Genomic DNA, 55,191 nt, shown 5'->3' with positions numbered 1-55,191 from the left:
CGCTGTCATGGCCGCCGGCGTGACGACCCCCGAGAGGAACGACAGACGAGGGATGCACTCTCGGGCACATGGCGATCTCCTCCGGACGGTGTCGCACCACCCGGAACTTGAGAGTCCGATCCGGTATCCGCATCTTGGGCGGCGGCCTTCATGAGCGCTCCTTGCCCGGACCATGAGCAAACGATGACGGCGGGCGATTGGGCGCTTGGGGGCTGTTGTGCTGGGGGCATGAACAGCAAGCACAAGTCCCGTTCCCGTTCTCCTCACCGCATGGCCCACTGCGCCCTGAGCGCGGTCGCCGCAGTCGCTGCGCTCGGCCTCACCTTGGTCGGATGCGGCGAGAAGGGCTCCGGCACGAGGGACGAGGGGAAGAGCAAGACGACGACGAGCACCGGTACGAAGGTGCTTTGGCTGGGCGACTCCATCGCGGGCGCCGAGGCTCCCGCCCTGGGCGCGGCCCTGAAGGCCAGTGGTGTGGAGTTCAAGGACTCCTCTTCGGATGGTGGGGGCACGATCGTCAATAGCGGCGAGAAGATTACGCAGATGATCTCCGGCGACACGTGGAAGCAACTGGGCAAGGACATCGAGTCGTTCCGTCCTACCGTGGTCGCCTACCAAGTCACGACGTACGACTGGGGAAGCCAGGATCAGCAGCGGGCTGCCTACGAGAAGGTCGTCGACACGGCCAAGGACGCCGGAGCCAAGGTGGTGCTCGTTTCATCCCCGCCCATCAAGATCGACGGGTTCTACAAGCAGCACGAGGCGCAGATGCGTACCGCTCCCAAGGTGGCCGCGGAAGTCGCCGGGAAGAGCGGTGGCACGGCGGCGTTCTTCGACGCTTCACAGGTGTGGGGCACCGACGCCTCGGCGGAGAAGGCGCAGCGTGCCCCGGACGGGATCCACAACTGCCAGCAGGGGGCGGCCACCTTCGCCAAGTGGTTCACCGGGAAGCTCGGCAAGCAGGAGAGCTTCAGGCCGGCGTCGGTGGACTCCTGGGCCCAGAAGTCCTGGACCGGCGACGAGCGATACAGCAAGCTCCGCTGTGCCGCCTGACGGAACGGCCGACTTCATGCCTTCGCATCTTCCGATGCCCGCGCCTGCGCGCGGCCGCACGGTGCCGGGCGGGCACCGTGCGGCGCGCCCCAGCGGGGTGGGCCGTGCGCACATAGCGGCCCTCGATGGGCTGCGCGGGTTCGCGGTCGCGGCCGTGCTGCTCTTTCACGCCGGGCATCTACGCGGCGGGTTTCTCGGCGTCGACCTGTTCTTCGTGCTTTCCGGGTTCCTGATCACCGGGCTGCTGCTCGGCGAGGCGACGGGGCGCGGCCGGATCGCCCTGGCCGCGTTCTGGGGCCGCCGTGCCCGTCGCCTGCTGCCCGCTCTCGTCTGCGTGGTGGTCGTGACCGTATTGGCCACGTGGGCGTGGGGGAGCACGGAGCATCTGCGTTTCGCGCTCGACGACATGCCCTGGGTCGGGGCCCAGGCGGTCAACTGGCACTACATCACGGAGCAGACCGGCTACTGGAACGCCTCCGACACCCGCGTCTTCGCCCACCTGTGGAGCATTGGCGTGGAGTGGCAGTTCTACTTGGCCTGGCCGCTGGTGGTAGCGGTGGCCGCCCGGGGGCGGTGCGGTGAGCGGATCGTGGCCTCGCTCGCCGGGGCGGGTGCCCTGGTCTCCCTCGCTCTGACCGTCTGGCTCGGTGCCGCGGTGGACACCACCCGCGCCTACGAGGGCACCGACACCCGTGGCGCCGCCCTGCTGCTCGGGGCGCTTGTGGCCACCGCGCCGGTGCGGAACCTCGTGCGCCGGGTGCCGCGCCGCTCGGCCGACCTGGTGTGCCTGGTCCTGGGGTGCGGGCTGGCGGTGGCGTGGGCGGTGACCGAGGGCGAGCAGGCGCTCCTGCTCTTCCAGGGCGGGCTCTTCGTCCACTCTCTGACCGCGGCCGTGCTCATCGTCCTGATGGCCCAGGTGCCGGGCACCTGGGCGGCACGGATTGCGGGCAGCCGCCTGCCGCGTGGCCTGGGAAAGCTGTCGTACAGCCTGTATCTGTGGCACTGGCCGGTGTACCTGCTGCTGTTGCCGCGGCTGTCGGCGCTCGGGGACTGGGGCGGGACCGCCGTCGCGATCGGGATCTCGCTGGTGGCCGCTGCGGTGACGAAGCGGTTCGTCGAGGATCCGGTGCGGTTCCGGGTTGGCTGGGCGCGTGGCAGCCCCGGTTTGATCGCGGTGGTCGCGGTGGCCCTGGCGGGAGCCGTTCTCTGGGCGGCGGTGCCCGAACCGGCCCCGGGGGCGGGCACGGTCGACGTCGACCAGTTGAGGTGACCCCACAGGACAAGCAGCGCACACCACGCCTCCTGAGTGCCCGTACAGTGGACGATCAACCCGATGGCTCATGTAACGCGGAATGACATGCTCGCTGCGGAAAGGACCCGTAGATGCCCCGCGTCCTGCTGATCGAGGACGATCCGGCCGTACGCCGCGGTGTCGTGCTGGGCCTGTCCCGCAACGGGCACGAGACCGAGGCGGTCGGCACCGGCGAGGACGGCATCGAGGCCCTGGTCGCCATCAAGCCCGACCTCGTGCTCCTCGATCTGATGCTCCCCGGCATGAGCGGCCTGGAAGTATGCCGCCGCGTCCGCGAGACCAGCCGGGTTCCCATCGTGATCCTGTCTGCGCGCGGCGACGACATCGACGTTGTGATCGGCCTCGAGGCGGGCGCCGACGACTACGTCGTCAAACCCGCCAGCGCCGCGGTCATCGAGGCCCGGATGCGCGCGGTGCTGCGCCGCGTCGCCCCCGCCCAGGCCGACACCGACACAGGTGCCGGGCCGACCCGGGTGGGCGATCTTAAGATCGACCGCGACGCGCTGATCGTCCGCAAGCACGGCGAAGAACTCCCACTCGCTCCCTCCGAGTTGAAGCTGCTGCTCTTTCTCAGTGCAGCCCCGGGGCGGACCTTCAGCCGCCAGCAGCTGCTCGAGGACATCTGGGAGCACAGCTACTACGGGGACGCCCGCCTGGTTGACGCCTGCGTGATGCGGCTGCGCGCCAAGATCGAAGAGGATCCGCGCCGTCCGGTGTACGTCCAGACGGTGCGCGGCTTCGGTTACCGCTTCGGCCCGCTGCCGGCATGAAGCTCGCCTTGCCCCGCGGCCTGCGCCCGCGCCTGGTCGTCGCCTTTGTCCTCGTCGCCGCGCTCAGCGCGCTGATCACCGCCACGCTCACCTTCCGGCAGGCCCGCAGCGCGATCCTGGACCGCGCCCAGAACAGCGCCGTCCACGATCTGCGCCTCCAGATCGACTCGCTTGCCCCCAACCTTCCGGACGACTCCACCGGCACTGATCTGCGCATCTTCGCGCGCCAGCTGGACCGTGCCTCGGGCTCGCGCGGCTGGCACACGGCCGTCTCCCGCGATGGCGGGCCACTCATCGGCACCGCCGCGGGCGACGTCAGCAGCGCCCTGCGCGACGCGACAAAGAGCGGCGAGTCCACCTTCTACGAGCGCGTGGAGCATGCCGACGGGCCCCGACTGCTCATCGGCATGCCGGTCAGCTACACCGACCGGGGCAAGGGGGCGGGGAATCCGTCGGGGCTGGTCGTATTCGCCGTTCTGTCGCTGGACGGCGAACGGGCCGACATCTCCGCTCTGATCACCGCGGCCTGGGCGGGCGCCGTCCCGGCGCTTGCCTTCGCCGTCGTGCCCGCCTTGTTCGCGGCCCGCCGAGTGCTGCGTCCCGTACGGCAGCTGCGTACGGCCGCCGAGAAGATCACCTCGGGCGCCCTGGACACGCGCCTGGACGTCGTCGGCAAGGACGAACTCGCCGCGCTGACCGGCACGTTCAACACCATGGCGGCTGTGCTGGAGCGGGACGACGCCGAGCTGCGGCGCATGGAGGCCAACGCCCGTCGGTTCGCCGCAGACGTCACGCACGAACTGCGGACCCCGCTCGCCGCGATGGCCGCCGTCACCGACGCCCTCGACGAGGACGCCCGCTCCGGCACGCTGCCTTCGGACACCGCCGACGCCGTCCTCCTCATCAGCGACGAGACCCGCAAGCTGGCTGGCATGGTCGAGGACCTGATGGAGATCTCCCGCTTCGACGCGGGTGCGGCGGTGTTGCACCTTGACGACGTGAGTCTGCGCACCGTCGTCCACAAGACGCTTCACCTGCGCGGCTGGCGTGAGCCGGACGAGGTGATCACCGAGCTTCCCGGGGATGATCTGCGCATCCGGGTCGACGCGCGGCGCATCGACGTCGTCCTCGCCAACCTGATCGGCAACGCGTTGCGCCACGGCGCCGCTCCCGTCACTGTCCGGGCGACTGCCACGCAGGAGTCCCTTGTGATCGATGTCGCCGACGACGGCCCCGGCATACCCGACGAGGTCCTGCCGCATGTCTTCGACCGCTTCTACAAGGCGGACGCCGCGCGGGCCCGCTCCGAGGGCAGCGGCCTCGGACTCGCCATCGCGATGGAGAACGTACGACTGCACCACGGCACCCTCACCGCCGCCAACCTCCCGGACGGCGGCGCGGTGTTCACCATCACACTCCCGCGCACGCTCCGGCAGAAGGACCAGCCATGAAGCGCCAACTCATCTGCCTCGTAACCGTGTTGGGTGTGCTGTCGGCAGGCTGCGGCATTGGCTCCACCGGCCCGGTCCGAGCCGGCGTCCCGGCGTCCGGCCTTCGCGAACCGGGATCCGCGACCCACTATGCCCAGCTCTACTTCGTCAGCCCGTACGGCATCCAGGCCGTCACCCGCGAGGTCGACGCCCCCACCCCGCAGCAGGCACTCGACCTGCTTCTCAAAGGCCCCGACGCCGCCGAACGCGCCCGCGGCCTGATCACCGAGGTGCCCCCGATCCACGGGCGGTTGGTCGCGCAGGCCGCCGACGGCGCGGTGGACCTCCACCTCCCAGTGCCCGTGGCGGACATGACCGGCGGTGGCGGCCTCGGGCTCAGCCAGATCATCTGCACCGCGGCCAACGCCCGGGCGGCCGACGGCAAACAACCCCCCGACGTGGACGTACGGGTCTACGAGGAGGGTTACGGGACGCCCTGGACCGTCCGCTGCAACGCGGCGGGCAACGTCGTTCCCGTGCCCGAACCTGCCCCGAGTCAGGGAGCCACAAGGTAGCAGGTGGAACGCGTCCTGAGACTTTCACTTCGAAGCCGGTGGGCCGGCCGCCGTCGCTTCCGCGACGTCGACGACTGATTTGCTGGGGCTTCGGCTCGGGAATGGTGCTTGATCTGCCGACGCCGCAGGTAACGGCGGTTACGACGGGAGGAGTACGCCCTGTCGCCGGCCAGATGGCCAGACCGGGTCCAGCGCGGCCTTCACCGTGCGGAATCCGACTTCGTACTCACGCATCAAGGCCCGGTACGACATCCCTGCCCCGATATCACGGCGGATCGCCGCATACAAGTCGACCTTGGACTTCGGTGGCGCCATCGCAGCCTCATCCCACAGAGCACGTCCATGCTCCCACCGCAAGCCCTCAAGCGTTGCCAGAACCGAGTTTCGAGACCGGGGGTCGCTCAGCGCGAGTAGTCCGCGATCGTCATCAGCAGATGGGCCGACTCCGGACGCAAGTGGTCGGAGTGGGCCCCCGCCGGGCTGAAACGGCGACCGCGCACGTACACCTCGGAGGCATCGACGTTGACGAAGCGATGGTCGAGTGCGGAGAGCGGATACCGCTCGTCCAGTGGCAGCAGGCGCGTGGTGTACATGGGCGCGGGTGCCGGGCCGATCCCGGAGTGCCCAATGCCATGCTGCCGCTCTGCCCGCAGGTGCCAGAACCCGTTCGCCCGGTCATGGCGGGAGTACGTGGCGACGATGGGGCCGCTCAGTGGCGCGCCGTCGTGCCGGTCACTCGGCAGGATGCTGGCGAAGAGCGAGAGGAACGCGTCGCGCCGAGCGGCCATCTGGAACAGCAGCATGCTGTCCACTGTGAACGGGCGGTTAGGTGAACAGCCGACCGCGCTCCAGCCAAGTGTGTCCTCGCGCTGGGCGTCCGTCGCCCACTGCACCGCCTCGCACAGGAACCGGCAGCCGAAGGAGTGTCCGACGAGGTGGAGGTATTGCCCGTCGCGGTTGGCCAGTACCGGTGCCGCCCCAGGGTCGGCGCGCTCCGCGTCTGAATAGCCGAGCAGCTGGCCCAGGATGTACGCGGCATGTCCGTCGCCGTCATGCGCTCCCATTGCATGCGCCCGGTCCCGGATCCTGCGGTAGCCGGTCGGGGTGACTGGGCTGGACGACGGCCAGCGCACCACGACACACCACGGGCTGAAGCCCTCGGCCGCCAGGGTCGGATACCTGTCCGGGGCCGCCGACAGGTTGCCGTGCGCCAGGGTCAGCAGCTGTTCGGCAGTGCGGTGGGCGGAGATGGGGGACGTCTGCCAGCCGTGCACGTAGACGAAGATGTCCGTCGCCCAGGCGGGCGGGGCGAGGTACTCCGTGAAGTGGTTGCGCAGCCGGTGGTCAGGCACCGGCTCACCAGTGCTGCCGTCGAGCAGCCAGCCGCTCTCGTCCAAGTCAACAGCCTCAACGACCACGCTGGCACGGCTCATGCGTCACCTCCCCTTGTCAGTTCCAGGCGGGAGTCCATGCCGCCGTGCAGCCCGTAGGCGAAGCCCAGCGGGTTTCGGTACCGGGCCGCGAAGTGCCGGGCCAACTCGTGCGTGACCTTGCCGGCTGTCGATTCGCCGCGCAGGTATCGCCTGACGAACTCAAGCGCGTACTCGGCGGCGAACGCCTGCGGCATCGCGATATGCGGCCCGAGCACGCCCTGTGCACCGTGCTCGATGAGCATGCGCCCTAGAAAGGCACGGTCCGCGCTCGCCCCGGAGACTCCGGCATGGCAGGCGTTGAGCAGGACGAGCGGTCGGAAACAGCTGTTCCGGTGGCGTGCCCGCAGCTCGCGTACGACGTGGCCGTGGTCATGCCTGAGAACCCAAGCTGAAACCCGTCATGAGATCCCTCAACAGGCGGCGGAGGTAGTGGACTTGAGAGATCGCGATCCCCAAGGCAACCCTCACCGGCTGAGCGGCCGATTCTTTTGAATTCGCAGCCAAGATCGACCCGGGCCGGGACGAGTACGCGATGGGTTTCTACGAGGTCGGGAAGTGGAAGGGGCAACCTCTCCCGCGCATTGGTCTCGGCTCCCCGGTGCGGGTCGACCAGTTCCCAGGCTGTCAGGCATTCCTGACAGAGCTTGAGGCAAGTGGTGGCCCTGAGTCGAAGCGGTTCACGGTCAGGACTCAGGGGTCAAGATCGTGAGACGGAATACTATGGTCCGCGGATGAGACAAGCCGAGGGAGCCCTGCTCGGCACGCCGGAATGGGACGTTCCGAATGGGAACCTACATCCGGGGTGTGCGCGCTGCCACGAAGGACGAACCGCTCAGCCACGTAGGAGATGAGTGGTTTCATGTCGCTCTCTACCAGTTGTCCGAGAAGGTCGGCGCTCTGGTAACCCAGGAGGAGCGAGAGGCCCTCGCCGACGCACTGCGGCAGCGGCTGCGGACGGTCGAGCCATTCAGTATCACTGCAGGCAGCAGCCTCAGTTATCCCACCGGCATCGTTTTTGATCTTCATCCGGATGGGCCGCTGAATGCTCTGCGGGACGCCGTCACCACGGCCATCGAGAAGGTGCGCGGGGCAGACGCGACGGAGTATTCGACCGGCGTTTTGCACCTGACTGGGGCGTACGCGACAGACGACGCTGATTCGGACCAGATCCAACGGCGGCTGCGCCGCGTACGCCCCAGCCACGCCTCGGTGCACATCGACTCAGTGGAGCTCGTGGACGTCGCTGCCGACCCGGACCAGAAGACCATCACCTGGAAGTCGATCGCCGAGATCCCGCTGGGCACCGGCAGGTAGTGGGAGCGGCCGGGAGCCCCGGCCGCTCCCGACGTCACTGCGCAGCCTGCTGATGTGCATGAGCGGGCTGCGCCGTCCCAGGGGCTTTGTGGCGAACTACCGTTCTCCGACGGGGATTTCGTGGAGGCGCTCGAAGGTGTACCTGTTGCGGTCAGGATCCTGCTTCTCCCACCCCAGCCACACCGAGGAGATGGTGGCCTCGACGCGGCTGCCGGGCCGCAGGCCCCTCCCGAGTTCGGAGGCGAGCCGGTCCGAGCGCGCGGCCAGTTCCGGGGTGTCGGTGTCCTGGAGGCCGTAGCCGCCGGACATGTGGCACCAGTAGTGCTCCTCGGCCGGGGGTAAGGGACAGTCCGGCCGCGAGCAGTCCTGCCCGGACCCGGTTGTAGAGGTCCTGCGGGCCCTGCTCGGGCCAGATCTCCACGACGGCGGCCGAGCCGCTGGCCCGTGCCGGCCCGATCTCGATGACGACCTGGTCCAGGTTCGCCGGCTCCGCACGGACCGCTTCGGTCGCGGCCTGCAGGTTCTGGCCGCAGATCTACTGGAACATCGGCTTCGCCGCCGCCGACTACGCGAAGCTGCTGCCCTGGTGGGCGGAGGTCGCCGAGGGCAGCAGGACACGGCTGTATGTGGGGGAGGCGCTGTACAAGGCCGGGGATCCCGCGCAGCCCGAGGCCTGGCAGGACCCGGCCGAGCTGTCCCGGCACCTCACCTTCGCCCGGGAGCACCCACAGGCGCGCGGGCATGTCTTCTTCGCGGCCAGGGAGGTCGGCGCCGACCCGATCGGCGCGATGGAACGCGTGGTCGCCGACCACTATCAGCGGTCGGCGAAGCCGCCGCGTTGATCTGACCTACCGGCCCATTGACCTACTGGGTCTTGGTCTCGCTGACGTGATGCTGGACTGTGGTGTCAGGACCGGGGGACATCACGGTCTCGTGGCCGTCCTCGAAGCGGACGCGGAACGGCGGGTTGCCGTCCGGCCCCAGTACTTCGACGACTTCCCCGACCCGGTCGTGCTGTCCGACGATCCTGCCGTGCACCAGCAGGTGGTCGCCTTTGCTTGCACGCATCTGGAGGGCCTCCTCGTCTCGCACGTGAGCAGCGGTCCGTGGGTCTCAGTCTAGGGCGGTTGGAGCCGGTTGCCACTGGTGTGTGCCGTGTGTACCGGTCAGGCGCGTGCGCGTTGGGCGACCGCGATGCAGATCAGTACGGCTGCGGCGGCCAGGGGCGCGGCGGGTGTGAGCTGCTCGCCGAGGAGCAGCACCGACCACACCAGCGTGAGCAGGGGCTGAGCCAGCTGCAACTGGCTGGCCTTCGGAATGCCGATCGCCGCCATGCCCCGGTACCACACCACCAGACCCAGGAACTGTGAGCCGACCGCGACCCAGAGCAGCCCGCTCACGCTGTGCACCGTCAGCTGTACAGGCTCGTACGCGAGCGCCACCGTGGCCGCCGGAACCGTGAGCGGCAGGCACAGGACCAGAGCCCAGCCGATGACATGCCACCCGGGCATCACGCGGGCCAGTCGGCCGCCCTCCGTGTAACCGGCCGCGCAGACCAGCAGCGCTCCGAAGAGGTAGGCGTCCGCACTGGTCAGGGCGCCGCCGCTCTGAGTCACGGTGAACGCGATCACCACGGCGGCGCCCACGAGCGCCGCCGCCCAGAAGGCACGGGAGGGGCGGGAGCCGACGCGCAGGGCCGAGAACAACGCGGTGGTCACGGGGAGCAGACCGACCACGACGGCGGCGTGGGCGGTGGTCGAGGTCTCCAGGGCGAGGGTGGTGAGCATGGGGAAGCCGAGTACGACTCCGGCGGCCACGACGGACAGCCCCGGCCAGTGGCGGCGGTCGGGCATCGGTACACGCAGGGCGAGCAGACAGGCACCGGCGATGATCGCGGCGAGGACACTGCGTACGGCTACCAGCGACCAGGGGCCGAAGCCCTCCAGGCCCCAAGCGGTGGCGGGGAAGGTGAGGGAGAAGGCGGTCACTCCGAGGGCGGCCTGGAGGACACCGCGGGGTGACAGCTGTGGGCCTTCGGTGGCCGGTCGCGCCCGCGTGGTGGGGACCGCTACTGAAGTGGGTGTAGTAGCGCTACTCTGTACTCTCATGTATGAGCGTAGCAGTGTGGCAGATCTGGCGGATCGGCTGCGGAATGAGTTGGATCGCTACTCTCTCGGTGGAAAGCTGCCGTCCAGTCGTGCACTCGTCGAGCGGTTCCGCGTGAGCCCCGTGACCGTGTCGCGGGCGCTGGCGCAGCTGGCCGCCGAGGGGCTGGTTGTGACCCGCCCCGGGGCCGGTGCGTTCCGGGCTCGGCCGCGGGCCGACGGGCCTGTCGCGGGGGACACCTCCTGGCAGGAGCTCGCGCTCACCGCGGACGCCGCCGCCGAACTCGTGCCGCGTACCGTCGACGCCTCCGGAGTGCTGGTCACGCTGGCCGCCCCACCGCCCGGAGTCATCGAGTTCAACGGCGGCTATCTGCACCCTTCGCTGCAGCCGGAGCGGGCGATGGCCGCGGCGCTGGCCCGGGCGGGCCGCCGCCCCGGCGCCTGGGGACGCCCGCCGGTGGACGGGCTGCCGGAACTGCGCGAGTGGTTCGCGCGGGGCATCGGCAGCGCGATCACCGCCGCCGAGGTGCTGATCACGGCGGGCGGCCAGTCCGCGCTGACCACCGCCCTGCGCGCCCTCGCCCCGCCCGGCGCGCCGGTGCTCGTCGAATCGCCCACGTATCCCGGCATGCTGGCGATCGCCCGGGCGGCCGGGCTCCGCCCCGTACCGGTACCGGTCGATGCCGACGGAGTACGACCTCACCTGCTCGCCGACGCGTTCCGGGCGACCGGCGCCCGCGTCTTCGTCTGCCAGCCGCTGTTCCAGAACCCGACCGGTGCCGTGCTCGCCCCGCAGCGGCGCGGTGAGGTGCTGCGGATCGCGCGCGAGGCCGGTGCGTTCGTCGTGGAGGACGATTTCGTACGCCGTCTCGTGCACGAGGACGCGGGGCCGTTGCCGCGCCCGCTGGCCTCGGACGACCCCGACGGAGTCGTCGTGCATGTGTGCTCCCTGACCAAGGCGACCTCGCCGAGCTTCCGGGTGAGTGCGCTCGCCGCCCGCGGGCCCGTACTGGAACGGCTGCGGGCCATCCAGGTCGTCGACACCTTCTTCGTGCCGCGCCCGCTCCAGGAGGCGGCCCTGGAACTCGTCGGCTCGCCCGCCTGGCCCCGTCATCTGCGGGCCGTCGCCACGGAGTTGAAGAACCGCCGCGACACGATGACCTCCGCCCTGCGGCTGCGGCTCCCCGAGTTCGCCCTCCCGCACATCCCCGCCGGCGGCTATCACCTGTGGCTCCGCCTCCCCGACGGCACGGACGAACAGGCCCTGGCCGCCAGCGCCCTGCGCGCGGGCGTGGCCATCACCCCGGGCCGCCCCTACTTCAGCGCCGAACCGGCCGCCGCACACCTGAGGCTGAGCTTCGCGGCGGTGGCGAGCACATCCGAGATCGAGGAGGGCGTACGCAGACTGCGCACGGCCTTCGAGGCAGGTGCCGCACACCCCGGGTAACTCCTGAGTAACGTCTCTTGCCATTGGCACTTTTGCGGCTCACCATCGCCGCATGCAGCTTCGGGTCACGTTCGTCGCCGCCGCGCGCAGCTCGCCGTTGCTCGCCGAGCGGTTCGGGGACGACCGGCCGCTCGACCAGGAGGGGTGGTACGAGGTGCAGCGCGCGGCGCCGGCGCTGCTGCCGTTGGCGGCGGCCGAGTTGCGGTACTGCTCGCCGACGCCGCGCAGCCGGGCCACCGGGGACGCCCTCGGCTACACCCCGCTCGTCCAACCCGCCCTGCGGGACTGCGACATGGGCCGCTGGCAGGGGTTCACGCTCGGCGAGGCGATGGCCCGCGAGCCCAGTGCCGTGGACGCCTGGCTCGCCGATCCCGGCTCCGCCCCGCACGGCGGTGAGTCGCTGCTGGTCTTCATCCAGCGGGTGGGCGGCTGGCTCGAGACCCGGCCCGCCGACGACGGCTGCAAGATCGTCGCGGTGGCCGAGCCCGCGGTCGTACGCGCCGCGCTCGTCTATGCGCTGAAGGCGCCCCCGTCGACGTACTGGAACATCGACGTCCGCCCCTTGTCGACGGTCACGCTCATGGGCCGGGCGGGCCGCTGGAATCTGCGGCTCGACGGTCAGTCGGCGCGCGTGTAGTCCGTCGTCAGCAACAAGTCCTTGGCCGGGCCGCCGACTTGCCACACCGTTCGCCAGCGGTTCGTGTCCTGCACTGTGAACTCGCCCCGGTAGAGGTCCGCGGCGCACGGGTGGTCGGTGGTGTGCCGGCCGGAGGCCAGGTCCAGGTCGTGGAAGGGGCGGCCGTCGGCGAACCGTACGTCGGCGTGGCTCGGCGTACTGCCCGGCAGGAACCGCAGCGTTCGTTCGGCGGGGCGGGCGACGCCCTGCCAGACGAAGGTGCCGGACTCATGGTGGAGCAGGCCGCCCTCCGTGAGCGGTGCGAACTGCGTCGTGCCGCTGAAAGTCCCCTCCGCCCCGCTCGCAAGATCCCGTACGGAACGCTCCACGCGCCAACTCCCCGCCAGATACGCCAACACGTCGGCCACCGGCCAGAAGCCGCCCATGCCGTTCGCCTCCCTGCCTCTCCCTGACGTGTCCTGCGCAAACCATTGACTCACTCCAGCCCCCTCCCTATCTTGCCGTTCGAAGTATTGATCACTGTCCGATATTTCGAACCGCCTCGAATCATCGATTTCTCACCACCGACACCAGAGCCGCGGAGTATCCATGTCACGCACCCGCACCCGCTGGAGACTCGCCCTGACGGCCACCGGCATCATGGCCGCCTCGCTCCTCGTCCCGGCCGCCCCCGGGAACGCAGCCACCGAGGACACCACCGACTACGCGATCACCGTCGACCCGAAGGCCAAGGGCGCGAAGATCGACGACACGATGTACGGCGTCTTCTTCGAGGACATCAACCGAGCCGCGGACGGCGGCCTGTATTCGGAGCTCGTGCAGAACCGATCCTTCGAGTACTCGACGGACGACAACCGCTCGTACACGCCCCTCACCTCCTGGGCCACCACGGGCACCGCCAAGGCCGTGAACGACGACGGCCGACTCAACGAACGCAACCGCACCTACCTCACCCTGGACGGCGGTTCGTCCGTCACCAACTCCGGTTACAACACCGGGATTTCGGTCGAGAAGGGCAAGGTCTACAACTTCTCGGTCTGGGCCCGCGCCGACCAGGCCTCCGCCCTCACCGTGACCCTGGCGGACGCCGACGGCGCGCTCGCCGAGGCCCGGCGGGTCACCGCGCGCGGCGGCTGGGCCAAGTACACGGCGAAGTTCACCGCGACCCGTACGAGCACGACCGGCCGCCTCACCGTCGCCGCCGGGAGCCCCGTCGCGCTCGACATGATCTCGCTCCTGCCGCGCGACACGTACAAGGGTCACGGCCTGCGCAAGGACCTCGCCGAGAAGATCGCAGCCCTTGACCCGTCCTTCGTCCGCTTCCCGGGCGGCTGCCTGGTCAACACCGGCAGCATGGAGGGATACGACGAGGCCTCCGGCTGGCAGCGCAAACGCTCGTACCAGTGGAAGGACACCATCGGCCCGGTCGAGCAGCGCGCGACGAACGCCAACTTCTGGGGCTACAACCAGAGTTACGGTCTCGGCTACTACGAGTACTTCCAGTTCTCCGAGGACATCGGCGCGATGCCGCTGCCCGTCGTGCCCGCCCTCGTCACCGGCTGCGGCCAGAACAAGGCCACGGATGACGACGCTCTGCTGAAGCGGCACATCCAGGACACTCTCGATCTCATCGAGTTCGCCAACGGGCCCGTGACCAGCGAGTGGGGCAAGAAGCGGGCACAGATGGGCCACCCGAAGCCCTTCAACCTCACCCACCTCGGCGTCGGCAACGAAGAGAACCTGCCGAACGAGTTCTTCGCCCGCTTCAAGCAGTTCCGCGCGGCCATCGAGGCGAAGTACCCGGACATCACCGTCATCTCCAACTCCGGCCCGGACGACAGCGGTTCGACCTTCGACACGGCCTGGAAGCTCAACCGCGAGGGCAACGTCGACATGGTCGACGAGCACTACTACAACAGCACGAACTGGTTCCTGCAGAACAACGACCGCTACGACTCCTACGACAGGAACGGCCCCAAGGTCTTCCTCGGCGAGTACGCCTCCGGCGGCAACACCTTCAAGAACGCTCTCTCCGAAGCCGCGTTCATGACCGGCCTGGAGCGCAACGCGGACATCGTGAAGCTCGCCTCGTACGCCCCGCTGCTCGCCAACGAGGACTACGTGCAGTGGCGCCCCGACATGATCTGGTTCAACAACCACGCCTCCTGGAACTCGGCCAGCTACGAGGTCCAGAAGCTCTTCATGCGCAACGTCGGCGACCGGGTCGTGCCCTCCAAGGCGACCGGTACGCCCTCGGTGAGCGGCCCGATCTCGGGTGCGGTCGGTCTGTCGACCTGGGCGACGAGTGCCGCGTACGACGATGTGAAGGTGACCGCGGCGGACGGTTCGACGCTGCTGACCGACGACTTCTCCGGTGACGCCTCGAAGTGGACACACACGGGCGGCGGCAGCTGGAGCATCCAGGACGGGCAGTACGTGCAGACCGACGCCGCCGCCGAGAACACCATGGTGTCGGCGGGCGACCCGGCCTGGCACGACTACGACCTGCATGTGAAGGCCACCAAGAAGTCCGGCAAGGAAGGCTTCCTCGTCGCTTTCGGCGTCAAGGACACCGGGAACTACTACTGGTGGAACCTGGGCGGCTGGAACAACACCCAGTCCGCCGTCGAACAGGCCTCGGACGGCGGCAAGTCGACGCTCATCCCCAAGGCCGGATCGATCGAGACGGGCCGCGCGTACGACATCGACATCAAGGTCCGCGGCCGTCAGGTGACCCTCTACCTCGACGGCAAGGAGTGGGGCAGCTTCACCGACGACAAGCCGGCCGAGCCGTTCCGTCAGGTTGTCACCAAGGACAAGAAGACAGGCGATGTGATCGTCAAGGTGGTCAACGCCCAGTCGGCGGACGCCCGTACGGCGATCGACCTCGGTGGCCTGAAGACGTCGAAGAAGGCCGCCGTGACGACGCTGAAGGCGGCGCCCGACGCGGTCAACTCCGAGACGGAGACGCCCGTTGCCCCGGTCAGGTCCACCTTCGAGGGGGTGGCCGACAAGTTCACGTACACCTTCCCGGCGAACTCGGTCACGTTCCTGAGAATCAAGGAGAGGTGATCCGAAGGATCGATCGGATGAGGTGAATCCGGCGGGCGGCTCGGGCGTCGAAGGACGCCTGGGCCGCCTGTACGTATGGGAAAAGGTGTTGCGGATCTCTGCCCGCCCCTGTCACGCTCCTCCTCATGATGATTCGAGAGGCGGACACCGCCACCCTCTGGTGAGCGTCGTGTCGCATCCCCGAGGGGGATCACTCCGTGACGCGCGTATCGCGCGCAGTTCTTTTTCCTGGCCCGAATCCGATGCTGAACGCGTCGCTCTGGCGCGCGTGTTGGGCGACGACTGGCTCAGGTACGGCTTGTCCACGCTTCCGGCCGACCGGCCGAGGGCAGAGGCCGCCGTCACCGCCCTGTACCGCCTGATCGGCGAACCACCGCCGCAATTCGTCTGGGTTCCGTCCCCGGCGGCGGCACGGGAGGTCATGCTCGACCACCGTGACCGTTTCCGGCCCGTGCGGTTGGATGCCGCCGCCCTGCCCGCGCGAAATTGCGGCTGGCCGCTGGTCGCGCGGCTTGCCACCCTGGCGTCCGAACTGCGGGAACGCATGGACGACCGGATCGGGCAGCGGTCCTCGTCACTGATCTCCTGGACATGGGCAATGTCCGTAGCGGGGTCGGTACACACCATGGCTCCCGAGGAGGCGCTCGCGGCGGGCGTCCCGGTGAAGCGCGTGGTCGAAGCCCTCGTGTGCGACGCGCTGACCGAAACCCTGCGCGACTCGGTATGCGCTCCGGTGCGTACGGAGCTGCTGCCTCCGGCCGTGGACTCGCCGGGGCTCGCCTGGTACGGCCAGCACGACGCCGCCTGGGTCGCCCACTACGACGTCATGGCACGCGTCGGATTGACCACCTATCTGAGTGACGATCAGGACCAGCTCGGCCTGTGGGTCGAGCTGGCCCGGTCGACGGGCTGGTGGTGGCCCGGCGAGGGCATGTGCGTCATGGCCGAGCGGCCCAGCGAGATCCATAGCGAGCCTCAACCCAACGGTTTCCACGGCGAGTTGCGGCTGCACCGCGACGACGGACCGGCCGTCCGGTTCGCGGACGGCGCGGCGGTCCACGTCCTGCACGGCACCCATGTCCCGGAGTGGGTGATCAACGACCCGACCGTCGAACGCATCCACGCCGAGCGCAACGTCGAAGTGCGCCGCAGCGCCATCGAACGCATCGGCTGGGACGCCTACATCGACCAGGCCCGCCTCCGGCTCGTCGGCACGACCGGCGACCCCGGTAACCCCGGCTCCGACCTCCACCTCTACGACGTGCCCCGCGAACTCTGGGGCCGCCCCGCACGCCTGCTGCTCGTCGTCAACGGCTCGGTCGAGCCGGACGGCCGCCGCCGACGCTATGGGCTCAGCGTGCCCGACCACCTCGATGACCCTCTCTCGGCGGCCGGCTGGACGTACGGGCTGTCCGGCGAGCAGTACGCGGGACTTGTGCGCCGTACGTGAGGCGGTGGGGCGGTCGTACGCCCCGAGGCCCGGCCCTCGGCTCTCGGCCCTCGCGGTGCTCAACTCCCGTATCCGACAAGGACTTTCACGCAGCCTTCGCAGGCCCTCACACCCAAAGGTGATCCACATGACCATGACCCTCGCCGAACTCACCGAACTCACCGGTCTCGACGTCCTCGATCATCTGGAACGCCAGGTGACCATCCCCGTCGTCGACGGCCTCCAGGCCCAGGGCGACCTGATCGTCATCCCGTACGCGTTCGTCGAGCACAGCGTCTCCACGCATGAGTACACGCGCTGGCAGGACGTGCCCGCCGCGGGTATCGAGCTGCTGCGGAGCGCCGCGGGCGGCAATCCGCACTCGCTCGTCGCGGACCCGGGCACCTGCCGCTTCACCGGCGGCCTCCGCGACGCGACCGGCCTCGCCCTCGGCATGATCGACACCTCGGCGGTCGCGTACCTCATCCACCCGGAACACGGCGGCACCGGCATCGCGCCCGGCCGCTATGTCGTACGCCGTCAGCGGGAGCGGAGCACCGAGCGCAGGGGGTGGTTCGGCAACCGCATGATCGCGGACTGAGCGGACCGAGCCGACTCAGCGGACTGATGGGCCTGCCCGGCTACGCGCGCACGTCACCGACACGGAAGCTTGCGCCGGGGCGTGCGCACGCGGAGTCCTCGTCAGCGTTTATCAGGAGCGTTTACTCAGGGCGGTTGGTGTCGGGCCCAACCATGATCGCGTGGTGTCCCGGTGCCAGGACGGGCGGGGAGCTCTCATCGGGGAGCCCAGGAAAGTCGGCGACGGCCAGCTCCACGTCCGCCGTGCACATGTCGTACCCGCATTCACACGCGAACCCGTACACCGTGCTCAGCGCGCCGTCCGGAGCCCAGGGGCGGGCGTCGAACTGTTGGTGCTGGGAGACGACGGCTCTGTTGGCGTACCGCAGAAGTCGTCGGCGCTCGGCCGCCGTCGCCGCCACAGGACCTTCAGCCAGGGTCTCGGCGAACAGTGCCTCCACCTCGGCGACGGTGTCCGCCACGCTCTGACGCCCGTCGACGACCAGCTTGTGTCCGCCGTACTCCTCGACCTGCGCCTCGATCTCCCGCCGTAGCGCCTGATACAGCCGGAAGGCGCCCACGCCCGGCGCCATACCCCGCTCGACGAGCCGGTCGTGCTGGACCTCGGCAGTCGGCAGCAGCCACACCGCCCGGCCGGACGGACCCGTGACGGACGGTGTGACGGGCGTGCCCTCCGCGATCACGAGGGGCGAGCGGGGAAGTGTGCGTACGTCGTCGACGATCATCCGGCCACGCTCGTGATGAAGCGACATCGCGAGCATGTCCTCGACCGGTGCCGTCCACCGCTCGGCGCGCGGCATCCGCTCCCATGCGATCGCGGCCGTGTGCCCGGCCGCGATCGCCCGGTCCCGGTGCTCCCAGGTATGGGCGTCCGCGTTGTACCACCGCAGCCCGTGCCGCCGCGCGAGCAGCCGGGCCACGGTCGACTTGCCGGCCCCGGGTGACCCGCCGACCCACAACACCGGAGGCGTCTCGCCCATCCGTCCCCTCCCCACGATCACCTGGTGACTCTGGGGGAGTCTCTCGCAGAGGCAGGGGTCCCTGTGTGACTTGGCGCTTCAGTTGCTTTGTCGTCACCGGGGTACCGCAGCAGGTCAAGATGGACGCGGTCCGGCACGGTCTTCACGCCGGGCGTGCAGAGGAATCTACGAGACGCTGCCGCAGCACTCCGAGGCGATGCTCACCCTCGCGGCCTCGTGCCCGGTTCAACCGGCAGCCCTACCGGAGGCGGCGAGGTCGCCTCACGCGACCGCGGTCCCCTCGAGCTCGACCATCAGGTCGGGGACCGCCAGCCGTGTCACCCCGAGCATCGTGGTGGTCGGCGCCACCCCGGCGGCGCCCAACCGCGACGCCAGCACGCCGTAGTGCTCGAAGAGCCGATCGACGTCGGTGGTGTAGACGTTGAGCCGGACGAGGTTCGCGAGGGACATGCCGGCCTCCCCGAGCACGGCCTCCAGGTTGTCGATGGTCAGCGCCAACTGCGCCGCCATGTCACCGGCATGCTGGGGCTTGCCGTCGCCACTCATCGCGGTCTGCCCGGAGCAGTACAGGGTCCGGGTGTGCCCGGAGACGATCTCGCCCTGGCTGTAGCCCATCTCCACCGACCACGTCCACGGGTTGACCGTCGATCGCTCCATCGCCACATCAGCTCCATTCGATTCATGGGCAGTACGTACGGCCATCGGCTCGGCAGTCGCCGGCTTCGACGTCGTGTTGACGAGCCTCGCAACAAATCACGACATCCTCAGTCACGTATTTCGATAAAGTTCTCGTATGCGCGCCGACCGGTTGATCTCGTTGGTGCTGCTGCTGCGTCAGCGCGGTCGGCTGACTGCGGCCACGCTGGCCCGCGAGCTGGAGGTATCCACCCGCACCGTGCTGCGCGACATCGAGGCGCTGTCCGCGGCCGGCGTCCCGGTCTACGCCGAACGCGGCCGGCACGGCGGTTTCGCGTTGTCGCCCGGTTTCCGGACCGAGCTCACCGGTCTGAACCACGACGAGGCCCTTGCCTTGCTGGCCGCCGGATCGGGGCGCGGCGAGCAGGTATTCGGCCTCGGCTCGGCGCTCGCTTCGGCCATGCGGAAGGTGGTCGACGCGCTGCCCGAAAGCCACCGGGCCACCGCGAGCGACGCGGCCGAGCGATTTCTCGTCGACCCGGAGACCGACCTGCTCTCACGTCGGCTGGTCACTGAGGAGGTACCCGACACCACAATGATCGAGGTCCGGCGCGCGGTGCTCGCCGGACACAAGCTGCGCATCCACTACGCGGCCACGGGCCAGACACCACAGTGGCGCACGGTGGACCCGATCGGCCTGGTCACCGTACGCGACCGGGGCTACTTGCTGGCCACGAGATCTGGCGCGGACCGCACCTACCGGCTGTCGCGGGTGCTGGCCGCCGAGGAACTCCCCGAACCGGCACAGCGGCCGAACCGGGTCGATCTGGACCGGATCTGGCGGGAACGCTGCGCGCAGTTTCTGTCCGACGGCGATCAAGTCACCGTGCTGGTACGAGTGAACCCGGCGCGGCGGGAGGAGTTGCTGGACACCGCGCTGGCCGTCCGCGCCGAGGAACCCGACGCAGACGGCTGGCTGCGGCTGGAGGTGACCTTCCAGGATTCACGACACGCCGAATGGGCGCTGTGGCAGCTCAGCACGGACGCGGAAGCCCTGGCCCCGCAGTCGTTGCGCACCTCCCTGCGCAACCGCGCCGCCGCGATTGCCTCCTGCTACGGAGTGTCATCCTGAGAGTTGTCGCCTTCTGCGAGCAGCCGCCGACGCGGTTCGGGCCGCCCAAGTCGTAGTCGTAGTCCTCCATACCTGTCCCTTCCGCGATCCACGCGGAAGAGCGACAGGTTCAGAGAAAGGTTCTCAATGACTGAGGAGACGCTTGATGGTGGCAACACGGGCGGTGCGATCCGAGTGAGCGATACGGTCCGTCGGCCCGTTGGTCCCTGGACGCCGGCGGTTCATGCGCTTCTCGCCCACCTGGCGGTCAAGGGATTCGACGGTGCACCGCGTCCGCTCGGGATCGATGATGAGGGGCGCGAAATCCTCACGTTCCTGGAGGGCGAGACTGTCGGCAGCGCCAAACCATGGCCGACCTGGACTCATGCGGAGGACACTCTCGATCAGGTGGCCCGCTGGTTGCGCGCCTACCACGAGGCGGTTGCCGACTTCATCCCGCCGCAGGGGACCGTCTGGCGTGAAGGTGGTCAGTGGTCTCCGGGCCTGATCATCGGACACAACGACGCCGCCCCTTACAACGCGGCTTGGCGCGACGGCGAACTGGCCGGGTTCTTCGACTGGGATTTCGCCGCCCCCGTCAGCCGGGAGTGGGACCTCGCCTTCACCGCGTTCAGTTGGGTGCCCCTCCACGCGCGGCACGTCGTCGCCGCCGAGGGATTCACCGACTTCACGGCCCGGCCACGGCGACTCCACCGATTCCTCGACGTCTACGGCTGGTCTGGAAGCCTGACATCGTTCATTGAAGTGGTCCAGGCACGTGCCCAGGCCCATGCCGAGGGCATTCGCCGTCTCGCGGCCGAGGGAGACCCACTGTTCGACAAGCTGCTACGGCAAGGTGTCGCCGCCGATCTTGATCGCGCCATCGTTGAAATGGCCGAATTCTCAATCTGACTCCGCAACCCAATGCCGGACCGCCCGCCACCCCTGGTGTCGACCATAGCGACCAGGGGTCATCCATCTCGAAAGTCGCAGACAGCCATCGGCGCCTCGTGCGCATCCCGCCAGATCGACTGCAAACCCGCCAACTGAAGCGCAACGTCTCACCCTGGCGGTCGGCACGCACCCGTACAGATTGCATAAACGTGCATCGAAACGTATAGTCATGCCATCGAAGAGGAGGGTTCCATGGCGGTACGTGCGGCGGTGGCCGGAGCGAGTGGGTACGCGGGCGGGGAACTGTTGCGGCTGCTGCTGGCGCACCCCGAGATCGAGATAGGCGCGCTGACCGGCAACTCCAACGCGGGGCAGCGGCTCGGTGCGCTGCAGCCGCATCTGCTGCCACTCGCCGATCGCGTGCTCCAGGAGACCAGCCCCGACGTCCTCGCCGGGCACGATGTCGTCTTCCTCGCCCTGCCCCATGGGCAGTCCGCCGCCGTTGCCGAGCAGCTCGGCCCCGACGTCCTCGTCGTGGACATGGGCGCCGACTTCCGGCTCAAGGACGCGGGCGACTGGGAGAAGTTCTACGGCTCGGAGCACGCCGGGACCTGGCCCTACGGGCTCCCCGAACTGCCGGGTGGCCGCGCCGCGCTGGAGGGGTCCAAGCGCATCGCGGTACCCGGCTGCTACCCGACCGCCGCCTCGCTCGCGCTCGTTCCCGCGTACGCGGCCGGGCTCGCCGAACCCGAGGCCGTGATCGTCGCCGCCTCCGGGACCTCCGGCGCGGGCAAGGCGCCCAAGCCCCACCTGCTGGGCAGCGAAGTCATGGGCTCCATGTCGCCGTACGGCGTCGGCGGCGTCCACCGGCACACCCCTGAGATGATCCAGAACCTCGGCGCGGCAGCCGGCGAGCCCGTCACCGTCTCCTTCACGCCGACCCTCGCGCCGATGCCGCGCGGCATCCTCGCCACGTGCACCGCCAAGGCCCGGGACGGCGTCACCGCCGAGTCCGTGCGCGCCGCGTACGAGAAGGCGTACGGCGACGAGCCCTTCGTACATCTGCTGCCGGAAGGGCAGTGGCCCGCGACCGCGTCCGTCTACGGTTCCAACGCCGTTCAGATCCAGGTCGCGTACGACGCCGCCGCGCACCGCATCATCGCGATCAGTGCCATCGACAACCTCACCAAAGGCACCGCGGGCGGCGCGGTGCAGAGCATGAACATCGCCCTCGGACTGCCCGAGGACACGGGTCTTTCCACGATCGGAGTCGCACCGTGAGCGTCACCGCTGCCAAGGGCTTCACCGCCTCCGGCATCGCAGCAGGCATCAAAGAGAACGGCAACCCGGACCTCGCCCTCGTGGTCAACAACGGGCCCCGTCTGGCCGCCGCGGGCGTCTTCACCTCCAACCGTGTGAAGGCCGCGCCGGTGCTGTGGTCCGAGCAGGTCCTCAAGGGCGGCCTCGTCTCCGCCGTGATCCTCAACTCCGGTGGCGCCAACGCCTGTACGGGACCCAAGGGCTTCCAGGACACGCACGCCACCGCCGAGAAGGTCGCCGAGGTTCTGGGGCACAACGCCGGGGAGGTCGCCGTCGCCTCCACCGGGCTCATCGGACTGCTGCTCCCGATGGACAAGCTGCTCAAGGGAGTTGAGACGGCCGCCGCGTCCCTGAACGAGCACGGTGGTGAGAAGGCCGCCATCGCCATCAAGACCACCGACACCGTCCATAAGACGTCGGTTGTCGAGGGGAACGGCTGGACCGTCGGCGGCATGGCCAAGGGCGCGGGCATGCTCGCCCCCGGCCTCGCCACCATGCTCGTCGTCCTCACCACGGACGCCGACGTCGAGAGCGACGTACTGGACAAGGCGCTGCGGGCGGCCACGAAGGTCACCTTCGACCGCGTCGACTCCGACGGCTGCATGTCCACCAACGACACCGTCCTGCTGCTCGCCTCCGGCGCCTCCCAAGTCACCCCGGAATACGCCGAGTTCGCCGAGGCCGTACGCGCGGTCTGTGACGACCTCGGGCAGCAGCTCATCCGGGACGCCGAGGGCGCCAGCAAGGACATCAAGGTCGAGGTCGTCAACGCCGCGACCGAGGACGACGCCGTCGAGGTGGGCCGCTCCATCGCCCGCAACAACCTCCTCAAGTGCGCGATCCACGGCGAGGACCCCAACTGGGGCCGCGTCCTGTCCGCCATCGGTACGACCCAAGCGGCCTTCGAGCCCGACCAGTTGAACGTCGCCATCAACGGCGTATGGGTCTGCAAGAACGGCGGTGTCGGCGAGGACCGCGACAAGGTCGACATGCGCTACCGCGAGGTGCACATCGTCGCCGACCTCGCGGCAGGCGATGAGACCGCCACGATCTGGACCAACGACCTCACCGCGGACTACGTCCACGAGAACAGCGCGTACTCGTCATGAGCACTACTCGTAAGCACACCGCCCTCCCCAAGGCCCAGATCCTCATCGAGGCGCTGCCCTGGCTGGTGCGGCACAACGGCAAGACCGTCGTCATCAAGTTCGGCGGCAACGCCATGATCGACGAGGAGCTGAAGGCCGCGTTCGCGCAGGACGTCGTGTTCCTGCACCACGCCGGCCTCAAGCCCGTCGTCGTGCACGGAGGCGGGCCGCAGATCAGCGCGGCCCTGGACCAGCACGGCATCGTCAGCGAGTTCAAGGCGGGCCTCAGGGTCACCACCGAGGATGCCATGGACGTCGTACGCATGGTCCTCGCCGGACATGTGCAGCGCGAGCTGGTCGGGCTGCTCAACCAGCACGGGCCGCTCGCTGTCGGAATGACCGGCGAGGACGCGCACACCATCACCGCCACCAAGCACCAGCCCGAGATCGACGGGGAGTTGGTCGACATCGGGCGGGTCGGTGAGATCACCGCAATCGACACAGGCGCGATCGAGGCACTGCTCGAGGACGGCAGGATCCCGGTCATCTCCTCGATCGCCCGTTCCCAGGACGACGGACATGTCTACAACGTCAATGCTGATACGGCGGCTGCGGCACTCGCTGCGGCACTTGGCGCCGAAACCCTCATGGTCCTCACGGACGTCGAGGGACTCTACGAAGACTGGCCGAACTCCGACGAGGTGATCAGCCGCCTCACCGCGAAGCAGCTGGAGAAGCTGCTGCCCGAGCTGGCCAGCGGCATGGTGCCGAAGATGGAGGGCTGTCTGCACGCCGTCCGCAACGGCGTGAACACCGCCCGCGTGATCGACGGGCGCGTCCAGCACTCGATCCTGCTGGAGATCTTCACCGACGAGGGCATCGGCACGATGGTCGTGCCGGACGCAGAGAACGACGTAGCGAACGACGCAGTGGGGGAGTCATGACCAACCAGGAGCTGACCACGCGCTGGCAGGGCGCTCTCATGGACAACTACGGCACCCCACGGCTGCCCCTCGTCCGCGGCGAGGGCACGAAGCTCTGGGACGCCGACGGCAAGGAGTACCTCGACTTCGTCGGCGGGATCGCGGTGAACGCGCTCGGCCACGCCCACCCCGCGATCGTCGAGGCCGTCAGCAAGCAGATCGCCTCCCTCGGCCATGTCTCCAACCTCTTCGTCGCCGAGCCGCCCGTCGCGCTCGCCGAACGGCTGCTCCAGCTCTTCGGCCGCGACGGGCGCGTGTACTTCTGCAACTCGGGGGCCGAGGCCAACGAGGGTGCCTTCAAGATCGGGCGGCTGACCGGGCGTTCGCACATGGTCGCCACGCAAGGCGGCTTCCACGGCCGGACCATGGGCGCGCTCGCGCTCACCGGTCAGCCGGGCAAGCAGGAGCCGTTCCTGCCGCTGCCGGGCGACGTCACGCATGTCCCGTACGGCGACGCGAAGGCGCTGGCCGCCGCCGTCACCGAGGACACGGCACTCGTGATCGTCGAGCCGGTGCAGGGCGAGAACGGCGTGGTCGTACCGCCCCCCGGCTACCTCAAGGCAGTCCGCGCCATCACCGCGGCCACCGGCACCCTCCTCGTCCTCGACGAGGTACAGACGGGCGTCGGACGGACCGGGCACTGGTTCGAGTACCAGGCCCACGAGGGCGTCCTGCCCGACATCGTCACCCTCGCCAAGGGTCTCGGCGGCGGACTGCCCCTCGGCGCGACCGTCGCCTTCGGCCGCGCCGCCCAGCTGCTGAAGCCCGGTCACCACGGCACGACGTTCGGCGGGAACCCGGTCGCCTGCGCCGCCGGGCTCGCTGTCCTCGACACCATCGAGGCCGAGGGTCTGCTGGAGAACGTGAAGCGTACGAGCGAGAAGCTGCGCGGTGGGGTGGAGGCACTGGGCCACCCAATGATCGACTATGTCCGTGGCTCGGGCCTGCTCCTGGGTATCGTGCTCACCGAGCCGCTCGCGCCCCAGGTGCAGCAGGCGGCTCAGGACGCCGGCCTTCTGGTGAACGCGCCCGCCCCCGATGTCGTACGGCTGATGCCGCCGCTGAACCTCGGCGACGACGAGGTGGACGCGCTGCTCCAGGCCCTTCCCGGTGTCCTGGACGCGGTAGCCAACGGGGACGGACGAGCCAAAGAATGAGACGACGACGATGAGTCAGGCGCAGGATCACGAGCACGCCGGGCCTGCCGTGCCGCAGACCCGCACCGCACGCCACCGCCGGATCGTGGACATCCTCAACCGGCAACCGGTGCGCTCCCAGAGCCAGTTGGCGAAGCTCCTCGCCGACGACGGGCTGACCGTCACCCAGGCGACGCTCTCCCGGGATCTGGACGAGCTGAACGCGGTGAAGATCCGCAACAACGACGGCGACCTGATCTACGCGGTACCGAGCGAGGGCGGCTTCCGCACCCCGCGCGCACCGCTGGGCGAGTCGGCGAAGGAGGAGCGGATGCGGCGCCTCTCCGCGGAGCTGCTGATCTCCGCGGAGGCGTCGGCGAACCTCGTGGTGCTGCGTACGCCGCCGGGCGCCGCACAGTTCCTCGCTTCGGCCATCGACCAGGCCGAGCTGCACGACATCCTCGGCACGATCGCGGGTGACGACACGCTGCTGCTGATCAGCCGTGACCCCAGTGGGGGTCAGGCTCTGGCCGATCACTTGTTGCGGTTGGCTCAGAACAACCATTGAGGCGTACGCCCTTGTCGGGGCTCACCCCAGGCGGGCGCCGAGACCTCCAGTGCAACGGACCTCGTCGCCCGCCGTGATGAGCAGGGCCTCGACGTCAGGCAGGGACTCCAGCCAGCTGAGGGCGTGCCGGGCGCCCATCGCGAAGGCCGCCGTCGCCCAGGCGTCCGCCCAGGTGAGCCGGGGGCTCACCACGGTCACGGCCACCAGGTCGGTGACCGCGGACTTGCCGGTGCCCGGGTCCACGATGTGGACGCCGCGCTCGGCGGAACCCGAGGTGGCGACGGCCAGTTCGTCGGCGCCCGCCGCGGAGACGACCGCCGCGAGGGAACCGGGGCGCAGCGGGTCCGAGACACCGACCCGCCAGGGCCGCTCGGGCCCCGGCGTGCCGAGCAACTGCACATCGCCACCGCCGTTCACGCTGACGCCGCTCGCCCCGGCCGCCATGAGATGCCGGGCCGCACGCTCGACCGACCAGCCCTTCACCAGACCGGTCGGGTCGACGACACCCGCGTACTTCGTGCTGAACCAGCCGTCGCTCAACCGCTCGGCCTCGGCGCACAGTTCGAGGACCTCGGCGACCTCCGGGTCGCAGTCCTCGACTGTCAGCTCACCCCGGCCGAGCCGGGAGATCTGGCTGTCCTCCTTGTAGGTGCTGAACACCGCGTCCACCACGTGGAGTTGGGCGATCGCCTCCTCCAACGCGGTCTGCACGGCCGCCGCTTCGCCCCCGCGCACGTCGAACGAGACGACCGTGCCCATCACCTCCTCCGCGTGACGCACCGCGGGGAGCGCCTGCGCGGGATCCGCCACCTCAGCCACCGACCTGGTCCAGGGCGTTCTGGAGGGACTGCTTGTAGCCGGCGCTGGTGTAGGAGGCTCCGGAGACGGCGTCGATGTCGGCGCTGCCCGCGGCGACAGCGGCTTGGTTGAGCTTGGGGATCGAGTTGGCGCTGACCTGGTCGCTGCGTCCGCCCTTCGGCTTCTGTACCGCCTCGGCCTTGGTGATCTTGTCGCCGTTCATGGTGATACGGACCTGGACGGGGCCGTACTCCGTCTCGGAGACACTGCCGGTCACGATGCGGGCATCGGCCGCCGCATCGGAGGACCCGCCACCGTCACTGCCGGAGGACCCGCTACCACTGCCGGAACCGGTCTGCCCGGATCCACTGCCGGAACCGGCCTGGGCGGAACCGCCGCCGGACTTGGCTGCCTTGTCGAGGGCGGACTGGAGGGACTTCTTGTAGCCGGCGCTGGTGTAGGTGGCGCCGGAGACGGCGTCGATGTCGGCGCTGCCCGCGGTGACGGCCGCCTGGTTGAGCTTGGGGACGGAGTTGCCGCTGATCTGGTCGCTGCGCCCACCGGTCGGCTTCTGTACCGCCTCGGCCTTGGTGATCTTTCCGCCGGCCATGGTGACGCGGACCTGGACGGGGCCGTACTCGGTTGTGGCCACGTCTCCGGTGACCGTCTGGGCCTGGGCCGAGCCGGAGGACGACCCGCCGCCACCGGACTGGGCTGCCTTGTCGAGGGCGGACTGGAGGGACTTCTTGTAGCCGGCGCTGGTGTAGGTGGCGCCGGAGACGGCGTCGATGTCGGCGCTGCCCGCGGTGACGGCCGCCTGGTTGAGCTTGGGGATCGCGTCGGCGCTGATCTGGTCGCTGCGTCCGCCCTTCGGCTGTTGCACCGCCTCGGACTTGGTGATCTTTCCGCCAGCCATGGTGACACGGACCTGGACGGGGCCGTACTCGGTCGTGGCCGCGGTTCCGGTGACCGTGCCGTCCTGGACGGCCGACTGCTGCGCGCCTCCCTGCGGCGACGCTCCGCCCTGCGCGGATGCGGACGATGACGGGTCCGACGCCGGCTTCAGCGACAGAACCAGCACGATCCCGGACACGGTAGCGGCGGTTGCGAGCATGACACGCCGGATGGGGTGACTCTTCTTCATCGCTCCTGACTCCCGTCGCTCACATCTCGAACGACTCGTGATGGATGCGGCGGGCCGGTACGCCCGCGCCGCGGAGTGCTTCGTAGACCTGCTGTGCGAAGCCGGGAGGCCCGCACAGGAAAACGTCATGGCTGTCGACGTCCGGCAGCTTTCTGCGCAGGGTCTCCGCCGAGATGTCGGGGCGTTCCCCGTCCGGGCTGTTGACCGCGTACATGAGCCGGGCACCGCGCTCGTCGGCGATGGCGGCCAGCTCGTCCCACAGGGCCAGGTCCTGGGTGCTGTTGGCCCGGTACAGCAGCGTCAGATCGCCGGGCGAGCCGGGCAGTGTCTCGAACAGCGCCCGCATCGGCGTGATCCCGACACCGCCCGCGATCAGCAGCACCTTGCCGCTTCTGCGCCGGGAGGCGGTCATCGCGCCGTACGGGCCCTCGGCCCAGACGCGGGTACCGGGCTCCAGTTCGCGCAGCCTGGCGCTGTGGTCGCCGATCGACTTGACCGTGATGCGCAGCATGTTGGGGCGCGGCGCCGCCGACAGGGAGTACGGGTGCGAGCTGAGCCGCATGCCCGCCGCCAGGAACCGCCACCGGAAGAACTGTCCGGCCTCGGCGCCGATGCGGTGCAGCCGCCGCCCCGAGATCAGCACCGAGACGACCCCGGGTGCCTCCTCGACGACGTCCGCGACCCGCATACGGTGCCGCATGTTCAGCCGGATCGGCACGAGCACCCGGTACCAGAGCGCCAGCGCGGTCACCGTCCCGTACAGCGCGTACCAGGCCGTGGTCGCGGCGGGCTGGACGGCGAAGTCATTGCCCGTGGACAGCTGGTGCCAGAAGGACAGGTACACGGCCGCGTAGGTGAGCAGATGGATGTGGTACCAGGTGTCGTACGGGATCCTGCGCCGAATCCCGCCGATGGAGATCAGCCCGATGAACAGCAGCAGACTCGTGCCGATCGCGGCCTTGCCCATGTCCGGCAGCGTGTTGACCGAGTCGATGGTCTGCTCGACGATCCCGGAGAACCCGAGTCCGGCCTGCAACGCGTAGCCGTACATGGTCAGGATGAGATGGGCGAGGACCAGGCAGAGCGTGTAGCGGCCGCTCATCGCGTGCCAGCGGGCGACGCGGTCCGAGCCGACGCGGCGCTCCAGCGCCGGCACCCGGGCCATCTGCAACACCACGAGGGCCATCAGGTAACCGGCCAGCAGACCGGTGATCCGGCCTGCGTTGAGTATCCGGTCCGTGTTGTTGGCGATGGCCGGAGTGTTGCTCCACCACAGCCAGACCACCCCCACCGCACCCGCCCAGACAGCGAGCAGCAGCGGGACTGCGGGATTGCGGCGAGGGCGGATGCGGCGCAACGTCTGGCGCCGCGCAGCGCGACCGCCGGCGATCGTACTCACGGTTCCTCCGTGGGACTGGCGAGAGGGGGAGTGGCCCTTGGCCCAGTGGTACGTCCCGGGACGGCAGCTTGTTCAATGCACCAGGGAGCAAGGGGTGAACTGCTGCGACTCGCGGTAACCCGGCGGCGGCACGGAGGGTCTGCGCAAAGGGCCTGGTCGACCTCAGTAGCGGACGATCGAGGTCGGACCGCTCTCCGTCCCGATCGCGATGTGCGGCCTGCGCGCCGGATCCGCCCAGTTCAGGATTCGCCGCATCGCGTCCCGCGGCACGGACACACAACCGGCCGTCGCCCCACGCCCGTTGACATGCAGGAAGATCCCGGCGCCCCGCCCGGGCACGGGCCGCTCGTAGTTGAAGCCGATGACGAGCGCGTACGCGTACTGCGTTCCGTACGAGATCAGGTGCTCGGACTCGGCGGCCCTGCAGTCGGCCGGGCGCGGCTCGGTCCAGCGGTTGTAGGAGCGCGAGTCGTTGTCCTGGCACCACCAGGAGTTCTGGCGCACGCGGCGGTACGTGGCGGTCGTCCCCTTCGGCGCCGGCTCGATGCCGAAGGCGTACGGCAGGTCGTACAGGCCGGTGGGTGTGGTGTTCGTGCCCTGCTTGCGCGAGCCGCCCTCGACGAGCCCTCTCGCACCGAAACGGGCCGGCGCGGAGCCGGCCCTCACCCAGCGGCCGTCGCGCCGGTCCCACCAGGTGACCGTTCCGGTCGTCGAGGACGTCCGGGAGGCCCGGGCGGTGATCAGCTGGCTGCCGCCGCCCGTGTCCGCCATCCGCTCGGGCAGCGGTGGTTGACTGCCGGGAGCGGCGACGAGGAGGGACACGGACGCGAGGACGGCGGCTCCGAGGCGCATGCCTCAGACGCTATGGGGCGGCAGGGGCAACGGCAGCCCGGGTAGCCCATCCAGGCTGGTCGCCACGTGCTCCTTCTTCTGGAAGTACGCGTCCAGCGACACGTCGTCCTCCCGCGCGAAGCGCTTGGCGTGCAGCTCGCGGTCTTCCTCGTACGCCATGAAGGGCACCGCGTAGCCGCAGGTGTCGCGGATGAGTTCGGCCGTCACGACGATGATCGCGCGCAGGCCGTGCGGGGTCGGGTCGATGTCCGGGAAGTGGGCGAGCAGTTCCTTGAAGCGTGGGTCGTCACGGAAGACGGGCTCCCCGTGGCCGTGTACGCGGACGATGTTCGGCGGGCCCTGGAAGGCGCACCACATCAGCGTGATCCGGCCGTTCTCCCGCAGGTGGGCGATCGTCTCGGCGTTGCTTCCGGCGAAGTCCAGGTAGGCGACGGTGAGTTCGTCGAGGACCGCGAACGAGCCCTTGAGGCCCTTGGGGGAGAGGTTGACCGTGCCGTCGCCGGACAGGGGCGCGGTCGCGGTGAAGAAGAGGGGCTGCGCCTCGATGAACGTACGCAGTCGGCCGTCTATGCGCTCGTAGGTCTTTCCCATGTCCAACGATTATTGGCGCAACTCCTTTGGCTGTCTAAGGAATTGCGCACCCATTGCGCGCCCTGGGGCCTGCGGGCTCCGTGGCCGCCCCGGCCCAGCGCTCGGGGCGGCCACGGAGGGCTTACTTGGTGTCGCTACTGGTTGAGCTCGCAGGCCGCGAGCGCTTCGAGGCCTTCGGGCTTCTCGGCGGCGCGGCCGATCGCCGTCTCGATGCGGTTGAGTGCGGCGACGCGCTTGTCTTCGAGCGGGCCGAGGATGGCGTTCTGGACGAAGTTGGGGCCGCCCTGGCCGACGGTGTCGACGAGGCGCTGGTTGGCCTCGGCGATCTGGGTGTCGAGCTGGGCAAGGTTGCTGTCCACCTCGGCCTGTGCGGAAGCGGGGATCTCGGCGGGCAGGCTCGGCTCGACGTCGGGGCAGCTGATGGTGCCCGCGGCGCCGGCGTTGCCCGCGTCCTCGGCTCCGCCCGCGTCCTCCGCGTCTCCGGCGTCACCGGCCGCGTCCCCGGCTCCGGCGCCGGCCTCGTTCTCGCCAGCCGCGCCGGTGGCCGCCTCGGTCGGCTCCTCCTCGGCTTCGCCGCCCGCGTCAGCCGCGCCACCCGCATCGAGGGTGCAGGCCGCGAGGGCTTCGAGGCCTTCGGGCTTCTCGGCGGCGCGGCCGATGGCGGTCTCGATGCGGTTCAGGGTGGCGATGCGCTTGTCTTCGAGCGGGCCGAGGATGGCGTTCTGGACGAAGTTGGGGCCGCCCTGGCCGACGGTGTCGACGAGGCGCTGGTCGGCCTCGGAGATCTGGGTGTCGAGGAGGGTGAGGTTGCGCTCCACCTCGGCCTGTGCGGAGGCCGGGATCTCGGGAAGGCTGCCCTCGACGGCCGGACAGTTCACCGTGCCGGGCGACGCGTTCGTGGCGGCCTGCTCGCCGTTGTTCGACGTCTCTCCGGCCAAGGCCGATCCGGCGATCACGGCGCCGGACAACACCACCGCGGCGGCGCCGCCGATCATCGCCACGCGGCGCTTGTTGTACTTCGGGAGAGCCCTGGACATGCGGAAGCCTCGCTCTGGTCGGGGGTGGGCCGCCCGTGGTCCCTCGGGCGGCGTGCTGTCTGTGCGGTTGCGGTACAGCGGTTTACAAACGCGGCGCCTGCGTTCAGCGGGAGATACGGGAAAGCGATTTCCCCCGTTCAAAGGAAACCTGAGATTTGTTCGCCGTACTCTCCAGCGGACCCCGAGATTGACGAACCATGCAGAGTGCTGCATACTCATGCATGTCAGCGAATGCACTGTGAGGAGAAACCCGTGACCGAGCGCGTCGTACTCGCCTACTCGGGCGGCCTGGACACCTCCGTCGCCATCGGCTGGATCGCCGAGGAGACGGGCGCCGAGGTCATCGCCGTTGCCGTGGACGTCGGTCAGGGCGGCGAGGACCTGGACGTCATCCGCAAGCGCGCGCTCGCCTGCGGTGCCGTCGAGGCCGAGGTCGCGGACGCCAGGGACGAGTTCGCCGAGGAGTACTGCCTCCCGGCGATCAAGGCCAACGCCCTCTACATGGACCGCTACCCGCTGGTCTCCGCCCTCTCCCGGCCGACCATCGTCAAGCACCTCGTCGCCGCCGCCCAGAAGCACGGCGCCACCACGGTCGCCCACGGCTGCACCGGCAAGGGCAACGACCAGGTCCGCTTCGAGGCCGGCATCGTCGCCCTCGCCCCCGACCTCAAGTGCATCGCCCCGGTCCGCGACTACGCGATGACCCGGGACAAGGCGATCGCCTTCTGCGAGGAGAAGGGCCTGCCGATCGCCACCACCAAGAAGTCGCCGTACTCCATCGACCAGAACGTCTTCGGACGCGCCGTCGAGACCGGCTTCCTGGAGGACATCTGGAACGCCCCGATCGAGGACGTCTACGAGTACACGCAGAACCCCGCGCTCCCGCGGGAGCCCGACGAGGTGATCGTCACCTTCAAGGCGGGCGTCCCGGTCGCGATCGACGGCAAGCCCGTCACCGTCCTGCAGGCCATCCAGCAGCTCAACCAGCGCGCCGGCGCCCAGGGCATCGGCCGGATCGACATGGTCGAGGACCGCCTGGTCGGCATCAAGTCCCGTGAGGTGTACGAGGCTCCCGGCGCCATCGCGCTGATCACGGCCCACCAGGAGCTGGAGAACGTCACCGTCGAGCGCGAACTGGCCCGCTACAAGCGGCAGGTCGAGCAGCGCTGGGGCGAACTGGTCTACGACGGCCAGTGGTTCTCCCCGCTCAAGCGCGCCCTGGACGGCTTCATCAACGAGGCCAACCAGCACGTATCCGGCGACATCCGGATGACCCTGCACGGCGGTCGCGCCGTCGTCACCGGCCGGCGCTCCGAGTCGTCGCTGTACGACTTCAATCTCGCTACGTACGACACGGGCGACTCCTTCGACCAGTCCGCGGCCAAGGGCTTCATCGACATCTACAGCCTGTCGTCGAAGATCGCGGCCAAGCGCGACCTGGCGTAAGACTCGTACGTACTGGCCTGACAGCCGCCTCCTCACCTGCAAGGGTGGGGAGGCGGTCGCACATCATCACTCCGAGGAGCAGAGCAAGTGAGCAGCAACAGCGGTGACGTACGGCTCTGGGGCGGCCGTTTCGCCGACGGTCCAGCCGAGGCCCTGGCGAAGCTGTCCGCGTCCGTCCACTTCGACTGGCGGCTCGCGCCGTACGACATCGCCGGTTCGCGAGCCCACGCGCGCGTGCTGCACAAGGCGAACCTCCTCACGGCCGACGAGCTGGAGCGCATGCTCCAAGGGCTCGACCAGCTCGAAGCCGATGTCGCAGACGGCTCCCTCGTCGGCACCATCGCCGACGAGGACGTCCACACCGCGCTGGAGCGCGGCCTGCTGGAGCGGATCGGCCCGGACCTCGGCGGCAAGCTGCGCGCGGGCCGCTCGCGCAACGACCAGGTCGCCACGCTCTTCCGGATGTACCTGCGCGACCACGCCCGCATCATCGGCGGCCTGATCGCCGACCTCCAGGACGCCCTGATCGGCCTGGCCGAGGCCCACCCGGACGTCGCCATGCCGGGCCGTACGCATCTTCAGCACGCGCAGCCGGTGCTCTTCGCGCATCACGTACTGGCCCACGCGCAGTCCCTGTCCCGGGACGCCGAGCGGCTGCGTCAGTGGGACGAGCGGACGGCGGTGTCGCCGTACGGCTCGGGAGCCCTGGCCGGCAGCAGTCTGGGACTCGACCCGGAGGCCGTCGCCCGCGACCTCGGCTTCGAGCACGGCAGCTCGGGCAACTCCATCGACGGGACGGCCTCGCGGGACTTCGCCGCCGAGTTCGCCTTCATCACCGCGATGATCGGTGTGAACCTCTCCCGGATCGCCGAGGAGATCATCATCTGGAACACGAAGGAGTTCTCCTTCGTCACCCTCCACGACGCCTTCTCCACCGGCTCCTCGATCATGCCGCAGAAGAAGAACCCGGACATCGCGGAGCTGGCGCGCGGCAAGTCGGGCCGGCTCATCGGCAATCTCACGGGGCTCATGGCGACGCTCAAGGCCCTGCCCCTCGCGTACAACCGCGACCTCCAGGAGGACAAGGAGCCGGTCTTCGACTCCTGCGACCAGCTGGAGGTCCTGCTCCCCGCCTTCACCGGCATGATGGCCACCCTGACCGTCAACCGCGAGCGCATGGAGGAGCTGGCCCCGGCCGGTTTCTCGCTCGCCACCGACATCGCCGAGTGGCTGGTCAAGCAGGGTGTGCCGTTTCGGGTCGCGCACGAGGTCGCGGGCGAGTGCGTGAAGGTCGCCGAGGCCGAGGGCAAGGAGCTGGACCAGCTGACCGACGAACAGTTCGCGAAGATCTCCGCGCACCTGACCCCCGAGGTACGCACCGTCCTCAACGTCCCCGGCGCCCTCGCCTCCCGCAACGGCCGCGGCGGTACGGCACCCAGCGCGGTCGCGGTCCAGCTCGCCGAGGTCAAGGCGGACGTGGTGGCCCAGCACGCGTGGGCGAACGCCCGCAAGTAAGGGGTTGGGCGAGCGCCCGCCAATGCCTGGGGTCAGTGCGGCAGTGCGGCGGTCACAGCGCGTCGGCCGGATCGCCCGTGGACTCGGACGGGGTGCTGCCCACGCCCCCGTCCTTCTCAGGGCAGTCCTCGTCGCTCCAGGCGCTGGTTCCGCTGTTCGACGTGCCTTCCTCGACGATGAACTCGATCTTGTCGCGCGGCGGTTCGTCACCGTCGGCGGCGATGGCGACACCGCCTCCGGCCAGGCCCGCGACGGCCAGCACAGTGGCGGCGACGACAACTGTCTTACGGGTACGACGTGCCATGTCGGTGGCTCCTTCAGCCGAGTGGGACGACATCGGGTACACGGCCAAGAGCATCAGGTGAGGGCGAAAACGGGCTTAAAGCGGCCCGTGGCCAGGGAACTTGGGCACCCGTACGCCAGGGCTACGGGTGCTCCGCCCCGCCCTCCAGCCGCTGGCCGCGCAACAGGAACCACGCCGCCACCGCCGCGCCGAGCAGCACCGCCGCACCGGCACCCGCCGCGAGCGTGAGCCCGTCGACGAAGGCCGCGCGGGCGGCGCCCAGCAGCGCCTGAGCGTTCGGCAGACCCGCCGTCGCCTCCACCGCGCCGCCCAGGGACTCGTGCGCCGCGGCGGCCACCTCCGGGGACGTACCGGCCGGAGCCGTGAAGCCGCCGTAGACGCCGGTGACGATGGAGCCGAGGAGCGCGATACCGAGGGCGGCGCCGAGTTCGTACGCCGTCTCGGAGACCGCGGACGCGGCGCCTGCCTGCTCCTTGGGCACACTGGAGAGGATCACGTCGGCGGTCACGGTGAACGAGAAGCCCGCGCCGACGCCCACGACCAGCAGCGCGCCGCCGAGCAGCGGATAGCCGGTGGACTGGCTCAGCAACGTGAGCGTGGCCAGCGCGAGGCCGATCGCGGCGAGCCCGCCCGCGACGACGGCCCGTACCGAGTAGCGGCGCGCCACCGAACCCGCGATCAGTCCGGCCGCCACCGCGCCCACCGCGGCGGGCAGTTCGGCGAGACCCGCCACCAACGGCCGCATCCCCTGGACGAGTTGCAGATACTGCGAGAGGAAGAAGACCAGACCGGACAGGCCGAGAATGGTCAGCAGATCGGCGAGCACGGCCGCCGAGAAGCCGCGGTTGCGGAACAGCCGCATGTCCAACAGCGGCGTTTCCAGCGCGAATTGACGGCGTACGAAGCCGAAGAGGGCTGCGGCACCCAGCAGCCCCGCGGCAGCCGCCTCCCCGCTCACCCCGTGCGCGGCGGCCTCCTTGACCCCGTACACGATGCCGACCATCCCGATGAGCGACAGGACGACACTGATCAGGTCCCACGGGCCGGGCTCGGGATTACGCGACTCGGGCAGCAGCTTCATGCCGACGACGACGAGGACCGCCATCACGGGGAGGTTGATGAGGAAGACGGAACCCCACCAGAAGTGCTCCAGCAGGAAACCGCCGGCGATCGGTCCGATCGCCATGCCCGCGGAGGCGGTCGCGCCCCAGATGCCGACGGCGAGACTGCGTTCGCGCGGGTCGTGGAAGAGGTTGCGGATGAGGGCGAGCGTGGCGGGCATCAGGGTCGCGCCCGCGACACCGAGCAGCGCCCGCGCCAGGATCATCAACTCCGCAGTGCTCGCATAGGCGTTGAGCACGGAGGTCAGACCGAACGCGACCGAGCCGATGAGCAGCAGCTTCTTACGGCCGATACGGTCGCCGAGGCTGCCCATCGAGACGAGCAGACCGGCGATCACGAACGAGTAGACGTCACCGATCCACAGCAACTGCGTGCCGGACGGCTTCAGGTCCTCGCTGATGTACGGGGTGGCAAGCCCCAGCACGGTCGCGTCGACGGCCACAAGGAGCACGGCGAGCACCAGCACGGCCAAGGCGAGCCAGCGCCCGGGGCGCTTCTCCACCTCGGCCGCCGCCGTCCACTGCTGTGTGCTGGTCATGATTCTCTCCGTAGTGCGCCGCCGAGCAACAGCTCGACGATCATGTGGTGGAAGTCCTTGGCGGCGACCTTGCCGCTCAGGACGACCCAGGCGCAGGACGCGATCAGTGCGAACAGCGCCTCGGTGAGCCAGGCAGGCGTGAGGTCGATACGGAACTCGCCGCTCTCCTGGCCACGCCGGAACAGGGCGGAGATACGGGCGTCGAGCCGCTCCCAGCCCGCGTTCTGCTGCTCACCCTCGAAGAGCTGGTTCTCCGTGTAGAGGAAGGAGAGCAGCCCGGCGGCGGGCTCGACCTCGCGCACCAGTCGGCGTACGGCATCGCTCGCGGACCCCTCCTCGAGCCGCGCCGCGTCCAGCGCCGCCTCGCACTCCTCGATGCCGAGCTCTTCGAGCGCTCGTACGAGGGCGTCGCGCCCGGCGAACTGGCGGTGCAGGGTGGCCCGGCTGATCCCGGCCGCCTTGGCGACCTCGTCCATGGTGGCGGTGGACTTCCGGGTGAGCAGCGCGGCGGCGCTGCGAAGCACATGTGCACGATCGACAGCCATGAGACAAACATAGCCCATATGAGACATGGATGTCTCATTCAAGGCGTACGCGGCTCATCCATGCTCGCTCAGTCATGCCTGCCTGCGGTGTTGTACTCCGGTGATCCGTGGGTGCTCAGTGCCAGGGCAGCTGCCCGCGCCGCTCCCAGTACGCGCCCGGCTCCTCGGCGAGTGCGGACAGCAGGGCCGCCTGTTCGTCGTCCAGGTCCACCACCGCGGCGTGCAGGTTCGAGACGAGCTGGTTGACGGTGGCCGCGCCGGAGAGGACGACACCGGCCCAGGGCTGCCGCAGGACGAGGGCGAGGGCGACCGCGTCGGCGCCGAGTTCCGCCGCCTCGGCGATGGCGCGTACGGCCTCCGGGGCGTGCGGACCGGCGAGGCGGCCGTTGGCCATGGCCTCCTTGACGATCACGGTGAGCCCGGCGTCATGTGCTTCGGCGAGCGCGGGCGCGGCGGAGGTCTCCAGGGCGTTGTACGTGGCCTGGACGGTACGGAAGAGGGGCTCGCCCTCGACCGTCACGGCGAGCGCGGCCCGGATGGCGTCGGCCTGGGCGGGTCCGCTGGTGGAGAAGCCGATCGTGAGCCCCTGGGCTGCGGCCTCCGCCAGCTTGGCGTGGAGTTCCTTGTCGGTGAGGGCCGGGCTGTCCGGGGTCACCGAGTGGATCTGATACAGGTCGAGCCGGTCGCCGAGCAGTCCGGCGGACTCGGCGCGCTGCCGCTCGTACGTGGCGACGCTGTGGTCCTTGACCTCGTGCTCCTCGGCGTCCGCCCGCCACTGGGCGGTGTAGGTGTAGCCCCACTTGCTGCCGATGACGACATCGTCGACCTCGGGCCGGGTGCGCAGCCAGTCGGCGAGGAACTCCTCGGAACGGCCGTACGAGCGGGCCGCGTCGAAGTAGCGCACGCCCTGGGCGTAGGCGGCGTCGAGGAGTTCATGGGAACGTTCGCGCAACGCCTCGACGCTGCGTTCGGCCGGGAGGTCGCTCTCGCGGCCGAGATTGATATAGCCGGGGCGGCCGACGGCGGCGAGGCCCAGGCCGATGTGGCAGGTGGGGGTCGTCGCTGAGGCGAGTCGTGCGAAGGGCATCGCGGGCTCCGTTCGGTCGCTCCTTTGCGGCTCGGACCAACGTAACCGTTTCTATGGCCATGGGCCGCTGTGCCGACCCGCGGTGAGGACGTCCCCGAACTCGGCTCCGCCGGATCTTGCCGCCGTCCTTAAGCCGGTTTTCGCCTCCGCCTGATGGTCTTGCTCCCAGGCAACGCCTCACAACGGCCTCGCCCGCGCCCCGTGCGCCGGGCGGAGCCGCAGTCCGACGGCGCTAAGGAGCGACAAGACCATGACACGTACGCCCCACACGGTCCTCGCATCAGACAGCGCGGAGGCACTGTGACCACGAACCGCGAGACAAGCGACGGCAAGCTTCTCGAAGAGGCGCTCTTCGAGGTCAAGCGCGTGATCGTCGGCCAAGATCGCATGGTGGAGCGGATGTTCACCGCGGTCCTGGCCCGTGGGCACTGCCTGCTGCAGGGCGTGCCGGGTGTCGCCAAGACGCTCGCCGCGAAGACCCTCGCCCAGGTCGCGGGCGGAAAGTTCGCACGGCTCCAGTTCACCCCGGACCTCGTACCGTCCGACATCACCGGCACCCGGATCTACCGGCAGTCCAGTGAGACCTTCACCGTCGAACCCGGCCCCGTCGTCGCGAACTTCGTCCTCGCCGACGAGATCAACCGCGCCCCCGCCAAGGTGCAGTCCGCGCTCCTCGAAGTGATGGGCGAGCACCAGGTCTCCATCGGCGGCACCACCATCCCCGTCCCCCAGCCGTTCCTCGTACTCGCCACCCAGAACCCCATCGAGTCCGAGGGCGTCTACCAACTCCCCGAAGCCCAGCGCGACCGCTTCCTGCTCAAGGTGGAGATCGCCGCCCCGAGCGAGTCCGAAGAGCTCGCGATCCTCTACCGGATGAGCGTCGACCCACCCCGGGCGCGCCCTGTCCTCACCCCGGAGCGGTTGATCGCGCTCCAGCGCGCGGCCGACGAGGTGTTCGTGCACCACGCGATCGCCGAGTACGCCGTACGGCTGATCGTCTCGACCCGTGAACTCGCGGGCCGCGACGGCCGGCTGGCGCACGGTGCGGGACCTCGCGCCACCCTCGGCCTGGTCGCCGCCGCCCGCGCACTCGCCCTGCTGCGCGGCCGTGGCTACGTCCTCCCTGAGGACGTACACGATCTGGCCCACGAGGTCATCGCGCACCGGCTGGTGATGTCCTTCGACGCGCTCGCCGACGGCATCACCGGAGCCGAGATCGTCGACGAGGTGCTGGCCGCGGTGGAGCAGCCACGCGTCAGTCCGCGCCACGACCTCGGGCCCGACCAGGAGGAGAATGCGGCATGAGCGGCAGCACCCCGAGCCTGCGTGAACTCACTCCCGAACAAGCCCTGAAACACCTGGAGTTGCTCTTCACCCGTCGCCCCGACGGCCTGCTCCAGGGCGACCACCCGGGGCTGGTGCCCGGTCCCGGCAGCGAGGTGGCCGAGACCCGTCCGTACGCCATCGGGGACGACGTACGCCGGATGGACTGGAGCGCCACCGCGCGCACCACCGTCCCGCACGTCCGGCTCACCCTCGCCGACCGCGAACTGACCACCTGGATCGTCCTCGACGCCTCCGCGAGCATGGACTTCGGCACCGCTCACATGGAGAAACGCGATCTGGCCGTCGGCGCCGCCGCGGCCGTCGCCTTCCTCACCGAGCGGGCCGGAAACCGGATCGGCGCCCAGATCACCGGCCCCGACGGTATCCGGCGGATCCCGCCGCGCACCGGCCGCGCCCACCTCCTCAGAGTGCTGCGCGCCGCCCTGGACCGTCCCCGCGTGGCACCCGGCCCGGCCGCCCCCGGTCAGAGCCTCGCCGACGCCCTGTACGCGCTGCGCACCCTGCCCGGCAGCGGCCTCGTCGCCGTCGTCTCCGACTTCCTGGAGACCGGCTGGGAGCAGCCGCTGCGCACCATCGCCCACCGCCACCAGTTGCTCGCGGTCGAGACGGTCGACCCCCGCGAACTGGAGCTGCCCGACGTGGGCCTGCTCACCGTCGTCGACCCCGAGACCGGCCGCAGGCGTGAAATCCCCACCAACGCACGGCGGTTGCGCGAGCGGTACGCCGCGGCGGCGCTGGAACAGCGGGCGTTGATCAAGACGTCCATACGCCGGGCGGGCGCGGCCCATCTGCGGCTGCGTACGGATCGCGACTGGGTGCGTGATGTCGTACGCCATGTCGCGGCCCAGCGGCGCAGGGCCGGAGGCGGTGCCGCGTGAACGCCCGGCCCGCGCAGGTGAGCGCCACGTCACCGCCGTCCCCATCCCCATCCGTCCTCCGGGAGCTGCCATGAGTCTGCGTTCGCCCGGCTGGCTACTGCTCCTGGTGCCACTGGTCGCGCTGATCGCCGTGTATCTGGTGGTGCAGCGACGACGCGGCCGGTACGCCGTCCGGTTCACCAACCTCGATCTGCTCGACAAGGTCGCGCCCAAGCAGCCCGGCTGGCGCCGGCATGTCCCCGCGGCCGCCTTCTGCGCCATGGTAGGCCTGCTGATCGTCGGTTTCGCCCGGCCCACCACCGAGGTGCAGGTGCCGCGCGAACGGGCCACGATCGTCGTCGCCTTCGACGTCTCGGCCTCCATGGAGGCCACGGATGTCGAGCCGACCCGTTTCGAGGCGGCCCAGCAGGCGGCCCTCGCCTTCGTCGACCGGCTGCCCGAGCGCTTCAACGCCGGGCTCGTCCCGTTCAGCGGCACCGCGAACGTGGCGGTGCCGCCGACCACCGACCGGGCCGCGCTGCGCACCGCCATCGAGCGGCTCACCACCGGCGAGGGCACGGCGATCGGCGAGGCCGTCGTGGCCTCGCGCGACGCCGTCCGCATGCTCGACCGGGAGGCCGAGCGGCGCCCGCCGCCCGCGCACATCGTGCTCCTGTCGGACGGCTCCAACACCACGGGCCGCTCCATCGAAGAGGCGGCCCAAGAGGCGGCCGGCGACCAGATTCCGGTCTCGACCATCGCGTACGGCACGGAAGGGGGCACCATTGAGCTGCCCTCGGGCGACAGCATCCCGGTCCCTGTGGACGGCCCCGCCCTGGAGAACCTTGCCTCCAGCACCGGCGGCGACTTCCACGAGGCCGCGACCGGGGAAGAACTCCAGGCGGTGTACGAGGACATCGGCAGCTCCGTGGGCCACCGCACGGAGGAACGCGAGATCTGGCAGTGGTTCGTAGCCGCGGGGCTGCTTGCGGCCTTGGCCGCCGCAGCTACATCGCTGCTCTGGTTCTCGAGGTTGCCGTGACGCTGCGCGGGCGCTCCGCTGGGGGTGCGGTTCGACGCTGCGGGTTCGTTGTGGCTGGTCGCGCAGTTCCCCGCGCCCCTATGGGGCGCCGGTACTGCACCGGACTTCGCAAGTCCGCTTAAGGAGGAACTTTCGTGTCCGACAACCGATACACCGGCCACCCCGGCCCCGCGGCCCCTCCGGGCCCCGAGCCCGACGGCCATGATCCGGCCACGGGCCGCGAGCATCCGTACGGTGACGCCGGAAGCGCGGACGACGGCTGGTCGAGGCCGGACGCCGACGACCCGTACCCGGGTCTGGCCGCGGCGCGCGGCGGCCCGTTCGACGGCGTGGGCGCCCGGGACGCAGCCCCGGTCGCGCCGTCGCACGATCCGTACGGCGGTGTGAAGCCAGGTGCACAGGCCGGTGACCCGTACTCGAGTAGGCCCACCGAGCCCCCGTACACCGGCCTCGGGGAACCCCGCGGGCCCGCGTTCGTGCCGGGCCGACCACCGTCGACGTTCGGGCCGCCTGTGGCGGGGGCCCGGCCGGCGGAGGCGTATACGTCCCCGTACGCCACCCCGCAGGCACCGGCCCAGCGAGGCCCCCGAAAGCCCCGCCCGATCGTTGCGGCGGTCCTCGCCGCCGTGCTCGCGGGCGGTGCTGCGGGGTACGCGGCCGGGGGCTTCGGCGAGTCGGACTCCGACGAGCCCGCCGCCGCGCAGGACGTCGGCGGGCTGGAAGCCGTCGCCGCGCGGGTGCTGCCCAGCGTGGTGTCGATCCAGACGGACGACGGTCAGGGCTCCGGGTTCGTGTTCGACGAGCGTGGCCGGATCCTCACCAACGCCCATGTGGTGGCGGGCAGTTCGGAGGTGTCCATCGAGTTGCAGGACGGCCGGAGGCTTCGTGCGGACGTACTCGGCGACGATCGCGCCAACGACGTGGCCGTTCTCGAACCCGAGACGGCACGCGGTCTGCGCGCCGCCGATCTCGCCACCGGCGCCCGGCCCGGTGTGGGCGACACCGTCCTCGCCATCGGCTCCCCGCTCGGCCTGAGCGGAACCGTCACCTCCGGCATCGTCAGCGCCCTCGACCGCTCCGTACAGCTCGGCGAGGGTGGTGAACGACGCCGCGCCCTGCAGACCGACGCGTCGATCAACCCGGGAAACTCCGGCGGACCCCTGGTGGACGCGAGGGGGCGCGTCATCGGCATCAATACGGCCATCGCGACGTTGGACCAGCAGCGCGGTGGTTCCATAGGCATCGGTTTCGCGATCCCCGTGGCCGACGCGAGGGAGGCCGCGCAGGCGATCATCGACGCAAGTTAACGGCAGGGGTGGAGCAGACATGAGACTCCTGATAGTCGAGGACGAAGAAGACCTGGTCGTCGCGCTCAGGCTTGGCCTCGTCAGGGCCGGATACGCCGTCGACGTCGCCCCGGACGTGGACACGGCCACGGAGAAGCTGGCCGTGAACGACTACGACCTTGTCCTGCTCGACCTGAATCTTCCGGACGGCGACGGGTTCTCGGTGTGCCGGGCGGCACGAGTGACGCCGGGCGGCCCCCGCATCCTGATGCTCACCGCCCGTGACCGGCTCGCCGACCGGGTCCGCGGACTCGACGAGGGCGCCGACGACTACCTGGTGAAACCCTTCATGCTGCCCGAACTCCTCGCCCGTATCCGCGCCCTGCTGCGCCGTGAGGACGGCGGCACCTCGGTCGTCGAGGTCGGCGAACTCCGCCTGGACACCGCCCGCTTCGAGGCCTTCCGCGGGGGACGCCCACTCCACCTCACCCCCAAGGAGTTCGGCGTCCTGCACTATCTGATGACCCGCCCCGGCCGCGTCGTACCGGCCGAGGAACTGCTCGAGCACGTCTGGGACGAGAACGCCGACCCGTTCACCAACACCGTGCGGGTCACGGTCGGCTCCCTGCGCCGGAAGATCACCGGAGACGAGGAGCCCCTCATCGAGACGGTGATCCGGCAGGGCTACCGGCTCAAGGAGGACAACGGGCTCAGGGAGGACGCGGGATGACCGGCCACCATCGCCGGGGCGGGCTGATCGCCGCACTCCGGCTCGTGAGGGCGAAGCTGCGCCTGCCCGCCTTCACCCACACCATCCGCTTCCGGCTCACCGTCCTCTACTCCGGCCTGCTGTTCGTCCTCACCGCCCTCGTCCTCGGCGCGACCTACATCGCGGTCGAGCGCAGCGGCGAGGCGCACCCCGTCAGCAATTCGTTCCCGGCGAAGAAGTACATCAACGGCGTCTACATGGGCGAGTTCGACGCCGTGAAGCTCAAGGAGGTCGAGGCCGCCGTCAACTACTCCACCCTGGACAACCTCCGCCGCTCCTCCTTCTTCGTCCTCGGCGGCCTCGGCGTCACCAGCCTCGCCATCGGCTGGATCCTCTCCGGCCGCGTGCTGCGTCCCGTACGGGCCATCTCCCGTACGGCAGCCGACATCCAGGCCACCGACCTCTCGCAGCGCATCCGGCTGGATGGGCCGAAAGACGAACTGCGCGACCTCGCCGACACCATCGACTCCATGCTCGACCGGGTCGACGAGGCCTTCCGCGCCCAGCGCCAGCTCATCGACGACGCCTCGCACGAACTGCGCAGCCCGCTCGCCATCATCCGCGCCAACCTGGACGCGGTGCTGACCACCGAGGAGTCCGACGAGGCGGAACGCAGGGCCGCCGCCCGCAGCGTGGACCGCGCCACGACCCGTATGACACGGCTGGTCGAGGACCTGCTGGCCACGGCCCGCCGTACCGCACCCGCGCTCGCCGACGCCGACGTGGACCTGGCGGCGGCGGCCGGCGAGGCCTGCGAGGAGTTCGTGCCGCTCGCCGCGGAGCGCGGTCTCGTCCTGTACCGCCGCCTCGCCACGGGCCTGACGGTCATCGGCGACCACGACGCGCTGCGACGCGCGATCGGCAACCTGCTCTCCAACGCCGTACGGCTCGCTCCGCCCGGCACCCGTATCACCGTCTCGACGGGCCGCCAGGACGGCTGGCTGTGGACGTCCGTACAGGACGAGGGCCCTGGCATCCTCGACGACGACCAGGCCCGCGTCTTCGACCGCTTCTGGCGAGCGAAGGGCAACGGCGGCGGACGGGACCGGCACGCGGGCCTAGGTCTCGCCATCGTGCGCCAGATCGTGGAGTCCCACGGCGGCCAGGTCCGGCTGTTCTCCCGGGTGGGAGAGGGCTCGACGTTCGTCCTGTGGTTCCCCGCACCGGGCGCCGAGCACGTGGACGGCGGGCCGCCCGAGGAGCAGCCCGCCGTCTGACGTGGTCGTAAGTGCTTTACGCTGCTTTGGCCTTCGTGGCGTACATGTCGACGTACTCTTGACCCGACAGACGCATGACCTCCGCCATCACCGAGTCGGTGACGGCACGCAGTACATAGCGGTCGCGGTCCATGCCCTCGTAGCGGGAGAACTCCATCGCCTCGCCGAAGCGGACCGTGACGCGACCGGGGCGCGGGATGCCGGCGCCGCCCGGCTGGAGCTTGTCGGTGCCGATCATCGCGAACGGAACGACCGGGGCGCCGGTCATCAGGGTCAGGCGCGCGATGCCCGTACGACCGCGGTAGAGGCGGCCGTCGGGGGAGCGGGTGCCCTCCGGGTAGATGCCGAAGATCCGGCCCTCCTCCAGGATCCGGCGGCCGGTCATCAGCGCCGCGACCCCGCCGTTCGCGCCGTCCCGGTCCACCGGGATCATGCCGACACCGGTGAAGAACCAGGCCATCAGACGGCCCTTCAGCCCCTTCCCGGTGACGTACTCGTCCTTGCCGATGAAGAAGACCTGACGGTTACAGACCAGCGGCAGCACGATCGAGTCGATGAACGTGAGGTGGTTGCCGGCCAGGATGACCGGTCCTGAGCCAGGGATGTGCTCCGCACCTTCCACCCGTGGGCGGAACATCAGGCGCATGATCGGTCCGAGCACTGCCTTGATGAGCGCGAAGCGGGACAACGGGCCCTCCGGTGTCAAGGGAAAAGGGATAAGTCTCTGCAGGTGAGGACGATACTCGCGGCCCCCGGGGTGTTGCACACCGGGTTCACGGAGTGGATACGCAGTGTCGCTACTTGTTTACCTTGGGTGTCGCGCTGTTGCACGTCCGACACCTGCACGAGATGTGTGAGGAATGCCGCATCTGTCAGATCGAGGTCCCGTCAACTCCCGCACCTCATACGACACTCAGCATCATCCGCGTGTTCCGTCCCAGGTCTCCCACCTGTCACCCAAGGGCACCTACGATCGTCCGGATTTGGCAGGTGCAGGGCAGCAATGTGAGGAGCGCTCATGGGGACGCAGGGGTCGGACGAGCAGGGGCGGGGCACGAGACGGCGGGCGCTGCTCGGGGCCGCGGTGCTGGGCGCGGGCGGAGCGGCCCTCGCTCTGCCCGGCGCGGCCGCAGCCGCCGAACGTCACGGCGGCGGGGGCTACAAGAGCCTGCCGGTGCCGACGATCATCGGGCACCGCGGGGCCAGCGGCTATCGGCCGGAGCACACTCTCGGCGCGTACCAACTGGCCCTCGACATGGGCGCGCACGTCATCGAGCAGGACCTCGTCCCCACCAAGGACGGCCACCTTGTGTGCCGCCACGAGAACGACATCACCGGCACCACCGACGTCGCGGACCACCCCGAGTTCGCCGGCCGCAGGACGACGAAGAGCGTCGACGGCGTGTCCTTCACGGGCTGGTTCACCGAGGACTTCACGCTCGCCGAGCTGAAGACGCTGCGCGCCAAGGAGCGCATCCCGGGCAACCGCCCGCACAACACGCTGTACGACGGACGCTGGGACGTTCCCACCTTCGAGGAGGTCCTGCGCTGGGCCGAGCGCGAGAGCCGTAAGCGCGGCAAGGAGGTGTGGCTGCACGTCGAGACCAAGCACCCCACCTACTTCCGGGGACTGGGCCTGGGCCTTGAGGAGCGGCTCGCCAAGCTGCTGCGCAAGTACGGCAAGCACAAGAAGAACGCGCCCGTCTTTCTCCAGTCCTTCGAGCCCAGCAGCATCCAGCGGCTGAACAAGCTGGTCGACAACCCGCTCGTCGTGCTGCTGTCCTCCGCGAACAGCCGCCCCTGGGACTTCGTCCAGGCAGGCGACCCGCGCACCGTCGCCGACCTCGTCAAGCCCGAGGGCCTGAAGTGGATCGCCTCGTACGCGCAGGGCCTCGGCCCCACTCTCGACCTGGTCATCCCGAAGGACGCGAGCGGCAAGCTCACCAGGCCGACCACCCTCGTCGACGACGCGCACGACGCGGGCCTGATCCTGCACCCGTACACGATGCGCAACGAAAACACCTTCCTGCCCGCCGACTTCAGGAAGGGCACGGACCCGAACGCCTACGGCGACGTCTTCGGCGCCTTCCAGGTCTACTTCGAGACCGGCATCGACGGCGTCTTCACCGACAACCCGGACACCGGCCTCCTCGCCCACGAGGACTTCGTCAACGGCTGAGGTCAATGACTGAGCCCCGATGCACCGGTTGGGGTGATAAACGGTCGCTCCGGGCAACCTCTCCCGGAGCGACCGCGTCGTGCCGCATATGACGCATGACATGTCTGTCACGGATATGGCAGCCACGTATATGTCCGCCACGGGCATGGTCGCCGCGCTCAGCCCGCTGCTCGCCGCCGAAGCCTCCGCGGAGGCGCACGCCTCCGGGACCGAGCCCGGCGACCTCGAACAGGCCGTCTGGCTGCGGCTCCTGGAACACCTCGACGCGGACGGCCCGCCCGCCGATCCCGCCGACTGGCTGCGCGTCGCCGTCCGTACCGAGGCCCGCCGCAGCCGGCGCACCGCGAGCGTCGAGCTGCCGTACGGCACCGAGCCCGCCGACGAGAGCGGACCGGACCCGGAGCAACTCGCGCTCACCGCCGCCCGACGCCGCGCCCTGCACTCCGCCGTACGTCGGCTTCCCGGCCGCTGCCCGCGTCTGATGGCGGCGCTCTTGTCCCCGCAAGACCTGACATACCGGGAGATCGCGGGGGAGTTGGGTATCTCACAGGGCAGTCTCGGTCCGGAACGTTCCAGATGCCTGGGATGTCTGCGTCGAATGCTCACCGAGGAGGTTGCGCCCCCGTGAGCGCGGGGATAGGAGTGAGGGACAACCGGCGGAGCAGGTGAGCGGGAGGCATGCACACATGGGCATGAGCGTGACCATCTCGGGGGCGACCGAGCAGGACGCCGAACAGATCCTCAAACTGCAGTTCCTCTGCTACCAGAGCGAGGCCGAGCTGTACGGCGACTACAGCATCGAGCCCCTCACCCAGTCCCTCGCCTCCCTCAAGGCGGAGCTGGCGAGCGGCACGGTCCTGGTGGCCCGGCTCGGCGACGAGGTGGTGGCCTCGGTGCGCGGCGCCGTGGACGCGGACGGGACGGCGCGCATCGACAAGCTGATCGTCCACCCGCGTATGCAGCGGCACGGCCTGGGCGGACGGCTGCTCGACGCCATCGAGGCGAGGCTCTCCGACGGCGGCGCGGTCAAGAGCTTCCAGCTGTTCACCGGGCACCGCAGCGAGCACAACCTCCAGCTGTACCGGAGGCACGGCTACGAGGCCGTGGCCAGGCGGCGCGTCCACGAGCGGCTCACGTTGGTGACGCTGGCCAAGCCGGTGGAGGCGGGCGCGTTCGTCGCGAGCGCCTAGCCCTGCTCCCCGGCAGGCGCCTTGGTACGCGCCTTGCGCAGCCAGAACATCGCCGTCACCGGGAGCAGCACGGGGATGAACAAGTACCCCATGCCGTAGTCCGACCACACCGTGGCGTCGGGGAAGGCGGACGGGTCCGCGAGGGTCCAGGTGCCCACGGTCAGTACGCCCACGAGTTCGGCGGCGCAGCACACCAGCGCCGCCTTGCGGGCCGTTTCGCCGCCGCGGACCAGGGAGTACGTGATGAAGCCGTACACCAGGCCCGCGACCGCGGACAGCGAGTAGGCGAGCGGGGCCTTGTCGAACTCCGTCGTGATCTGCACGACGGAGCGCGAGACGGCGCCGACGACCATCACCCCGTACAGCCAGACCAGCAGCATGCCCGGACCGCTGATGAGCCGCGTCCGCGCGGGCTTCTCCTCGGCCACAGGCACCTCAGCCTCCCCAGATGTCATAGAGCCGCACCTGAAGCACGGCGAGCACCACACCGCCGGCCGCGACCGTCACCGAGCCCCAACGGGTGCGCTCCGCCAGCGACATGAAGCCCGCCGCCGGGATGCAGGCGAACGCGCCGACCAGATACGCCACGAAGATCGTCGTGCCCTGCTCCGGCTTCTCGCCGCGCGCCAGCTGAACGATCCCGACCACCATCTGGGCCAGGGCGAGCAGCGAGACCACCGCCATACCGATGAAGTGCCAGTCCTTGGTCGGCTGGTCCCGGTAGGCGGCCCAGCCGCACCACGCGGCGAGCACGAGCGCGGCGACGGTGGTCGCCCACGTCAGGGCATCAAGCATGCTCAGACCCTATTACGGGCCAAAAGACACGGCGCCCGCGCCCCCGGGGGCCCTGCCGTCGTATCGACCGCCTGACGCCCCATCACCGCGACTCACAGGGTTCGCTCTCTCACAAGGAGTAGACCCCGTGGTGCAGTTCAGTGCTCTCATGCTGCATGCTGGGCAGTTCAGCAGGCCCGATGGTCCCTGAAGGTTACGGAGCGGCGCATGACGAACACCTTCCCCGACATCTCCCTCAGCACGGAGCGGTTGGTGCTGCGCCCTCTCGAGGACGAGGACGTGCCCGCCCTCACCGAGATGATGAACGACGAGCTGGTCGGAGCCTGGACATCGGTGCCGCAGCCCTTCACCGAGGACGCCGCCCGCACCTGGGTCAGCGAGTACGCGCCCACCGAGCGCACCGAGGGCCGGGGCCTCGACCTCGCCGTCACCGAGTTCCTCACCCAGCGCCTGGTCGGCATCGTCCAGCTGGGCAAGGCGAACTGGCATGTGCGCTCCACCGAGATGTCGTACATCATCGCCCCCTGGGCCCGCGGCGAGGGTTACGCCTCCGAAGCCGCGCTCGCCACCGCCCAATGGCTGCTGCGCGACCAGAAGTTCGAGCGCCTGGAGCTGCGTACGGCGGCCGACAACACCGCCTCCCAGCAGGTCGCCCAGAAGATCGGCTGTATCAGCGAGGGCGTCCTGCGTGGCGCCTGTATAGCCCGGACCCGAACCGAGGACGGCGGCTGGGCCGACCTGCGTACCGACTACATCGTGTGGAGCCTGCTCCCCGAAGACCTTGACGGCGTCGGCGAGCAGCCCACAGACTCCAGCGGTTTCACCTCGTACTCCGACTGGAACTGAATCGAACGGGCGGTCGCCGCGACCCTCGCCCACATCACCACAAGTCACCAGGTACGCTCACGGGGCTCCGCATACTCTCCCACTCGACGACCTGCGAAGACTTCAGGAGACTGACGACGATGGCCGACCGGGTCACGGTGATCGGCTGGGACGGCTCGCCGCTGACCGACGCGGCGCGCTCCGCACTCGGCGCCGCCACACTGGTGGCCGGCGCGGCCCATCATCTGGCGCTGCCCGAGGTGCCCCAGGCCGCCGAACGCATCCGGCTCGGCAGCGTCGCCCTCGCCGCCCGCCGTATCGCCGGACACCGCGGCACCGCCGTGGTCCTCGCCGACGGCGACCCGGGCTTCTTCGGAGTCGTACGCACCCTGCGCGCCCCCGAGTTCGGCCTCGAGGTCGAAGTGGTGCCCGCGGTCTCCTCGGTCGCCGCCGCCTTCGCCCGAGCCGGAATGCCCTGGGACGACGCCCAGGTGGTCGTCGCCCACCGCCGTACCCTGCGACGCGCGGTGAACGTGTGCCGCGCCCACACCAAGGTCGCCGTCCTCACCTCGCCCGGCGCCGGACCGGCCGAACTCGGCCTGCTCCTCGACGGAGTGCACCGCACCTTCGTCATCTGCGAGGAACTCGGCACCGACCGCGAACAGGTCACGATGCTCACCTCCGACAAGGCCGCCGACCACACCTGGCGCGACCCGAACGTCGTCATCGTCCTGGGCGGGCCCGTCGCCTCGACCGAGCGCGGCGGCTGGATCGCCGGACGCGACCCGGGCGCGGGCCCGCGCGGCTGGGCGCTGCCCGCTGAGGCGTACGGCGGCGCGGTCGGAGAGGGCGAGAACGAGCCGTTGCGCGCCGCTCAACTCGCCCATCTGGGACCGCGCGTGGGTGATCTCGTCTGGGACATCGGTTCCGGCAGCGGCGCCTTCGCCACGGAGGCCGCACGCTGTGGCGCCGGGGTCATCGCCGTGGACCGCGACCGGAACGCCTGCGCCCGCACCATGGACGCCGCCCGCCGCTTCGGCGTACAGCTCCAGATCGTGCACGGCACCGCGCCGCACATCCTGGAGAACATGCCCGAACCCGATGTCGTGCGTGTCGGGGGCGGGGGCGCCGCGGTGGTATCCGCCGTCGCCGACCGGCGCCCCCAGCGGATCGTCACGCACGCCGCGACACGCGACGCCGCCGAACTCATCGGCAGGGACCTGACGGAGCACGGCTATCAGGTCGAGTGCGCGCTTCTGCAGTCCGTCGAACTGGACACCCGCGCCTGGACGGAGAAGGAACGGAGCGTCGCGTTCCTGCTCTCAGGAGAACTGGGGCGGCGCGATGGGGGTACCCCCAGGCGTTAAGCACCGGGGGAGCCTCGTTGAGGGGTGGTGGTCGGGCGCTGCCCGACCGCGCCCCGTGATCCTGCCGTGATCCTGGTGTCGTACCGCTCGCGGTAGGCTGGCCGATCGTTGTACTGCGTCGGCTTGTCCGAAATTTCGTCGGTCGATGTCCGGAAAACGGCCCCGTTTTGGGGTGCGCGTGGTACGGCGGACCCGGAGGGCGCGCAACGTGGCGCAGTCCACAGCGGGCCGTGGCGGATCACCCTGCCGCGGTGGACGACAGACCGCGACAATGCCTGTTAATGGCTTTGTCGACTGCCGTTCGTGCCGCCCGGCACGCATGCTCGTTCTTCACTGCGGGCGGTCGGTGTGCCGCTCCGGACGAGCAGGTCGTAGAGCACAAACCGATGGGCGAGGGGTACGCATGACCGACACCGGCCAGATCCCGGGCGAGGGACTGCCGGAGAGCGCAGGCATGGTGGAGCAGCCGGGCGCCCAGGCGCCGGGTGCGTACCCCTACCTCTCCGAGACTCCCGCCGAGGACCACGAAGACCTGTTGCTGCTGCCGGGCGCCCAGGGCGCCTGGGGCAACGAGGTCCCTCCGCCGCCACCGGCTCCCGTTCCCGAGGTCGTGCACGAGCCTGGGCCGCATGAGATGTCGGGCCGGGACAGTGGGTCGGTCGACCTGGGCGGGGTTCGGCTGCCGGAGCCCGAGCCTGCTCCCGAGCCCGTACCTGTGCCCGTTCCCGAGCCCGCGCGGCAGGCGCCCGCGGCCCGTCGTCCGCTGCACCTCGGTCCGCCGACACCGGACAGTGCCGGAAGCCCGGTACGTTCGCTGGCCGACCGGGGTCCGGCTGGTGCTCCGGCCGGCCCCGTGCCCGTACGGCAGTCCGGTCCGCCCACGGTGGGTCCCGAGTACCTCGGCGTTCCGCGCGACGAGATCGCTTTGCAGGGGGCGGCGCCCTGGGGGGCCCGGGGTCAGGCGGGCCTTGAGGGGGGTGCCGCAGAAACGGTCGTCCGGGGTGTTGAGGAGGGCGACGGAGCGGGGCCGGGGCAGGGCTCCGAGGGCGTGGGGGTCGGTGAGGTTCCTCAGGTCGGCCTGGAGGTCGGGGCTCCGCAGGTCGTGGAGGAGGCGGTTGGTGAGGGGGCTTCTGGTCCTGATGCCGCCCAGGATTCCGATGTCGACCACGGTTCCGAGGCCGTGGAGGCTTCCGCCGATGTGCCGGTGACGGAGTACGTACCGGTGCCCGAGGCCCAGGGTTACGCCGAAATCCCGGATGCCGCAGAGGAGTTCGCGGCTTCGGCTCCGCAGAACCCGGAAGCCGAGCAGATCCCGCAGGCCGCGGCTCCGGAGGCTGCCTACGTCCCGGATGACGCGCCCGGGGCAACGGAACAACCCGCACAGCAAGGGGAGTCGGGACAGTACGAGGAACCCGCACAGTACGAGGAGCCCGTACACCTTGAGGCTCCCGCGCAGGAGGCGCACGCGCCCCATCACGCGGAAGCCGCGCACTTCCAGCCCGCCCCGGCGGTCTCGCACTTCCCGCAGGCGCCCGAGCCCCAGCTGCCTCCGCACGCCGCTGAACCGCAACTCCAGGACCCCGCCGAGCAGTTCACGGAAGCCGAGCCGCAGGCCCCGGTCACCGGTGCGGACGAGGCGGCGCAGTCCGTGGGCACCGAGGAAGCCGCACAGTTCGCGGAACACGCGGAGGCGTCAGGGCAGTTCGACGCCCAGGCCCAGGCCCCCGCCGAGCCGCAGCAAGCCGCCCTCGCCGACGCAGCCATACACGCGCAAGCTCCCGAGCAGGCCCAACCCGAGCAACCCGACCAGCCTCTCGGCCAGTTCGTGCCCGTCGAAGGCACCGTCCCGACGACGCCCCACCTCGCCCCGACACCCCCGCACGCCATGACCATCCCGCCCCTCCCGGAGTCGGAACCCCTCCCGGAGGCGGAGCACCCCGCAGAGGCGGAGCACCCCGCGGAGGAGGCACCGGCAGCCGAGGAGCAGCCCGTGCCCGCCGACGCGGAGACCTCCGAAGCTCCGGCCCCTGAGCACCCCGTCGTCACGCTCCCAGCTCCCCGCGAGGTCGAACTGGCCGAACCGGTCGCCGCCGAGTCCGAGGCAACTCCCGTACCGGAGCCCACCGTTGAGGACACCGAGCACGCTGAGGACCCGGCGCAGCAGCAGCCCGTAGCAGCCCAGCAGGCGGAGGACCTGGACACCCTGGCCGCCGCCGATGCGGCCGAGCAGAGGGAGCAGGAGGAGAGCACGGCCCCCGTCGCGGACGTACGCGAGTTCCCCGCCCCCGCCGCACCCGGCTACGACGACGCCGAGCGCGAGGCCGTCCTGCGCGTCATGCGCGAGCGCCGCGACATCCGCAACGGCTTCCGCGGTGACCCCATCCCGCACGAGGTGCTGCTCCGCGTCCTGGAGGCGGCGCACACCGCGCCGTCCGTCGGCCACTCCCAGCCCTGGGACTTCGTCGTCATCCGCTCCGCCGACACCCGGCGCACGATGCACGAACTGGCCATGCGCCAGCGCGACGCGTACGCGAAATCGCTGCCCAAGGGCCGGGCGAAGCAGTTCAAGGAACTGAAGATCGAGGCCATCCTCGACACCCCGGTGAACATCGTCGTCACCGCCGACCCGACCCGCGGCGGCCGTCACACCCTGGGCCGCCACACGCAGCCGCAGATGGCCCCGTACTCCTCCGCGCTCGCGGTCGAGAACCTGTGGCTGGCCGCCCGCGCCGAGGGCCTGGGCGTCGGCTGGGTCAGCTTCTTCGACGAGCGCGAAATGGTCCGCACCCTCGGCCTGCCCGAGCACCTGGAGGTCGTGGCCTACCTCTGCGTCGGATACGTCGACGAGTTCCCGGACGAGCCCGAGCTGATGCAGGCCGGCTGGTCCAAGCGCCGCCCGCTGTCCTGGGTCGTCCACGAGGAGACGTACGGCCGCCGCGCCCTGCCCGGCGAGGAGCCGCACGACCTGCTCGCCGAGACCGTCTCCAACATCCGCCCGCTGGATGCCAAGGCGCTCGGCGAGGCGTGGGAGCGCCAGAAGCGCATGACGAAGCCCGCGGGCGCGCTCGGCATGCTGGAGATCATCTCCGCGCAGCTGAGCGGCCTGTCCCGGATGTGCCCGCCCCCGATCCCGGAACCGGCCGCCGTAGCGATCTTCGCGGGCGACCACGGCGTGCACGCCCAGGGCGTCACCCCGTGGCCGCAAGAGGTCACCGCCCAGATGGTGGCCAACATCCTCGGCGGGGGAGCGGTCGTGAACGCCTTCGCCAGTCAGGTCGGCACCGAGGTCTGTGTCGTCGACGTGGGAGTCGCCTCCGACCTGCCCGCGACGCCGGGCCTGCTGCCGCGCAAGGTCCGGGCCGGCACCGCCGACATGACGACCGGCCCCGCGCTGACCCGCGAGGAGGTCAAGCAGGCAATCGAGGTGGGCATCGACACGGCCCGCGACTTGGTGGCCGCGGGGAACAAAGCCCTGATCACCGGCGAGATGGGCATCGCGAACACGACCGCGTCCGCCGCCCTGATCGCCGTCTTCACGGACACCGACCCCTCCGAGGTGACCGGCCGCGGCACCGGCATCAACGACGAGACGCTGGCCCGCAAGACCGACGTCGTACGCCGCGCCATCGAACTCCACCAGCCGGACCCGGCCGACCCCATCGCCGTCCTCGCCGCGGTCGGCGGCCTCGAACACGCCGCGATGGTCGGCCTGTTGCTCGGCGGCGCGTCCCTGCGTACGCCGGTGATCCTGGACGGCGTAAGCGCTGGCGCCGCCGCCCTGGTGGCCCGCGCCATCGCCCCCGAGGTCCTGGCAGCCTGCATCGCGGGCCACCGCAGCGCCGAACCGGGCCACGTAGCAGCCCTGAACAAACTGGGCCTCCGCCCCCTGGTCGACCTGGACCTCCGCCTCGGCGAGGGCACCGGCGCCCTCCTGGCCCTCCCCATGGTCCAGAGCGCAGCAAGGGCGATGCACGAGGTGGCAACGTTCGACTCAGCGGGGGTAACGGAGAAGTAGGCGGCGCCGGTCTGTGGGCAGTCGTTCCGCA

General features: G+C 70.0%; 53 protein-coding genes and 3 pseudogenes. 33 read left to right on the top strand and 23 right to left on the bottom strand.

Features of this window, described 5'->3' with window-relative positions; translation table 11 throughout:
* Positions 1-228 precede the first annotated feature (228 nt).
* From ACYVO6_RS01165 to ACYVO6_RS01145, 5 genes are all read left to right on the top strand, one after another.
* Positions 229-1,053, top strand: coding sequence for an SGNH/GDSL hydrolase family protein (locus ACYVO6_RS01165; protein ID WP_461056485.1), 825 nt, complete (start codon positions 229-231; stop codon positions 1,051-1,053).
* Positions 1,054-1,087: 34 nt separating this feature from the next.
* Complete coding sequence (locus tag ACYVO6_RS01160; protein WP_461056484.1) at positions 1,088-2,323, top strand: acyltransferase family protein; 1,236 nt, start codon at positions 1,088-1,090, stop codon at positions 2,321-2,323.
* 113 nt (positions 2,324-2,436) lie between these two features.
* Positions 2,437-3,135 (top strand): response regulator, encoded by a 699-nt coding sequence (locus ACYVO6_RS01155; RefSeq protein ID WP_461056483.1) that lies wholly within the window; start codon positions 2,437-2,439, stop codon positions 3,133-3,135.
* Entirely contained in the window at positions 3,132-4,586 is a 1,455-nt protein-coding gene (locus ACYVO6_RS01150; RefSeq protein WP_461056482.1) for an ATP-binding protein, read from the top strand. Before ACYVO6_RS01155 ends, ACYVO6_RS01150 begins: the two co-directional genes overlap by 4 nt.
* A complete protein-coding gene (locus tag ACYVO6_RS01145; RefSeq protein ID WP_461056481.1) occupies positions 4,583-5,140 on the top strand; it encodes a hypothetical protein in 558 nt (185 codons plus the stop codon). Before ACYVO6_RS01150 ends, ACYVO6_RS01145 begins: the two co-directional genes overlap by 4 nt.
* Positions 5,141-5,168: 28 nt before the next feature.
* Here ACYVO6_RS01145 and ACYVO6_RS01140 read toward each other — a convergent pair.
* The 3 genes and pseudogenes from ACYVO6_RS01140 to ACYVO6_RS01130 form a co-directional block, all read right to left on the bottom strand.
* Positions 5,169-5,340, bottom strand: a pseudogene (locus tag ACYVO6_RS01140) (IS5/IS1182 family transposase); the annotation flags it as partial.
* A gap of 201 nt (positions 5,341-5,541) precedes the next feature.
* Positions 5,542-6,573 (bottom strand): hypothetical protein, encoded by a 1,032-nt coding sequence (locus tag ACYVO6_RS01135; protein WP_461056480.1) that lies wholly within the window; start codon positions 6,571-6,573, stop codon positions 5,542-5,544.
* Entirely contained in the window at positions 6,570-6,815 is a 246-nt protein-coding gene (locus tag ACYVO6_RS01130) for a hypothetical protein (protein ID WP_461056479.1), read from the bottom strand. The genes ACYVO6_RS01135 and ACYVO6_RS01130 overlap by 4 nt, the downstream gene beginning before the upstream one ends.
* A gap of 562 nt (positions 6,816-7,377) precedes the next feature.
* Between ACYVO6_RS01130 and ACYVO6_RS01125 the strand changes: the two genes are divergently transcribed.
* Positions 7,378-7,887, top strand: a complete 510-nt coding sequence (locus ACYVO6_RS01125) for a 2'-5' RNA ligase family protein (protein WP_461056478.1) — start codon at positions 7,378-7,380, stop codon at positions 7,885-7,887.
* A gap of 96 nt (positions 7,888-7,983) precedes the next feature.
* Here ACYVO6_RS01125 and ACYVO6_RS01120 read toward each other — a convergent pair whose 3' ends face one another.
* Positions 7,984-8,196 carry a hypothetical protein gene (locus ACYVO6_RS01120; protein WP_461056477.1) on the bottom strand — a complete coding sequence of 71 codons (213 nt, stop codon included), beginning with the start codon at positions 8,194-8,196 and terminating at the stop codon, positions 7,984-7,986.
* Between the two features lie 125 nt (positions 8,197-8,321).
* Here ACYVO6_RS01120 and ACYVO6_RS01115 point away from each other — a divergent pair.
* Positions 8,322-8,729, top strand: a pseudogene (locus tag ACYVO6_RS01115) (hypothetical protein); the annotation flags it as partial.
* Positions 8,730-8,751: 22 nt separating this feature from the next.
* On the opposite strand, the gene ACYVO6_RS01110 reads toward ACYVO6_RS01115, so the two are convergent.
* Positions 8,752-8,955 carry a DUF1918 domain-containing protein gene (locus tag ACYVO6_RS01110; protein ID WP_328772824.1) on the bottom strand — a complete coding sequence of 68 codons (204 nt, stop codon included), beginning with the start codon at positions 8,953-8,955 and terminating at the stop codon, positions 8,752-8,754.
* Positions 8,956-9,053: 98 nt separating this feature from the next.
* Positions 9,054-9,995: a DMT family transporter gene (locus ACYVO6_RS01105; RefSeq protein ID WP_461056476.1), complete on the bottom strand. Its 942-nt coding sequence runs from the start codon at positions 9,993-9,995 to the stop codon at positions 9,054-9,056.
* Between ACYVO6_RS01105 and ACYVO6_RS01100 the strand changes: the two genes are divergently transcribed.
* Together ACYVO6_RS01100 and ACYVO6_RS01095 are read left to right on the top strand one after the other, a co-directional pair.
* Positions 9,994-11,439, top strand: a complete 1,446-nt coding sequence (locus tag ACYVO6_RS01100; RefSeq protein WP_461056475.1) for an aminotransferase-like domain-containing protein — start codon at positions 9,994-9,996, stop codon at positions 11,437-11,439. The two genes, ACYVO6_RS01105 and ACYVO6_RS01100, sit on opposite strands and share 2 nt — an antisense overlap.
* A gap of 52 nt (positions 11,440-11,491) precedes the next feature.
* The gene (locus ACYVO6_RS01095; protein ID WP_461056474.1) at positions 11,492-12,076 is read left to right on the top strand and encodes a histidine phosphatase family protein; all 585 of its coding nucleotides are present in this window, start codon (positions 11,492-11,494) and stop codon (positions 12,074-12,076) included.
* Here ACYVO6_RS01095 and ACYVO6_RS01090 read toward each other — a convergent pair.
* The gene (locus ACYVO6_RS01090; protein ID WP_461056473.1) at positions 12,058-12,501 is read right to left on the bottom strand and encodes a DUF6314 family protein; all 444 of its coding nucleotides are present in this window, start codon (positions 12,499-12,501) and stop codon (positions 12,058-12,060) included. The genes ACYVO6_RS01095 and ACYVO6_RS01090 overlap by 19 nt on opposite strands.
* 163 nt (positions 12,502-12,664) lie before the next feature.
* Between ACYVO6_RS01090 and ACYVO6_RS01085 the strand changes: the two genes are divergently transcribed.
* The 3 genes from ACYVO6_RS01085 (at position 12,665) to ACYVO6_RS01075 (ending at position 17,178) form a co-directional block, all read left to right on the top strand.
* Positions 12,665-15,148 (top strand): alpha-L-arabinofuranosidase C-terminal domain-containing protein, encoded by a 2,484-nt coding sequence (locus ACYVO6_RS01085; protein ID WP_461056472.1) that lies wholly within the window; start codon positions 12,665-12,667, stop codon positions 15,146-15,148.
* Positions 15,149-15,446: 298 nt separating this feature from the next.
* Positions 15,447-16,598, top strand: a complete 1,152-nt coding sequence (locus ACYVO6_RS01080; protein WP_461056471.1) for a DUF6745 domain-containing protein — start codon at positions 15,447-15,449, stop codon at positions 16,596-16,598.
* A gap of 127 nt (positions 16,599-16,725) precedes the next feature.
* Positions 16,726-17,178 carry a hypothetical protein gene (locus ACYVO6_RS01075; RefSeq protein WP_461056470.1) on the top strand — a complete coding sequence of 151 codons (453 nt, stop codon included), beginning with the start codon at positions 16,726-16,728 and terminating at the stop codon, positions 17,176-17,178.
* Positions 17,179-17,299: 121 nt separating this feature from the next.
* Here ACYVO6_RS01075 and ACYVO6_RS01070 read toward each other — a convergent pair whose 3' ends face one another.
* From ACYVO6_RS01070 to ACYVO6_RS01060, 3 genes and pseudogenes are all read right to left on the bottom strand, one after another.
* Positions 17,300-18,157 (bottom strand): hypothetical protein, encoded by an 858-nt coding sequence (locus ACYVO6_RS01070; RefSeq protein WP_461056469.1) that lies wholly within the window; start codon positions 18,155-18,157, stop codon positions 17,300-17,302.
* A gap of 77 nt (positions 18,158-18,234) precedes the next feature.
* Positions 18,235-18,321: pseudogene (locus ACYVO6_RS01065) on the bottom strand (VOC family protein); the annotation flags it as partial.
* 97 nt (positions 18,322-18,418) lie between these two features.
* Positions 18,419-18,814: a RidA family protein gene (locus tag ACYVO6_RS01060; protein ID WP_461056468.1), complete on the bottom strand. Its 396-nt coding sequence runs from the start codon at positions 18,812-18,814 to the stop codon at positions 18,419-18,421.
* A 136-nt stretch (positions 18,815-18,950) separates the two neighbouring features.
* On the opposite strand from ACYVO6_RS01060, the gene ACYVO6_RS01055 reads away from it, so the two are divergent.
* From ACYVO6_RS01055 to ACYVO6_RS01025, 7 genes are all read left to right on the top strand, one after another.
* Complete coding sequence (locus ACYVO6_RS01055; RefSeq protein ID WP_461056467.1) at positions 18,951-19,925, top strand: helix-turn-helix transcriptional regulator; 975 nt, start codon at positions 18,951-18,953, stop codon at positions 19,923-19,925.
* 126 nt (positions 19,926-20,051) lie between these two features.
* Positions 20,052-20,816, top strand: a complete 765-nt coding sequence (locus ACYVO6_RS01050; protein WP_461056466.1) for a phosphotransferase — start codon at positions 20,052-20,054, stop codon at positions 20,814-20,816.
* 234 nt (positions 20,817-21,050) lie between these two features.
* Complete coding sequence (gene argC, locus ACYVO6_RS01045; protein ID WP_461056465.1) at positions 21,051-22,079, top strand: N-acetyl-gamma-glutamyl-phosphate reductase; 1,029 nt, start codon at positions 21,051-21,053, stop codon at positions 22,077-22,079.
* Positions 22,076-23,227 (top strand): bifunctional glutamate N-acetyltransferase/amino-acid acetyltransferase ArgJ, encoded by a 1,152-nt coding sequence (argJ, locus tag ACYVO6_RS01040; RefSeq protein WP_461056464.1) that lies wholly within the window; start codon positions 22,076-22,078, stop codon positions 23,225-23,227. Before argC ends, argJ begins: the two co-directional genes overlap by 4 nt.
* The gene (gene argB / locus ACYVO6_RS01035) at positions 23,224-24,150 is read left to right on the top strand and encodes an acetylglutamate kinase (protein ID WP_461056463.1); all 927 of its coding nucleotides are present in this window, start codon (positions 23,224-23,226) and stop codon (positions 24,148-24,150) included. The genes argJ and argB overlap by 4 nt, the downstream gene beginning before the upstream one ends.
* On the top strand, positions 24,147-25,346 hold the full coding sequence (locus ACYVO6_RS01030; protein WP_461056462.1) for an acetylornithine transaminase: 1,200 nt from the start codon (positions 24,147-24,149) through the stop codon (positions 25,344-25,346). Before argB ends, ACYVO6_RS01030 begins: the two co-directional genes overlap by 4 nt.
* Before the next feature lie 10 nt (positions 25,347-25,356).
* A complete protein-coding gene (locus tag ACYVO6_RS01025; protein WP_033323478.1) occupies positions 25,357-25,893 on the top strand; it encodes an arginine repressor in 537 nt (178 codons plus the stop codon).
* Between the two features lie 21 nt (positions 25,894-25,914).
* Here ACYVO6_RS01025 and ACYVO6_RS01020 read toward each other — a convergent pair whose 3' ends face one another.
* The 6 genes from ACYVO6_RS01020 to ACYVO6_RS00995 form a co-directional block, all read right to left on the bottom strand.
* Positions 25,915-26,652, bottom strand: coding sequence for an FAD:protein FMN transferase (locus ACYVO6_RS01020; RefSeq protein WP_461056713.1), 738 nt, complete (start codon positions 26,650-26,652; stop codon positions 25,915-25,917).
* 52 nt (positions 26,653-26,704) lie between these two features.
* Positions 26,705-27,835, bottom strand: coding sequence for an FMN-binding protein (locus ACYVO6_RS01015; protein ID WP_461056461.1), 1,131 nt, complete (start codon positions 27,833-27,835; stop codon positions 26,705-26,707).
* A 19-nt stretch (positions 27,836-27,854) separates the two neighbouring features.
* The gene (locus tag ACYVO6_RS01010) at positions 27,855-29,234 is read right to left on the bottom strand and encodes a ferredoxin reductase family protein (RefSeq protein ID WP_461056460.1); all 1,380 of its coding nucleotides are present in this window, start codon (positions 29,232-29,234) and stop codon (positions 27,855-27,857) included.
* A gap of 162 nt (positions 29,235-29,396) precedes the next feature.
* The gene (locus ACYVO6_RS01005; protein ID WP_461056459.1) at positions 29,397-30,086 is read right to left on the bottom strand and encodes a L,D-transpeptidase family protein; all 690 of its coding nucleotides are present in this window, start codon (positions 30,084-30,086) and stop codon (positions 29,397-29,399) included.
* A 3-nt stretch (positions 30,087-30,089) separates the two neighbouring features.
* Positions 30,090-30,677: a pyridoxamine 5'-phosphate oxidase family protein gene (locus ACYVO6_RS01000; RefSeq protein WP_461056458.1), complete on the bottom strand. Its 588-nt coding sequence runs from the start codon at positions 30,675-30,677 to the stop codon at positions 30,090-30,092.
* Positions 30,678-30,811: 134 nt separating this feature from the next.
* Entirely contained in the window at positions 30,812-31,714 is a 903-nt protein-coding gene (locus ACYVO6_RS00995) for a hypothetical protein (protein ID WP_461056457.1), read from the bottom strand.
* 252 nt (positions 31,715-31,966) lie between these two features.
* Between ACYVO6_RS00995 and ACYVO6_RS00990 the strand changes: the two genes are divergently transcribed.
* Together ACYVO6_RS00990 and argH are read left to right on the top strand one after the other, a co-directional pair.
* On the top strand, positions 31,967-33,160 hold the full coding sequence (locus ACYVO6_RS00990; protein WP_461056456.1) for an argininosuccinate synthase: 1,194 nt from the start codon (positions 31,967-31,969) through the stop codon (positions 33,158-33,160).
* Positions 33,161-33,247: 87 nt separating this feature from the next.
* Positions 33,248-34,675 (top strand): argininosuccinate lyase, encoded by a 1,428-nt coding sequence (gene argH / locus ACYVO6_RS00985; RefSeq protein WP_461056455.1) that lies wholly within the window; start codon positions 33,248-33,250, stop codon positions 34,673-34,675.
* Positions 34,676-34,727: 52 nt separating this feature from the next.
* Here the strand turns inward: argH and ACYVO6_RS00980 are convergent, their stop codons facing one another.
* The 4 genes from ACYVO6_RS00980 to ACYVO6_RS00965 all read right to left on the bottom strand — a co-directional run bounded on the left by ACYVO6_RS00980 (position 34,728) and on the right by ACYVO6_RS00965 (position 38,271).
* Positions 34,728-34,979 carry a hypothetical protein gene (locus ACYVO6_RS00980; protein WP_461056454.1) on the bottom strand — a complete coding sequence of 84 codons (252 nt, stop codon included), beginning with the start codon at positions 34,977-34,979 and terminating at the stop codon, positions 34,728-34,730.
* A gap of 121 nt (positions 34,980-35,100) precedes the next feature.
* Positions 35,101-36,639, bottom strand: coding sequence for an MFS transporter (locus ACYVO6_RS00975; RefSeq protein ID WP_461056453.1), 1,539 nt, complete (start codon positions 36,637-36,639; stop codon positions 35,101-35,103).
* Positions 36,636-37,184 (bottom strand): TetR/AcrR family transcriptional regulator, encoded by a 549-nt coding sequence (locus ACYVO6_RS00970; protein WP_461056452.1) that lies wholly within the window; start codon positions 37,182-37,184, stop codon positions 36,636-36,638. The genes ACYVO6_RS00975 and ACYVO6_RS00970 overlap by 4 nt, the downstream gene beginning before the upstream one ends.
* A gap of 115 nt (positions 37,185-37,299) precedes the next feature.
* On the bottom strand, positions 37,300-38,271 hold the full coding sequence (locus ACYVO6_RS00965; protein ID WP_461056451.1) for an aldo/keto reductase: 972 nt from the start codon (positions 38,269-38,271) through the stop codon (positions 37,300-37,302).
* Between the two features lie 300 nt (positions 38,272-38,571).
* Between ACYVO6_RS00965 and ACYVO6_RS00960 the strand changes: the two genes are divergently transcribed.
* The 6 genes from ACYVO6_RS00960 to ACYVO6_RS00935 all read left to right on the top strand — a co-directional run bounded on the left by ACYVO6_RS00960 (position 38,572) and on the right by ACYVO6_RS00935 (position 44,789).
* Positions 38,572-39,576, top strand: a complete 1,005-nt coding sequence (locus ACYVO6_RS00960; protein WP_461056450.1) for an AAA family ATPase — start codon at positions 38,572-38,574, stop codon at positions 39,574-39,576.
* On the top strand, positions 39,573-40,496 hold the full coding sequence (locus ACYVO6_RS00955; RefSeq protein ID WP_461056449.1) for a DUF58 domain-containing protein: 924 nt from the start codon (positions 39,573-39,575) through the stop codon (positions 40,494-40,496). The genes ACYVO6_RS00960 and ACYVO6_RS00955 overlap by 4 nt, the downstream gene beginning before the upstream one ends.
* Before the next feature lie 70 nt (positions 40,497-40,566).
* Entirely contained in the window at positions 40,567-41,517 is a 951-nt protein-coding gene (locus tag ACYVO6_RS00950; protein WP_461056448.1) for a VWA domain-containing protein, read from the top strand.
* Between the two features lie 134 nt (positions 41,518-41,651).
* Entirely contained in the window at positions 41,652-42,824 is a 1,173-nt protein-coding gene (locus ACYVO6_RS00945) for a S1C family serine protease (RefSeq protein WP_461056447.1), read from the top strand.
* Positions 42,825-42,843: 19 nt separating this feature from the next.
* Entirely contained in the window at positions 42,844-43,533 is a 690-nt protein-coding gene (locus ACYVO6_RS00940) for a response regulator transcription factor (RefSeq protein ID WP_461056446.1), read from the top strand.
* Positions 43,530-44,789: a sensor histidine kinase gene (locus ACYVO6_RS00935; protein WP_461056445.1), complete on the top strand. Its 1,260-nt coding sequence runs from the start codon at positions 43,530-43,532 to the stop codon at positions 44,787-44,789. The genes ACYVO6_RS00940 and ACYVO6_RS00935 overlap by 4 nt, the downstream gene beginning before the upstream one ends.
* Positions 44,790-44,805: 16 nt before the next feature.
* Here ACYVO6_RS00935 and ACYVO6_RS00930 read toward each other — a convergent pair whose 3' ends face one another.
* The gene (locus tag ACYVO6_RS00930) at positions 44,806-45,477 is read right to left on the bottom strand and encodes a lysophospholipid acyltransferase family protein (protein WP_461056712.1); all 672 of its coding nucleotides are present in this window, start codon (positions 45,475-45,477) and stop codon (positions 44,806-44,808) included.
* A 330-nt stretch (positions 45,478-45,807) separates the two neighbouring features.
* Here ACYVO6_RS00930 and ACYVO6_RS00925 point away from each other — a divergent pair, with 330 nt between their 5' ends.
* From ACYVO6_RS00925 to ACYVO6_RS00915, 3 genes are all read left to right on the top strand, one after another.
* Positions 45,808-46,968 carry a glycerophosphodiester phosphodiesterase gene (locus ACYVO6_RS00925; RefSeq protein WP_461056444.1) on the top strand — a complete coding sequence of 387 codons (1,161 nt, stop codon included), beginning with the start codon at positions 45,808-45,810 and terminating at the stop codon, positions 46,966-46,968.
* A gap of 100 nt (positions 46,969-47,068) precedes the next feature.
* Positions 47,069-47,596 (top strand): RNA polymerase sigma factor, encoded by a 528-nt coding sequence (locus ACYVO6_RS00920; RefSeq protein ID WP_461056443.1) that lies wholly within the window; start codon positions 47,069-47,071, stop codon positions 47,594-47,596.
* 58 nt (positions 47,597-47,654) lie between these two features.
* On the top strand, positions 47,655-48,158 hold the full coding sequence (locus tag ACYVO6_RS00915; protein WP_461056442.1) for a GNAT family N-acetyltransferase: 504 nt from the start codon (positions 47,655-47,657) through the stop codon (positions 48,156-48,158).
* Here the strand turns inward: ACYVO6_RS00915 and ACYVO6_RS00910 are convergent.
* Together ACYVO6_RS00910 and ACYVO6_RS00905 are read right to left on the bottom strand one after the other, a co-directional pair.
* A complete protein-coding gene (locus tag ACYVO6_RS00910) occupies positions 48,155-48,613 on the bottom strand; it encodes a hypothetical protein (protein ID WP_461056441.1) in 459 nt (152 codons plus the stop codon). The genes ACYVO6_RS00915 and ACYVO6_RS00910 overlap by 4 nt on opposite strands.
* Positions 48,594-48,953, bottom strand: a complete 360-nt coding sequence (locus ACYVO6_RS00905) for a hypothetical protein (RefSeq protein WP_461056440.1) — start codon at positions 48,951-48,953, stop codon at positions 48,594-48,596. Before ACYVO6_RS00905 ends, ACYVO6_RS00910 begins: the two co-directional genes overlap by 20 nt.
* A 207-nt stretch (positions 48,954-49,160) precedes the next feature.
* Here ACYVO6_RS00905 and ACYVO6_RS00900 point away from each other — a divergent pair, with 207 nt between their 5' ends.
* The 3 genes from ACYVO6_RS00900 to cobT all read left to right on the top strand — a co-directional run bounded on the left by ACYVO6_RS00900 (position 49,161) and on the right by cobT (position 55,160).
* The gene (locus tag ACYVO6_RS00900) at positions 49,161-49,799 is read left to right on the top strand and encodes a GNAT family N-acetyltransferase (protein WP_461056439.1); all 639 of its coding nucleotides are present in this window, start codon (positions 49,161-49,163) and stop codon (positions 49,797-49,799) included.
* Between the two features lie 119 nt (positions 49,800-49,918).
* Positions 49,919-51,145: a precorrin-6y C5,15-methyltransferase (decarboxylating) subunit CbiE gene (cbiE, locus tag ACYVO6_RS00895; RefSeq protein ID WP_461056438.1), complete on the top strand. Its 1,227-nt coding sequence runs from the start codon at positions 49,919-49,921 to the stop codon at positions 51,143-51,145.
* 403 nt (positions 51,146-51,548) lie between these two features.
* A complete protein-coding gene (gene cobT / locus ACYVO6_RS00890) occupies positions 51,549-55,160 on the top strand; it encodes a nicotinate-nucleotide--dimethylbenzimidazole phosphoribosyltransferase (protein ID WP_461056437.1) in 3,612 nt (1,203 codons plus the stop codon).
* The last annotated feature ends 31 nt before the right edge of the window (positions 55,161-55,191 follow it).

The sequence above is a fragment of the Streptomyces pseudoechinosporeus genome (assembly GCF_054783935.1).
The sequence above is the reverse complement of the archived record's forward strand: the minus strand, read 5'-3'. Positions and strand labels throughout refer to the sequence as shown.

Excerpts from the sequence above, each read along its gene's own strand:
- ACYVO6_RS00965 (WP_461056451.1), bottom strand. The coding sequence starts at position 38,271 with ATGCCCTTCGCACGACTCGCCTCAGCGACGACCCCCACCTGCCACATC.
- ACYVO6_RS01100 (WP_461056475.1), top strand. The coding sequence starts at position 9,994 with ATGTATGAGCGTAGCAGTGTGGCAGATCTGGCGGATCGGCTGCGGAAT.
- ACYVO6_RS01090 (WP_461056473.1), bottom strand. The coding sequence starts at position 12,501 with ATGGGCGGCTTCTGGCCGGTGGCCGACGTGTTGGCGTATCTGGCGGGG.
- ACYVO6_RS01120 (WP_461056477.1), bottom strand. The coding sequence starts at position 8,196 with ATGTCCGGCGGCTACGGCCTCCAGGACACCGACACCCCGGAACTGGCC.
- ACYVO6_RS01130 (WP_461056479.1), bottom strand. The coding sequence starts at position 6,815 with ATGCTCATCGAGCACGGTGCACAGGGCGTGCTCGGGCCGCATATCGCG.
- ACYVO6_RS01135 (WP_461056480.1), bottom strand. The coding sequence starts at position 6,573 with ATGAGCCGTGCCAGCGTGGTCGTTGAGGCTGTTGACTTGGACGAGAGC.
- ACYVO6_RS01050 (WP_461056466.1), top strand. The coding sequence starts at position 20,052 with ATGACTGAGGAGACGCTTGATGGTGGCAACACGGGCGGTGCGATCCGA.
- ACYVO6_RS00900 (WP_461056439.1), top strand. The coding sequence starts at position 49,161 with ATGACGAACACCTTCCCCGACATCTCCCTCAGCACGGAGCGGTTGGTG.
- ACYVO6_RS01060 (WP_461056468.1), bottom strand. The coding sequence starts at position 18,814 with ATGGAGCGATCGACGGTCAACCCGTGGACGTGGTCGGTGGAGATGGGC.
- cobT (WP_461056437.1), top strand. The coding sequence starts at position 51,549 with ATGACCGACACCGGCCAGATCCCGGGCGAGGGACTGCCGGAGAGCGCA.
- ACYVO6_RS01085 (WP_461056472.1), top strand. The coding sequence starts at position 12,665 with ATGTCACGCACCCGCACCCGCTGGAGACTCGCCCTGACGGCCACCGGC.
- ACYVO6_RS01145 (WP_461056481.1), top strand. The coding sequence starts at position 4,583 with ATGAAGCGCCAACTCATCTGCCTCGTAACCGTGTTGGGTGTGCTGTCG.
- ACYVO6_RS00975 (WP_461056453.1), bottom strand. The coding sequence starts at position 36,639 with ATGACCAGCACACAGCAGTGGACGGCGGCGGCCGAGGTGGAGAAGCGC.
- ACYVO6_RS01150 (WP_461056482.1), top strand. The coding sequence starts at position 3,132 with ATGAAGCTCGCCTTGCCCCGCGGCCTGCGCCCGCGCCTGGTCGTCGCC.
- ACYVO6_RS01030 (WP_461056462.1), top strand. The coding sequence starts at position 24,147 with ATGACCAACCAGGAGCTGACCACGCGCTGGCAGGGCGCTCTCATGGAC.
- ACYVO6_RS00920 (WP_461056443.1), top strand. The coding sequence starts at position 47,069 with ATGTCTGTCACGGATATGGCAGCCACGTATATGTCCGCCACGGGCATG.
- ACYVO6_RS00980 (WP_461056454.1), bottom strand. The coding sequence starts at position 34,979 with ATGGCACGTCGTACCCGTAAGACAGTTGTCGTCGCCGCCACTGTGCTG.
- ACYVO6_RS01055 (WP_461056467.1), top strand. The coding sequence starts at position 18,951 with ATGCGCGCCGACCGGTTGATCTCGTTGGTGCTGCTGCTGCGTCAGCGC.
- ACYVO6_RS01155 (WP_461056483.1), top strand. The coding sequence starts at position 2,437 with ATGCCCCGCGTCCTGCTGATCGAGGACGATCCGGCCGTACGCCGCGGT.
- ACYVO6_RS01075 (WP_461056470.1), top strand. The coding sequence starts at position 16,726 with ATGACCATGACCCTCGCCGAACTCACCGAACTCACCGGTCTCGACGTC.
- argC (WP_461056465.1), top strand. The coding sequence starts at position 21,051 with ATGGCGGTACGTGCGGCGGTGGCCGGAGCGAGTGGGTACGCGGGCGGG.
- ACYVO6_RS00910 (WP_461056441.1), bottom strand. The coding sequence starts at position 48,613 with ATGACATCTGGGGAGGCTGAGGTGCCTGTGGCCGAGGAGAAGCCCGCG.
- ACYVO6_RS01025 (WP_033323478.1), top strand. The coding sequence starts at position 25,357 with ATGAGTCAGGCGCAGGATCACGAGCACGCCGGGCCTGCCGTGCCGCAG.
- ACYVO6_RS01005 (WP_461056459.1), bottom strand. The coding sequence starts at position 30,086 with ATGCGCCTCGGAGCCGCCGTCCTCGCGTCCGTGTCCCTCCTCGTCGCC.
- ACYVO6_RS01020 (WP_461056713.1), bottom strand. The coding sequence starts at position 26,652 with ATGGGCACGGTCGTCTCGTTCGACGTGCGCGGGGGCGAAGCGGCGGCC.
- ACYVO6_RS01165 (WP_461056485.1), top strand. The coding sequence starts at position 229 with ATGAACAGCAAGCACAAGTCCCGTTCCCGTTCTCCTCACCGCATGGCC.
- ACYVO6_RS00955 (WP_461056449.1), top strand. The coding sequence starts at position 39,573 with ATGAGCGGCAGCACCCCGAGCCTGCGTGAACTCACTCCCGAACAAGCC.
- ACYVO6_RS00950 (WP_461056448.1), top strand. The coding sequence starts at position 40,567 with ATGAGTCTGCGTTCGCCCGGCTGGCTACTGCTCCTGGTGCCACTGGTC.
- ACYVO6_RS00905 (WP_461056440.1), bottom strand. The coding sequence starts at position 48,953 with ATGCTTGATGCCCTGACGTGGGCGACCACCGTCGCCGCGCTCGTGCTC.
- cbiE (WP_461056438.1), top strand. The coding sequence starts at position 49,919 with ATGGCCGACCGGGTCACGGTGATCGGCTGGGACGGCTCGCCGCTGACC.
- ACYVO6_RS01095 (WP_461056474.1), top strand. The coding sequence starts at position 11,492 with ATGCAGCTTCGGGTCACGTTCGTCGCCGCCGCGCGCAGCTCGCCGTTG.
- ACYVO6_RS00940 (WP_461056446.1), top strand. The coding sequence starts at position 42,844 with ATGAGACTCCTGATAGTCGAGGACGAAGAAGACCTGGTCGTCGCGCTC.
- ACYVO6_RS00915 (WP_461056442.1), top strand. The coding sequence starts at position 47,655 with ATGGGCATGAGCGTGACCATCTCGGGGGCGACCGAGCAGGACGCCGAA.
- ACYVO6_RS01070 (WP_461056469.1), bottom strand. The coding sequence starts at position 18,157 with ATGGGCGAGACGCCTCCGGTGTTGTGGGTCGGCGGGTCACCCGGGGCC.
- ACYVO6_RS00935 (WP_461056445.1), top strand. The coding sequence starts at position 43,530 with ATGACCGGCCACCATCGCCGGGGCGGGCTGATCGCCGCACTCCGGCTC.
- ACYVO6_RS00925 (WP_461056444.1), top strand. The coding sequence starts at position 45,808 with ATGGGGACGCAGGGGTCGGACGAGCAGGGGCGGGGCACGAGACGGCGG.
- ACYVO6_RS01000 (WP_461056458.1), bottom strand. The coding sequence starts at position 30,677 with ATGGGAAAGACCTACGAGCGCATAGACGGCCGACTGCGTACGTTCATC.
- ACYVO6_RS01105 (WP_461056476.1), bottom strand. The coding sequence starts at position 9,995 with ATGAGAGTACAGAGTAGCGCTACTACACCCACTTCAGTAGCGGTCCCC.
- ACYVO6_RS01110 (WP_328772824.1), bottom strand. The coding sequence starts at position 8,955 with ATGCGTGCAAGCAAAGGCGACCACCTGCTGGTGCACGGCAGGATCGTC.
- ACYVO6_RS00970 (WP_461056452.1), bottom strand. The coding sequence starts at position 37,184 with ATGGCTGTCGATCGTGCACATGTGCTTCGCAGCGCCGCCGCGCTGCTC.
- ACYVO6_RS00995 (WP_461056457.1), bottom strand. The coding sequence starts at position 31,714 with ATGTCCAGGGCTCTCCCGAAGTACAACAAGCGCCGCGTGGCGATGATC.
- ACYVO6_RS01015 (WP_461056461.1), bottom strand. The coding sequence starts at position 27,835 with ATGAAGAAGAGTCACCCCATCCGGCGTGTCATGCTCGCAACCGCCGCT.
- ACYVO6_RS01160 (WP_461056484.1), top strand. The coding sequence starts at position 1,088 with ATGCCCGCGCCTGCGCGCGGCCGCACGGTGCCGGGCGGGCACCGTGCG.
- argB (WP_461056463.1), top strand. The coding sequence starts at position 23,224 with ATGAGCACTACTCGTAAGCACACCGCCCTCCCCAAGGCCCAGATCCTC.